Origin of the sequence: Ruegeria sp., from assembly GCF_965243365.1 — a bacterium.
Taxonomy (GTDB): Bacteria; Pseudomonadota; Alphaproteobacteria; order Rhodobacterales; family Rhodobacteraceae; genus Ruegeria.
Genome location: NZ_CBDEUW010000001.1, coordinates 749,730 through 807,400 on the forward strand (window position 1 = coordinate 749,730; position 57,671 = coordinate 807,400).

Genomic DNA, 57,671 nt, shown 5'->3' on the forward strand with positions numbered 1-57,671 from the left:
GAAATCTTCCCCGCCTTGGAAAAGGGTGCCATCGACGCAACCGAATTCTCAATGCCCGCGATTGATGCGCGTCTTGGTTTCCACAAACTGGTGAAGTTCAACTATTTCCCCGGCTGGCACCAGCAGGCAACTGTGTTCGAGCTGATGATCAACAAGGACACGTGGAACGAAACCAGTGATCAGCACAAGGCGATCATCGAAAACGCTTGCAAGGCATCGATGGCTGACAGTTTTGCCGAAGGCGAAGCCATCCAGCACGCTGCCCTGATCGACAACGTCGAAAACAACGGTGTCACTATCAAGCAGTGGTCGCCCGAGATGTTGGACACCTTCCAGGCAACTTGGGAAGAAGTGGCCGCAGAAGAAGCTGCCAATGACGCATTCTTTGCCAAGGTCCTGACCGATATGAACGAATTCCGTGACGGTTATGACCTTTGGAAGACCAACGCCTTCCTCCCTCGTCAGTGAACTGATCTACTGACGATTTCGGGGCGGTGAACTCCGCCGTCCCGAAGCATTCTCAGGTTTTCGAACTTGCAAACCCCTGACCGCGAAATCACCGGTCAGCTAAGCGAGGAACGACCATGGCTACGCAAAAGAATTACAACGATCCGGTCGAAGCCTATGAAGGCATCCTGGAACACCCCGAAACCGACCGCCAGAAAATCGCCGTTGCCATAGATACAGGCGTAAAGGCTATCGGCCACGTCGTCATGTGGGCAAACGTGTTGCTGATCGCCGCAATTTTCTCGCAAGTGTCGCTACGCTATCTGTTCAGCCAGAACTATCCCAAGCTGGACGAGATTCAGTGGCATTTCTACGGCATTGTCACGATGATCGGCATCTCTTACGCGCTGATTACCGACAGCCATGTGCGTGTGGATGTGTTGCATATGCAGCTGTCCCGCCGGGCGCAGCGTCTGATCGAAGTGATTGGTATTCTGACCCTGCTGACCCCATTCATCTACCTGATGATTGATCAGGGGTATGACTATTTCTACGAAAGTTTCCGCGTCAATGAGCGGTCGGACAGCCCAACCGGTCTACCGGGTCGCTGGGCTTTCAAAGCGGTTATTCCGATCAGTTTTGTCCTGCTGGCTCTGGCTGCAGTGGCGCGCCTGATCCACGATGGGCATGCGCTGCTATTTGGTCCGACTTCGGAACGCGAAGGGGCATCATTGCGGCGTATCCTTCTGGTGCTGGTCGTTTTTGCAGCCGTCTGTGTGGCGCTGACATTCCTGGTCGAAACAACCGAGGAAAAGCTGGTCATCGCGATGTTCCTGACCTTTATCGCGCTGCTGTTCACGGGCTACCCGGTGGCCTGGGTTCTGGCCGGTGTAGGTGTTGCATTTTGTGGGCTTGCCTATCTGTTCGACAACGACCTGATGCTGTGGACAGGGTTGGAAAGCACCTTTACGGGGCTCGACTACCTGACCCTGGGCGCAGTGGTGAACCGGGTTTATGCCACCATGTCGAACGCGGTTCTGGTTGCTTTGCCCATGTTCATCTTCATGGGGCTGATGCTGGACGAATCCGGCGTGGCCGAGCGACTGATGTCCTCGATGCAGCGCCTGTTTGGCACCGTGCGCGGAGGACTGGCGATCACCGTGACCCTGATCGGTATCATTCTGGCGGCTTCCACCGGCATCATTGGCGCGTCCGTAGTGCTGTTGGGCGTGCTATCGCTGCCTTCCATGATGCAGCAGAAATACCAACCGACACTTGCCGCCGGCGTAGTATCTGCGTCCGGTACGCTTGGCATCCTGATACCGCCGTCCATCATGCTGGTGATCATGGCCGATCAGATGGCCTTGTCCGTCGGCGATCTGTTCATGGCTGCGGTTTTCCCCGGCGTGATCATCGGTGGCCTGTACCTGACCTATATTTTCATCCTTGCACTGGTAAAGCGTGATGCCGCCCCAGTGCCCGAAGGGGCCAAAGCGCCCGATTGGGCCGCTGTCAAAGACGTCTTGATCGCTGTCATTCCGACTCTGATCCTGATCCTTGCGGTCCTTGGTTCAATCTTCGCTGGCCTGACAACACCGACCGAAGCTTCGGGTATCGGTGCATTGGGTGCCACATTGCTGGCGTTGGGGTATCGCAAGCTGAACATCACCAAATTGTGGAATGTCTTGGTGTCGACCTTCAACACCACCGCCTATATCTTTGCGATTTTCCTCGGTGCGACCGTATTCTCTTATGTTCTGCGCGAACTGGGCGGAGACGAACTGATCGAGCACGTGGTACAATCCACCGGATTTGGGGCAAACGGCACCGTCCTCTTCATACTGTTCATCGTCTTCCTGCTGGGCTTCGTTCTGGACTGGATCGAGATCACTCTGATCGTGCTGCCTCTGATGCGCCCCATTGTGAACGGGTTGGGCATCGACATTCCGGGCTTTGGCGTATTGGACGAACCGGCGCTGGTGTGGTTCGTGATCCTGGTTGCGGTTACATTGCAAACCAGCTTCCTGACGCCACCCGTTGGTTTCGCCCTGTTCTACCTGAAAGGCGTCTGTCCGCCCGAGATCAAGCTGACCCATATCTACAAGGGAATTATCCCCTTCGTACTGTTGCAGCTGACCGGTCTCGCACTGGTCTTCCTGTGGCCGACGCTTGCCACTTGGCTGCCCTCGGTCGCCTATTAGGGAGTTGTCCGCATGCGCCTGAGCCAATGTCATAACTTCCACGACTTCCGGCGGCTGGCCAAACAGCGGCTGCCGGGACCGATCTTCAACTATATTGACGGCGGTGCGGATGATGAAGTCACGTATCGGGAAAACACCAACGCGTTTGACCGCTGTGACCTGCTGCCCTCGGTCCTGCGTGGGGTGTCCGACGTGGACATGTCCGTCACCGTGATGGGGCAGAAACTGGACATGCCGGTCTATTGCTCTCCCATCGCTTTGCAGCGCCTGTTCCACCATCAGGGCGAACGCGCAGTTGCGGCGGCGGCCGAGAAATACGGGACGATGTTCGGTGTGTCCTCGCTGGGCACCGTTTCGCTGGAGGAGTTGCGTCAGAAACACAAAAACCCGCAGGTCTATCAGTTCTATTTCCACAAGGATCGCGGCCTGAACGCCGCCATGATGCAGCGCGCCAAAGAGGCCGGTGTCGAGGTCATGATGCTGACCGTCGACAGCATCACCGGTGGCAATCGTGAACGCGACCTGCGCACTGGGTTTTCAATCCCGTTCCGATTGACACTGGGCGGCATGATCCAATTTGCGATCAAGCCGATGTGGGGGATCAACTACGTCACCCACGAGAAATTCCGCCTGCCTCAATTGGAAGAACACGTGGATATGGGCGGCGGTGCCAGCTCGATCGGTGGTTACTTCACCGATATGCTGGACCCGTCGATGAATTGGGATGACGTGGCCCAAATGGTACGTGACTGGGATGGTCAGTTCTGCCTCAAGGGGATCATGACCGTCGAAGACGCCCGACGCGCGGCCGAGATTGGCTGCACCGGTATCGTTTTGTCGAACCACGGCGGCCGCCAACTGGATGGTTCGCGCACGCCGTTTGATCAGTTGGTTGAAATCGTTGACGCGGTCGGCGACAAGCTTGATGTCATGATGGACAGTGGCATCCAACGCGGTACGCATGTGCTAAAGGCGCTGTCCCTGGGTGCCAAGGCAGTGGGGATCGGGCGCCACTATCTGTATCCTTTGGCTGCGGCGGGGCAGGCGGGCGTGGACCGTGCCCTGGGTTTGATGCGGGCAGAGATTGAGCGGGACATGAAGCTGATGGGCGTTACCAGGGTCGATCAGCTTTCACGCGACAGCATCCGTTTTCGCGAGGCCGCAGGAACATCTGCGCCAAAGAGGAGCGCAGCATGACCAACGACACGCTGATCAATAAGTTTCGCGACATCGTTGGCTCACGTCACGTGCTGACGGGCGCACGCGCGACGGAACGGTTCCGCCGTGGCTTTCGGTCGGGCGAGGGCGAGGCGCTTTGCGTTGTCCGGCCCGGGTCCTTGATGGAGCAGTGGAATGTTCTGAAAGCCTGCGTTGCCACGGATAAGATTGTCATCATGCAGGCCGCCAACACCGGATTGACCGAAGGCTCGACGCCGTCAGGCAGCTATGACCGAGATGTCGTGCTGATCAATACACGGCGCATGGATACGCTGGTGCCTTTGAACGACGGCAAACAAGTGGTCAGCTTTCCCGGTGCAACCCTGTTTGCGCTGGAAAAGCTGTTGGAGCCGATTGGGCGCGAGCCGCATTCAGTAATTGGGTCCTCCTGTATCGGTGCCTCGATTGTGGGCGGTGTGTGTAACAATTCCGGCGGCTCTCTGGTCGAGCGAGGGCCGGTCTATACCGAGCTTTCAGTCTATGCCCGCGTCACCGAAGACGGTGCGCTGGAACTTGTGAACCATTTAGGCATTGATCTGGGCGATACGCCGGAACAGATCTTGTCAAATCTGGACACAGGCAAATTTGATCGCGCGCCTGACCCAACAAACAAGCGCGCCTCGGCAAGTGATTATGCACAGATCGTGCGGGACGTCGACGCAACCACCCCGGCTCGGTTCAATGCCGACAAGGCAAAACTGTTTGAATCCGCAGGATCAGCCGGGAAACTTGCAGTCTTTGTCGTTCGCTTGGACACCTTTCCAAAGAACAAATCCGAACAGGTGTTTTACATTGGCTGCAATAATCCTGATGATCTGGCCGATCTCAGGCGGCACATTCTGTCTCACTTCAACTCTTTGCCCGTATCCGCCGAATACATGCAGCGCGACGTGTTCGATATCACCCGAATCTACGGGAAAGACACGGTCTGGATGATCGACAAACTGGGCACCGATCGTTTGCCGATGTTTTTCGCGCTGAAAGGCGCCGTTGATGCGCGACTGCGCCGCATCCCGTTTCTGCGTAATTTCACTGATCGGTTCATGCAGATGGCCGTTAGCATCCTGCCGCAAATATTGCCCAACCGAATGATCGAATTCAGGGACCAGTACGAACACCACCTAATCCTGAAGATGAAAGAAGGCGGGATCGATGAGGCCCGCGTCTGGTTGCCCGGTTTCCTAGAAGGGCGCGATGCCGCGTTCTTTGAATGCACTCCGCGCGAAGCCAAAATTGCAGGCCTTCATCGATTTGCCGCGGCTGGGGCGGCCGTGCGGTACATGGCCATTCACGACAATGAGGTTGAGGATATCATTGCGCTGGACGTTGCATTGCGCCGGAATGATCGGGACTGGCTTGAGACTTTGCCACCCGAGATCAGCGATCAACTGGTGCACAAGCTCTACTATGGTCATTTCATGTGTCACGTGATGCATCAGGACTACGTCGTCCGCAAGGGTGCGGACCCCAAGGCGCTTAAGGCCGCGATGCTGAAACTGTTTGATGAACGCGGGGCAGAATACCCTGCCGAACACAATGTCGGGCATCTGTATCATGCTAAGCCTGATCTTGCAGCCCATTATAAATGCTGCGATCCGACAAATGCCTTCAATCCGGGGATCGGCAAAATGTCCAAGGCGCGCAATTACGCCGAGGATGCCAGATAACAGGCAGAAGAAACTCAGGCCAAAAAAGCTGGATCCAGCCGGTCAGGTGTCCCCACAATGCTCACCACCTGTTCACCGATATGATGTGTCTCATACAGGGTCAGACTGTCATCTGGGGGTGGCCTGTTCATAAGGACTAAATCGAGATTGAGCGTCCCCAATCCTTCCAGCAATTCGGTCGGACTTCCGGATCGCAGGATAACCTCGACATCCAAACGCGACAGGATCGATCTTAGAAAACCACTCTGAAGGTTGCGCGACAAGCGTCTGCACCACGTTGTCGGTGAATTAGGTGTTCTGGAAGGTAAGAACGGTGCACCTCGATCCCACATACGAGGCTGGCCATTGATAGGTAATGATGTAAAACTATCAATTCCTCCTATATCACATCACCAAGAATACCCTTTCCGAATGAAAAAGCGTTCTACAATATCGGAAATCGCACGTGCAGCAGGCGTCGGAACAGCAACTGTAGACCGCGTGCTGAACGATCGCGGCAATGTCAGGGATGACACCAAGCGCAAAGTGTATGATGCCGCCGTTTCCGTTGGGTATCACGCCGTCCCCTTGTTGCGCGAAAGATTGCAATCCAATCTGCCAGTCCGGAAGCTTGGGCTGCTCCTTCAAAAGGAAAATCAGGAGTTTTATCAAAGCTTCGCGCAGGCTTTTGAAGATCATGTTTTAACCTGCCCCGAAATACGCGGTCGTGCCGAAGTGGTGTTTGCCAAGTCACAGGATCCCCATGAGCATGCCAGCCTGATGGCTGAACTGGGTCGCCGAAACCATGCAATTGCGGCCACGGCTGTGAACCATCCCGAAGTTTCGCGCACCGTCCAGGACCTGCAAGAGCACGATACGCCCGTCTTTTCTCTGCTAAATGATTTCGGCCAGGGGCAGACGCACGCATATGTTGGTCTGGACAATATGAAAATTGGACGCATCGCCGGTTGGGCGATCCGCAGTGTGGCTCGCCGCCAAGGAAAAATCGCCGTCTTTGTGGGCGGCAGCCGCTGGCATGGGCACGAGCTGCGCGAAACGGGGTTTCGCAGCTATCTGCGCGAGCATTCGGCGCATCACGAGTTGCTGGAAACCCTGGTCAATCTGGAAACGCGAAATGTGACATATGAGGCGACACTGGACCTGTTGCATCGTCATCCCGATCTCAGCGGCATCTTCGTGGCAGGCGGCGGAATGGAAGGCGCGATTCAGGCGGTGCGTGAATGCCGAGCCCCCGGCGAAGTTGCCATGGTGGTCAATGAGCTAACGCGCCAATCACAAGGCGCCTTGCAGGATGGATATGTTTCACTGATCAGCAGCACGCCCCTGCAGCGCTTGTGCAAAACATTGGTGCAAGCCATGGCACAAGCAGTCTCGGACAGTGCTACTGGCGAGCCACGGCAGATTTTTTTGCAGCCGGAAATTTATGTTCCGGAAAGCTTATGATGATTGAATTACATCATCTTGAGAACCTCTTTGCATCAAACCTGATGTGATTGGATGTAGAATTGAGTTGATCTGGCTGCCGCTCACCTGTTTGTGTCGCGCTACCCCCAGTTGGGATAAGCGATTGCAAGCGGACCGCAGCATCTGCGAGGCCTCTTATGATCGGCCGCCTTTGTAGGACCGCCGATACAAATTACTCTTCTTCCGGCGCGACCGGTCAAAACTTGGAGCTCTGAAATGACAATTGCGATGGCGCTGCTTGGTGCGGGTCGAATTGGTAAAGTTCATGCACAGGCAATTGCCGGAAACCCGGATGCCAGGCTGGTGGCCGTAGCGGATGCGTTTCCGCAAGCCGCGCAGGACATTGCCAATCAACATGGCTGCGCCGTTCGCAGCATCGATGAGATCGCCGATGACCCGACGGTTGATGCGGTGATTATCTGCACACCCACCAACACTCATGCGGACCTGATCGAACAGTTCTCGCGCAAGGGAAAGGCGATTTTCTGTGAAAAACCAGTGGATCTTGACCTCAACCGTGTCAAATCCTGCCTGACAGTTGCCGAGGAACAAGGTGCCCGTCTGATGTTGGGCTTCAATCGCCGGTTCGACCCGCATTTCGGCGCGGTGAAGCAGGCGATCGTCAGCGGCAAAGTGGGTACGGTCGAACAGATTACGATCACGTCGCGCGATCCGGGCCTGCCCCCGTTTGAGTACATGGATGTCTCAGGCGGAATTTTCCGGGACATGACCATCCACGATTTCGACATGGCTCGGTTTTTACTGAGCGAAGAGATCGCGGCGGTTCAGGCCACAGCTTCGGTTCTGGTCGATCCCAGGGTTGCCGACCACAATGATTTCGACACGGCCACCGTGATCCTGACTACCGAAAGCGGCAAGCAATGCACCATCCTGAACTCGCGGCGCGCCACTTACGGCTACGATCAGCGGATTGAAGTGCTGGGTTCAAGCGGGCTGGTAGCGGCCGAAAATCAGCGCCCGGTTTCGATCGAGATTGCCAATGAAGATGGCTATACCCGCCCGCCGCTGCATGATTTTTTCATGACCCGCTATACCGAAGCCTATGCCGCTGAAATCGCAGCATTCGTCGCGGCAATTCGCGACGATACAGCAGCGTCGCCCTCGGGCCATGACGGGATGATGGCCTTGGCTTTGGCCGAAGCGGCATTGAAGTCCGTCGCCGAAGCCCGTGTGGTGAGGATGAGTGAGATTATCTGAAGGCGCAATGACCAGAACCTCTGCGCGGCCTGGGATGTGGCCCGCACAAAAGCAAAGGAGCTGACGGTATGAACACGATCCGGCTGGCGGCGGCACAGGCGATGGTGCGCTATATCTCAGCGCAGATGAATGAGGATGGGGTCCCCTTCATCGCGGGTGTCTGGGCGATTTTCGGGCACGGCAATGTGGCCGGTTTGGGCGAAGCTTTGCATGCGCATCGTGATTCAGTGCAGACTTTGCGCGGGCATAATGAGCAAACCATGGCACATGCAGCTATTGCATATGCCAAACAATCGGTCCGGCGGCGGGCTATGGCTGTTACCTCTTCGATTGGACCCGGTGCCACGAATATGGTGACAGCAGCGGCATTGGCCCATGTGAACCGGTTGCCGTTGCTGTTGATCCCGGGCGATGTCTTTGCGGGCCGCAGCCCTGACCCGGTCTTGCAGCAGATTGAGGATTTTGGGGATGGCACTGTCAGCGCGAATGACTGTTTCAGACCGGTCAGCCGCTATTTTGACCGGATCACCCGACCCGAGCAGTTGTTGACAGCGCTCCCACGGGCCTTTGCGACCATGACCGACCCTGCGGAATGCGGACCGGTGACATTAGCTTTCTGCCAGGACGTCCAGGCCGAAGCCTATGACTGGCCAGCGAGCTTCTTTGACAAAAAAACCTGGCACCAGAGACGTGTGCGCCCGGATGAAGCAGAGCTTGCGCGGGTGGTTGGCGCAGTCAAAGCCTCTCGAAACCCCGTTATTGTGGCCGGTGGCGGTGTGCATTACGCAGGGGCCTGCGCTGCATTGCAGTCTTTTGCCGAGGCGCATCAGATTGCGGTTGTCGAAACTCAGGCGGGCAAGTCCGCGCTGGCGTGGGAGCATCCTTTGAACCTTGGGTCTGTCGGCGTTACCGGAGCCTCCAGCGCAAATGCGGTTTGTGAGCAGGCCGACCTTGTTCTTGGAATTGGCACCCGTTTTCAGGATTTCACCACCGGATCGTGGGCGCTGTTTAAGAACCCCGACCGAAAGTTGGTCAGCCTGAATGTCGCCGCTTATGACGCCGTCAAACACGGCGCCCTGCCACTGCAATCCGATGCGCGCATCGGGTTGGAAGAACTCGGCGCAGCGCTAAAGGGATATCAGGCCACCGCCCCGGATGCAGCTCTGAAATCTGAGTGGTTTGCGGCAGTCGACCCGCTGACAGCTGCGCCTGCAGAGGGTAACGCATTGGCGACAGACCAGCAGGTCATCGGCGCGGTGCAACGCTCCAGCGGGCCTGACACTGTGATCATGTGCGCAGCAGGCACCATGCCGGGTGAGTTACACAAGCTGTGGAAAGCACCAAGGCCCGGGGCCTATCACATGGAATACGGCTATTCCTGCATGGGATATGAAATCGCCGGTGCCATGGGCATCAAGATGGCGCAGCCGGATCGTGATGTGGTTTGCATGGTCGGTGACGGCTCATACATGATGGCAAACTCGGAACTGGCCACGGCGTGTATGATGGGGATCAAGATCACCGTCGTCATCACCGACAATCGCGGTTTTGGGTGCATCAACCGGCTGCAAATGGGCACCGGCGGGGCAGAGTTCAACAATTTGCTGGATCACGCTTATCACGTGAACCCTGCGAATATCGATTTTGCAGCGCATGCGGCCGCGATGGGGGCAGCCAGCGTCAAGGTGAGCTCGATTGCCGAATTGGAAGACGCTCTGGCCCGCGCCAAAGATGCAGCGGGCCCCTTTGTCATCGTTATCGACACTGATCCATATCCCAGCACGCCGGATGGCGGTCATTGGTGGGATGTGGCCGTGCCCGAGGTCAGCGACCGGGATGAGGTAAAAACAGCCCGTCAAGGGTATGAAGCCGCGCTGAGCGCGCGCCTGAACTAAGTTTGAAACGGACAGACATATGATCCTATATGGCACCAACCCAATTGCCTGGGCCAATGATGATGACCAAACCCTTGGCGCACATATCCCGACGGAACAAATCCTGAGCGAAGCACACCGGATCGGCTTCGACGGCATTGAAAACGGCCACCGCTGGCCGCAGGACGATCCCGAAGCGCTGAAGCAGTTGCTGGGTGGGCACGGGCTGCAATTCATCTCGGGCTGGCATTCGCTGAACCTGCTGGCCCATTCGGTCGAGGATGAAAAGGCAGCGATTCAACCGCATCTGGACAAGCTCAAGCACAATGGCTGTAAGGTTTGCATCGTGTGCGAGACGTCAAACTCGGTGCAGGGGTTGGATGTCCCGGTCAACGACGCGCCGGTTCTGAGCGCGGATGAGATGGAAGCCTTCGGTGCTCAGGTGGAAGAGATCGCCCAATACTGTGCAGATCAGGGCATCGAACTGGTCTATCATCACCACATGGGAACTGTCGTGGAAACACCTGCGGAAATTGATGCGTTCATGGCGGCCACAGGCCCCGCCACCAAGTTGTTGTTTGACGCAGGCCATTGCTATTTCGGCGCGAATGGACAGAACCCCACCCCGGTTCTGATGAAATACGCCGACCGCGTCAGCCACTTCCACGCCAAGAATGTACGCCCCGACGTGATGAAACGGGTGCGGGAAACCGGTATGACCTTTATGGATGGTGTCCGCGCAGGGGTATTTACCGTGCCCGGCGACGCCGAAGGCGGCATCGATTTCACCCCTCTGCTGCGGGCCCTTGCAGAAAAGGGCTATGAAGGCTGGATCGTCATCGAAGCCGAGCAGGACCCCGAACAGCGCAACCCTTATGAATACCAGTCCATGGGGCTGGCATCCCTGAAACAAACCGCCCGCGAGACCGGGCTGGACAAGGGCTGAGGCGATGTTCGACACCTCTCATCCCTGGCTTAGGCCACTTTGGGTTCGGGTGGGCCTTGTTGCGTTGTGTTGGGGGTGGGCGATCATAGAAGGCCTGGCTGGTTCTGCTGGCTGGGCAATTGTGTTTGGCGGGGCAGGGGCAGTATGTGCTTACTCTCTGTTATTGACTTACAAACCGGAGCGTTCTGATGACTGACCTTTTGCGCAAACCCACAGCCTCATCCGGAAAAGTGCATGACATCACTCCGGACAACGCAAAGGGAGCACAGTGCCCGGATTGGGGATATGTGGGCTTCGGTCTCTACCATCTGCAACCCGGCGAAACCGTGTCCGAGGCGACCCGCGACCGAGAGGTCATTCTGGTACTGGTCGAGGGCAAGGCGAACCTGTCCTGCAATACGCTGGATTTTGGTGAAATGGGTGACCGCATGAGCGTGTTCGAAAAGACGCCTCCGCACTGCGCCTATGTGCCCAATGATAACGCGTGGTCGGCAACGGCCACGACACAGTGTGTTCTGGCAGTGTGTAGCGCCCCGGGCAAAGGTAATTACCCGGCGAAGCGTCTTGGGCCGGACGGGATCACGCTGACCTCGCGCGGCAAAGGCCAAAACACCCGTTACATCAATAATATAGCTATGGAAGACCGCGACGTGGCGGACAGCCTGCTGGTGACCGAGGTCTTCACGCCAGATGGCAACTGGTCCTCATACCCCAGTCACCGCCATGACGAGGATGACTATCCCAACATGACCTATCTGGAGGAAACCTATTACCACCGGCTGAACCCGGGGCAGGGGTTTGGCATCCAGCGTGTTTATACCGAAGATAGCAGTCTGGATGAGACGATGGCCGTCAAGGATGGCGATGTGGTGCTGGTTCCGCGGGGCCACCATCCCTGCGGCGCGCCCTATGGGTACGAACTGTACTATCTGAACGTGATGGCCGGGCCACTACGCAAGTGGCGGTTCAAGAACGACCCCGATCATAACTGGATCGCACAACGCGACGCTTGACCTTCGAGCCAAGCGTCTGATTTCAGGGCAGCGGATCTGTGCGGTAAAGGCGAATTTTGGTACCGCCATGATCCACCACCGGACCTGGTGGCAACAGCGGCAGGCGTGTCGAGCGCGCCAAAGAGGCGTTGCTGGTGACAATGCCCACGCGCCAGCCCTTAAACTGGCTCATCAGGGTTTTGCCCAAACTGCCATAAAGTGAGCGCAGTCTTTTTTCGTCGCCGATCCGCGCGCCATAAGGCGGGTTGACGATGACCAATCCCGCTGGCCCCTCAGGCGGTTTGATGTCACTGACCGAGCGTTGCTGAAACCCGGTGATTTCGGCCACACCCGCTCGGTCTGCATTCATCAAACACGCCTCGATGGCACCCGCGTTGCGATCCGAGCCCCAGAATCTGAATGCCGTCGCATCTTCCACCTCTTCCTGCCGCATCTCCCGCCATTTATTTGCGTCAAATGTCACCAAATCCTCGAATGCAAATGCGCGTGACCTTCCGGGATTGAGGCCCAAGGCAATCTCGGCGGCCTCGATCACAAATGTACCCGAGCCACACATCGGGTCCAGAACCGGTTCAGAACCATCATACCCGCACTCGCGCAGGAACATGGCCGCCATCGTTTCGCGCATCGGGGCTTTGGCGACAGCGGGTTTGTGGCCGCGCTTGTGCAGAGGCTCACCCGAAGTGTCGATCGAGAAGGTGCAGATGTCCTTTTCGATTCGCAGCGTGACACGCAGGGTGGCGTCCGACGATATCGGCGCACCCAGCGTCTCGGAAATCGCCTTTTCTACCCGCTGACGTGCTGCCCCGGCATGATAAATGCGGGATTTGCGGCTGGTGGCCTCGACCTTAACCGGAATGTCAGCCCGCAGCACGTTCGACCATGGGAACTTGCGGGCGCGTTTATCCAGCTGCGCCAGATGGACAGCCGGAAAACCACCAATGCGGACCAGAACCTTGTTTGCGCCGCGCAAAACAAGATTCGCGCGCCATACTTCCGGCCAACCACCCCGGCACGTGACGCCCCCGGCAACCGCACGGGCATCCGCGAATCCGTGCTGTGCTGCTTCGTCGCACAGGGGCCGCTCCAAACCGGGTGTCGCGATCAGAAATATCTCAAGGTCTTCAGGTTTTTCCATTTCGGCTGGATATACCGGATACACAACGGGCGCGACAGGCAATTTAATCCGGGCTAATGGTAGCATTTAAGCTGAAATCAGGGGAAAGTGATCATCAGGCACGAGTTTCAGCGGTAACGGGTTTGCGTTTAACTCCGTCCCCGCGTAAAGGACCCGTAATCAGAATTGCGCCTACGGATTTTGGACGGTTTTCGCCGCTTTTTGCGACGGCTGCCACACGAAGCCACGCTATTGGATGACGCCTGAACGGCGTCGCACTCAGCAGGCGCCAAAAAGCTTGGAAGAACGTAGCGACATGCAAACTTTCAAACTGAAAAAAGGGTTGGACTTGCCCATCGAAGGGGCCCCTGATCAGACCATACAACCGGGGCCGGAATATTCCACCGTTGGCGTCCTTGGCGGCGACTACATCGGCCTGAAACCAAAAATGCTGGTCCAGGAAGGCGACGAGGTCCAGCGGGGGACCCCGCTGTTCTGCCACAAGGACGCACCAGATGCGATGATGGTCGCGCCCCTTAGCGGCAAGGTGGTGGCGATCAACCGCGGTGCGCGGCGTGTATTGCAGAGCGTAGTCATCCAAGTGACCGATACGAATGACGCTGGGCTCGATTTCTCAGGCACCGGTGACGGGAACAGCGCCGAAGGCGTAACGGCAAAGCTGTGCGCCGCCGGTTTGTGGACCGCGTTCCGAACACGCCCTTACTCGAAAATGCCGGAACCCGGCACCACGCCAGCGGCCATTTTTGTAACGGCGATGGACACCGATCCCCTTGCCCCTGATGCGACAGTGATCATCGCGGATGCAGGCGAGGCGTTTGCCGCAGGTCTGACTGCGATTGCACAGCTGACCGAGGGCAAAACCTATCTTTGCCACCAAGACGGTGCATCAATTCCCGGAGCGGACATTGCAGGCGTTGAAGCCGCAACTTTCTCTGGCCCGCACCCCGCAGGATTGGCCGGAACCCATATCCACTTTCTTGAACCTCTGGTCGGCGACAAGCAGGTCTGGATCATCGGCTATCAGGACGTGATCACCATTGGTCGCCTGATGCAAACCGGCCATCTGGACCCGAATGTCGTAGTTGCCCTGACCGGGCCCGGCGCGCGGCAGCCACGCCTGATCCGCACCGTCATGGGCGCCTCGACGGACGATCTGACCCGAGAGGAGATCAACGTCGACGGCACGGCACGGGTGATTTCGGGTTCAGTGTTGTCCGGGCGTCATGCTGAAGGACCAACGGCTTACCTAAGCCGCTTTGCACGCCAGATCACTATAATTCGCGAGGATGCAGACCAGATCCCGATGGGCTGGATCAGGCCGATGCCTTCTAAATACGCAGTACAACCGGTTCTGGGCTCGGCTTTCGCCAAAAAAATGTATGCTCTGACCAGCAACCTGAACGGAGGCCGCCGCGCGATGGTTCCCACCGGAACATTCGAAGAGCTGATGCCGCAAGATTATCTGCCTACGCAATTGCTGCGCGCGTTGCTGGTGATGGATACCGATACCGCACAGGCGCTGGGTGCTTTGGAGTTGGACGAAGAGGATCTGGGCCTTGTCGGCTTTGCCTGTCCGGCGAAATATGAATACGGGCTGGCGCTGCGCGACTGCTTGAACAAGATTGAAAAGGAGGGCTGAGCCGAATGGGTTTGCGCAGCTTCTTTGACCGGATTGAGCCGAACTTTACCAAGGGCGGCAAGTACGAGAAATATTTCCCCATCTACGAGATGGTGGAAAGCTTCATCTACACTCCGAAAACTGTAACCACCGCAGCGCCGCATGCGCGGTCTTATGTGGATATGAAGCGGATCATGACCTATGTCGTGATCGCAACGATCCCCTGTATCCTTTGGGGGATGTGGAACACCGGCTATCAGGCCAACTCGGCCATTGCGACGCTTGGGCCGGAGTCGGCTACGGGTTGGCGCATTGCCCTGCTACAGATGTTCGGCATCTCGCTGGATCCCTCCAGCCTGTTTGCCAATGTGATTCACGGGCTGCTCTATTTCCTGCCGATCTATATCGTCACGCTGGTCGCGGGCGGCATCTTCGAGGTCATCTTTGCCACCGTGCGCGGCCATGAGGTGAACGAAGGTTTCCTTGTGACCTCGATGCTGTACACGCTGATCATGCCCGCAACGACGCCCCTGTGGCAGGTCGCTTTGGGTATCATTTTCGGCGTCGTGATCGGCAAGGAAGTATTTGGCGGCACCGGCAAGAACTTCCTGAACCCTGCGTTGGTAGGGCGTGCCTTCCTTTACTTCGCATATCCGGCGCAGATGTCGGGGGATTCGGTCTGGACCCCGGTGGATGGCTTCTCTGGCGCGACTGCACTTGGCATCACCGCCGCCGAAGGCGTTCAGGCGTTGGCGGTGGATGGGATCACTTGGGCCAATGCCTTCTTTGGCACAATGCAGGGCAGCTTTGGTGAAACATCGACACTGGCATGTATGATCGGCCTGGCCTTTCTGCTGCTGACAAAAATCGCCAACTATCGCCTGATCGTTGGCTGTCTGGCCGGAACCATCGGTTTTACGCTGCTGTTGAACCTGATCGGATCGGACACCAACCCGATGTTTGCGATGCCCTGGTACTGGCATATCGTGCTGGGCGGGTATGCGTTCGGTCTGGCCTTCATGGTCACTGAACCGGTATCTGCAAGCCACACCAATGTCGGGCGTTACATCTATGGCGCGCTGATTGGTGTCATGGTTGTGATGATCCGCGTCATCAACCCGGCTTTCCCCGAAGGCATGATGTTGGCCATACTGTTCGGCAATGTCTTTGCTCCGCTGATCGACTATTTCGTCGTGCAAGCCAATATCAAACGGAGGGCGCGTCGCCATGTCTGATACGCAATCCAACGAACCCAAAGGGGCAATTGCCAAGTTTCTGGCGGCCTCGCCGGATTCGGTCGGCAAAACGATCTTTATTGCGGTCGCCGTCTGTCTGGTTGCGTCAATGGTCGTGTCCGCGGCCGCTGTTAGCTTGCGCCCGGTGCAGGAAACCAACCGTCTGAAGGACAAGCAGGTCAACGTTCTGCAAGTGGCCGGTGTTTACGAGCCTGGCATCGACGTGACTGAAGCATTCGCCGCATTTGAGCCCCACGTGCTGGAGCTTTCCACCGGTGAATTCGTTGATGACCAGTTTGACCCAACCACGTTTGATGACATTGCAGCAGCCAGCGATCCTGAACTGAGCGTTGCACTGGACGATGACCCGGCGGGCATTGGGCGCAAGTCGAAGTACCGTGTTATTTACCTGCTGCGTGACGATGCGGGCGATCTGGACAAGGTGATCCTACCGCTGCACGGCTATGGTCTGTGGTCTACGCTCTATGGCTTTATCGCGCTGGAAAACAACGGCAACGATATCTACGGCTTGCAATTCTATCAGCACGGCGAAACCCCGGGCCTTGGGGCCGAGGTGGACAACCCCCGCTGGAAGGCCCTGTGGAATGGCAAGAAGCTGCGCGATGACAATGGCGATCTGCAGATCACCGTGTCGAAATCCCAGCCTGCCGCCGGACCCGACTTCTATATCGACGCGCTGGCAGGGGCGACCTTGACCTCTGTTGGCGTCGATAACCTGGTGAAATTCTGGATGGGCGATGCGGGCTACGCTCCGTTCCTGGCCAAACTGCAAGCAGGAGAGCTCTGATGTCTCAGACCAAGAAAGAGATGCTGGTCGACCCGCTTGTCGACAACAACCCGATCACGCTTCAGGTGCTGGGAATCTGTTCGGCGCTGGCGGTGACCTCGTCGCTGCAGGTGTCGGTGGTGATGGCGCTGGCGGTGATCTTCGTGACCTCGTTCTCGTCCTTCTTTATCTCCTGCCTACGCAACCAGATCCCCGGCTCGATCCGGATCATCGTGCAGATGGTTATCATCGCCTCACTGGTGATCCTGGTGGACCAGATCCTAAAAGCCTATGCGTTTGAGATTTCGAAAACCCTGTCGGTTTTCGTCGGCCTGATCATCACCAACTGTATCGTGATGGGCCGCGCTGAAGCGTTTGCCATGAAAAACCCGCCGGTTGCGTCTTTCATTGACGGCATGGGCAACGGCATGGGCTATGGTCTGATCCTGCTGCTGGTCGGCTTCATTCGCGAGCTGTTTGGCGCCGGGTCGCTGTTTGGCGTCACCATTCTGGAAACCGTCAACAACGGCGGCTGGTACGTGCCCAATGGCATGCTGCTGCTGCCACCGTCGGCGTTCTTCATCATCGGTCTGATAATCTGGGCCTTCCGCACATGGAAGCCGAACCAGGTGGAAGAGCGTGAATACAAAATTCAGCAGGTAGAGGCCCACTGATGGAAGGTCTGATCTCACTGGCCGTAAAGGCCATCTTTGTAGAAAACCTTGCGCTCAGCTTCTTCTTGGGGATGTGTACCTTCATCGCCGTATCGAAGAAGATCTCGACGGCGCTGGGTCTGGGGATTTCGGTCATGGTTGTGCAGGCCATCACCGTGCCTGCCAATAACCTGCTGCTGAACTACCTGCTGAAACCGGGCGCGCTGGCCTGGGCCGGGTTCCCGGATGTGGACCTGACCTTCCTTGGCCTGATCTCGTATATCGGCGTGATCGCGGCGATGGTTCAGATCCTTGAGATGGTTTTGGACAAGTACTTCCCGCCACTCTACAACGCGCTGGGGATTTTCCTGCCGCTAATCACGGTGAACTGCGCCATCCTGGGTGGTTCGCTGTTCATGGTGGAGCGTGACTACAATTTTGCCGAGGCCGCGACCTACGGTCTGTCTTCCGGCTTTGGCTGGGCGCTGGCGATCACTGCGATGGCGGGTGTACGCGAAAAGCTGAAATACTCGGACATTCCCGACGGTCTGCAGGGTCTGGGCATCACCTTCATCACCGCGGGACTGATGGCGATGGCCTTCATGTCCTTCTCAGGCGTGAAACTGTAAGGAGGGCGGAATGGAGACTTTTACCCTAGGCGTCGCCCTTTTTACCGTCATCGTTCTGGCTTTGGTGGCGATCATCATGGCCGCGCGGTCAAAGCTGGTTTCGACCGGCAACGTGAACATCACCATCAATGGTGAGAAAACCATTTCGGTCCCGGCGGGTGGCAAGCTGCTGCAAACTTTGGCGGCAGAGAAGCTGTTCGTACCCTCCGCCTGCGGCGGTGGCGGTACATGTGCGCAGTGCCGAGTGCGTGTGCATTCGGGCGGCGGGTCGATCTTACCGACCGAGGAAAGCCATATCACCAAGCGCGAAGCGTCCTGCGGTGACCGTCTGTCATGTCAGGTGGCGGTCAAACAGGACATGGATATCGAAGTTCCAGAGGAGGTCTTTGGTGTCAAGAAGTGGGAATGCACGGTGCGTTCGAATGAGAACGTAGCGACCTTCATCAAGGCTCTGACACTGGACCTGCCAGAAGGCGAAGATGTGAATTTCCGCGCCGGTGGCTACATCCAGATTGAAGCGCCTGCACACCAGTTGGCTTACACGGATTTCGACGTCGAACAAGAATATCGCGAGGACTGGGACCGCTTCAATCTGTGGCAGTACAAATCCGTCGTTGCCGAGCCGATCGAACGCGCCTATTCGATGGCAAACTACCCGGATGAAAAAGGCATGATCATGCTGAACGTCCGCGTGGCATCGCCGCCTCCGGGCTCCGAAGGCATCCCGCCGGGGCAGATGTCATCTTACATCTTCAACCTGAAACCTGGCGATAAAGTCACCATCTCAGGCCCGTTTGGAGAATTCTTTGCCCGCGAGACGGAAAAAGAGATGGTGTTCATTGGCGGCGGTGCCGGGATGGCCCCGATGCGCAGCCACATTTTCGACCAGCTCAAGCGCCTTGAGAACCGGAACCGTAAAATCAGCTTCTGGTATGGTGCACGCTCGAAGAAAGAGATGTTCTTTGTCGAGGATTTCGACACACTCGCCAAAGAATTCGACAACTTCGAATGGCATGTCGCCCTGTCGGATGCACAGCCCGAGGATGACTGGAAAGGCTATACCGGCTTCATCCACAACGTTCTGTTCGAAGAATACCTCAAGAACCACCCGGCGCCCGAAGATTGCGAATACTACATGTGTGGTCCGCCAATCATGAACCAGTCAGTCATCAACATGCTGCTGGATCTGGGTGTAGACCGCGAAGACATCATGCTGGATGATTTCGGCGGGTAATACGAAAACCGGCGCCAATCAGGCGCCGGTTTTTATTTGTGAACGTCAATCCCAAGAACTGCGAGAATAGCCTTTGGGGGATCGGCAGAATGCATGCGCATATACGCGCGCACTTCGCGCAGCTTCATGTCCACCAGATAGCGGTACCATAGGCCTTGGAGCAGATGAAAACTCCGCCCTTGCGGGCTGTCCAGAAACCCAAGTCGAAAGATGAAACGCCATAGAAAATAAACCACCGCGCGCGCACCCAAAGGAAAGCGCGCGTAGAGGTTTTCCTTGACCCAGCGCTTGCGTCCAGCCTCGGTGCCTGCACCTGAAATCGTATCCTGCTGCAAGAATCCGTGTTGCTGGTTCAACAGATCCACCACCTCACGAGCGGCATAAGAATTGTGCTTGTCGGTCCACCAACCGAGGGGTTTGAGGTTGTCATCCAGAATGTGACCTTTGAACCGCACGGTTTCACCCCGAACCTTGATATGTTCGTCCATCCAACGCGCCTCACAGCGGCCACAACCGGTGCGAAACAGACGCAGCATTTGGACCGGAAACATCCCACCTCGGAGAACGGGACCACCGAGAAAATTCATAAAGCGCGGAACAAAAACACCTGCGATTTCGGGGGTAAGCGCGGGAAGGCGCTGTTTGATTTCGGCGCAAAGGGCGGGGCTTACAATCTCATCCGCGTCCAGCCGCATGATCCAGTCGGATCTGCCAGAAACCTGCTCCACGGCCCAGTTGAACTGGTCCGCATAGTTGCGCCACGGACGATGCAATATCTCGGCCCCCAACCTCTCGGCGATCTGGCAGGTCTGATCCGTGGAGCCGCTGTCCACAACAACGATCCGGTCCGCAAAGGGCCGCACCGAGTTAACCGCCCGCGCGATATGCAACGCTTCGTCCCGTGTCAGGATGATGACGGTCAGCATCATTCCAGCGAACGCGCGGGGTTGCCGACGACGGTCTGACCGTTGGGCACTGACCTCATCACGACGGCGCGGGCACCGACAATGCAAGTCGAGCCGACCGTTACACCGGGGCCAATAAAAGCCTCTGCCGCGATCCAGCTGTCGGCCCCAACACGGATCGGAGGCGTCAACAAGGGCCTCTCCGCCAGGCGATGATCATGGGTTCCGGCGCAAAGATGGGCCCCCTGTGAAATGGATGTCCGCGCGCCAATTTCGATGGGCCCCAACGCATAAAGAATGGCACGGTCGCCGACGGAACACCCGGTGCCTAGCGATAAGTTCCATGGCATTGTGATCCGTACCGTTGGGTAGATATGAGCCTGATCGCCAACCGTTGCACCAAACCTGCGCAGCAACCAGCGCCGCCATCCCCAAAGCGGGCGCGGGCTGAAGCGAAAGAGAATGCTGACGGCACCCCAGGCTACACGGACCACCTGAATACGTCTTGGGTATTTGCGTGCGGCACGATTAGCGAAGACATCTGTCATAGAAGGCTCTCGTAGAATGTTAACATGCGGGCGGCGCGCGGTTGCCATGCATGATGTTGCCCAACGTAATGCCGGGCCTTGTCTCGTATGGTAAGAGGTATTGGCTGACGCAAACGCTGTGCCAAGGCCTCTGGTTGACGCACGACGCGCAATGCGGCGCCACGATTGACAGGATCATCCGGGATTGTGCCTTCGGTTCCGATCAACGCGCCACCTGCGGCCATCGTCTCTAGCGCGGCGTTGGAGTTGTTTTCGAACTCAGATGACATCAGGACCGCATCGGCTGCTCTCAACCAGTCTTGTTTTGTGTCAGAATAAACCGGGCCATGCATATGTACGCGGTCCGCCACGCCAAGCTGTTTGGCAACAGCGTTCAGCCGACCCTGATCGCCGCCATCCGGCCCAACCAGATGCAGGCGCGCGGCAACTCCGTGTTCATGCAAAAGGCGCAAAGCGTTGATTTGAAGCTCGATGCCTTTAATCCGTGCAATGCGCCCCAAAAACACCAGGTTCAAATCCGCAGCAAAATGACCAAAAAGTTTGGTCCGCAGAGCGGCTCGATCAACGGTGAATTCCGGCACGTTGACGCCATTGTCTATGATAATCGAAGGCTGATCGGATACACCGTAGCTCGCCTCAGCCTCTTCCTGAGTCTGAAAGTGGTAACCCGAGATTCGCGTAAGCTGCCGTCGTCCAATAAGGGAAGAATACGCCGCTTTGGTGCGCGCCGAAGATTGCGCCATTGCCTTTCGTTGCAAAACCCCACGCGGGGAAAGCACAACTGGCTTCCCGATCCGCTGCGCCAACCCGATCATGGCCGAGGCGAACCCGTTCCAGTAGGAATGCACGTGAACCAGATCGGCCTCTTCAATTGCTTTTGCCATCTGTGGGAGGGACGCGGGGTGCGGGCACCAGAAGCGGCGGTTGATGTACCGGATGTCATGCCTGGCAACGCCGCCGCTCAATGGCGGTTCGTGCGGATCGTGCCCGCAGATCAACCCAACACGCCATGGTGCCTGTGCGCACATGGCGGATATCAATCCGGAAAGGCTTTGGCTGGGGCCTCCATGGTGCAGCGCAATTGATGGGATTGCATGCAAAACGGTGAGGGCCCTTACAGGGTTCTGCAATGATGTGTCTTGCCTCATGGCTGGTTGAGTTTTTCGATAAGATCGGGTTGGGCGCAGCGCATGCCAAGGCGCTGCAATTCGCGCTGTATCAGATCGTGGCTTTCCACAGAAAACCAGTTGAAGCGCCGCGCCTCGTTCGAGGTTGCTGTTGTGGGCGGCTGCGCCGGGCGTTCAGATGTCAGGGCGCATAGGCGTGTTTTATCGCAATGGCCATCAAGCTGTTGCACCCGCCACGCCAGCTGCCGGGCCATCGCTTGGGGGTCGGCTGTATAGATCAGCATCGCGTCAGGCCCATATCGCTCGATGGCTTGCGCAACATGATCCGCCCAGGGGCAGGGGGCCTCGTGTGGCCGTGCCAACTCTGCCTTCAAAAAGGACATGAAACGGGTTTGGTCCTCTGGGGTCGGTCGTGAAACGCCGTAGCGTTTGACGTATAAGGACGGAAACAGTGCGTAAGGCGAGCGAACCAGGTAAAACACGCGCCTCATATGACCCAGACGCAAATCATGACCGTGGAGGACCTGCGGATAGAATTGCGGCAAGCCATAATGCCGGGGTGCGGGTAAATCGTAGTAAGTTCCCAAAGTCGCACTGATCCATGATGTCCCAGAGCGGGGATAACCACAGACCGCAATCGAGCGCTGATGCCCCAGCGACCCGCAATACACCCGGGTCACATGACTTGAAATTCCCCGCGCCAGCCAGCGGCCCCTTCCTTTACGGGCCTCGGGAACCACGGGAGTTACCACGCGCGCTCTGCCTTCACGCGTCGGATGCTATCCCGTAGAAGCGACCGCCCGACCAGGACGACCACAGGCAAGGTCAACATTCGATTTACCGCCTGAACCCCATAGTACATCGTGTAGAAACTGGATGCCGCGACCAGCAGGGTTACTGTGATCATCAGGGTATCTTCACGCCGAACAGCCAGCCGATCCAGCCAGGACGCCAGAGCACCAAAGTAAGCTGCGATCAGGATCACGGCCGGAAATCCACCGGCGAAATAAAGCTCGGCCGGGACAAAGAAACCGCCCCCATGCACAACAAAGTCGGACAGCAAGAGGGGGCCATTGTAGAGTGTTATACCAAGCGCGCGCAAAAGTCCGGATGGTACAATCTGAACCCACAAGGTCATCAACAACTCAACCGCGCCGCCGGGAAAGGCCCGGTAACCGGACATTTGGATCGAAATGGCATGAAACATATGCGCCACGGATTGGGGCAAAAGGTCAATTTCAGCCAGAAAGTTACCGTCCGCTGTTGGCGCTTGCTGCCCCCAAGAGCGCAGGTAAGAGATCTGATCCAATGCCAACAACAGGACAACCGCCAGCAAAACGGACTGAACCGCCACGCGCCAACCCAAATGCGGCAGGCGTGCAAGGTGGAACCCGTAGGCTCCGACCAATAAAAACAGCAACGAGCCGCGGTCCCCGGCCAACACATAATGCGCCACAACCGCCCAGAATGCGGTATGTGCAAGACACACGTTGCGTCGGGCGCCCAGCGCCCGGTTGAAGCCGATAAGAACCAGAAGGTTAGCGACGGCTGCGGCACCACCCAAAGGAACAAGCTGAAACATCCCCTTGTTCTGCGGATAGGGTGTGAACAGCCACCATCCATCGGCAGAGACGTTCACCAGCACCACTCCGGTCAACAGCGGCGCGATAATGCCCCCAACCGGTTTGGGTTGCGCAAAAGTGTCCTTACCCAATCGGCTTACGATCCATCCGCTGAGAAGAAAGCTGATCAGGAAGGCGGCCAGAATTGCGCAATTCAAGGCAACAAAATCGGGCGGTAAATGGGTGAAAACACGAACCTGTTCAATCTGGCCCGTCAGGTCGATGGCCAGCAGATAGCCTGCATAGGCAAGTAATGTTGCCACAATCGAGGCCGAGACCATACGCCGCCTCAAGCCAAAACGCACGACGCAAGCGATCAGCATCATAACCAAGGGTAACTGATATTGCGGTAACGTGATCACACTGCGCGCTCAGACGTGGCGTGAGTCTGCGACATCGCCCAGCCCAGAAACAAGCTGGCTTGGAGGACCTGAGCGATGACAACGCCCCAAAGCCCCCATTGCCATGCTCCCAAAAAGATCAACGCACCTCCAAAAACGGCAGAGGTTATACGGGGTCGCACAAGTGCGGCACTGTTCAACGCTCCAAACTGGCGCAAGACCACCAGTTCGGCGCTGGCTGTTAAACCGGCAGCCAATACAAGCCACGGAAGCAGTGTAGAAGCCTCCTGATATGCGGGCGCGACCAGCAGTTGCGTGATTGGTGCACTGAAAAGGCCCGCCATGCAAAAGATCAGGGCCGTCAGCCCAAGTGCCCCAAACGTGAGCCTCCGCATTCCGGTCATCGCGGTAGCCCTGTTTATCTCGATGCCATCGAACAGACGCGGAGACAGAAACCGCAGAACGGCAGACATACCGATCCGGATTGGACCCAACGACATCTGTGCTGCCACCGCGTACAGCGCCAAAGCTTGTGCGTCGGCAAAGCTTTGTAAGGCCCAGCGGTCGGCCACCATCAGAAACCATACAAACGGAGCATACAGATAGATTGGATCGGCGAACCGAGAAAACACAGATCGCATTTCAGTATCCGAACCCTTATGCGCAAGGTTGCGGTTTCGGGCTTGCCAACCGGCAAGGGACAGCAAAGTCACCAAACTCGCCGTTGCGTAAGCTGCAAACAAAACTGGTATCGTCGGCCCGAACCAATGTGCCGCTGTAAAAACCAAAGCTGCTTTTAACCCCGCATCCGCCGCCTGATGCAAAGCCACCTGTCGCCGCGCACGTTTGGCGTTGGCAAAAGCGACGAAAGCGCTTTGCGCCCCGTTCAGCAGTGAATAGGGCAGAAGGACAAGGATCAACCCTGCCCATTCCATCCGGTCACCCATCCAGGCCAAAATCGCCAACACAACCAAGACCACAGACCAAAGGATTGAAACCTGTCGATACTTGCGCCAGGCGCATGCGTGATAAACGGTTAGTCCGCCATAGCGGGGTGCGATTGCAAAAAGGCGGGTTATTGCATGGTTCAGCCCGCCATAGACCACCACCTGGCCAAAGCTGAACAGGGTCATTGCCAGAGCAAGCTGTGCATACACCGCGGGCGAAAGCAGGCCCGTCTGAATCCGCAGCAGCGCCAACCCCCCGGCCAGCAGGCAGAATTGGCCAAACGCAACCCAAAAGACCTCGGCACGTGTGGTCAGAGAGGGCCTCGGACCATCTGCTCAAATTGAGACATTATTTGCCGTGATACTCGCGGAACCATTCGACAAAGCGGGCGATACCGTCTTTGAAATCCGTTTGCGGACGATAGCCAGTCAACCGCTGCAGCAGGCTGGCATCAGCCCATGTCGCCGGAACGTCGCCCATCTGCATCGGCATGTAGTTGCGGATTGCCTTCTTGCCCAAAGCCTCTTCAATGGCATCGACAAAATCCAGCAGGCGCACTTTGTCCCCGTTGCCGATATTGACAACGCGATAAGGCGCAACCGGGGACAGGCTGTCCCCTTCCTCAATCTCGTCCGCACTTGCAGGACGTATCGGCGGCACATCGATCAGCAGCCTGATGCCACGCACAAGATCATCGACATTGGTGAAATCACGATACATGTCGCCATGGTTGTAGATATCGATTGGGCGGTCATCCAGGATCGCATCAACAAACTTGTACAAAGCCAGGTCGGGCCGCCCCCACGTGCCGTAAACAGTGAAAAAGCGGAACATGGTGGTCGGCAGGTCCCACAGATGGGCATAGGAGTGTCCCATCGCCTCGTTTGCCTTTTTTGTGGCCGAGTAAATGGTCAATTGGGTGTCGGCCTTTTCAACCTCGGTAAAAGGCATCTCTTCATTTGCGCCATAGACGGAAGAGGTCGAGGCCATCAGCAGGTGGTCAATTTTGTGCTGACGCGCAACCTCCATCACATTGAAAGTGCCGATGATGTTCGAGTCGATATAGCTGCGTGGATGTTCCAGGCTATAGCGAACACCGGCCTGCGCGGCCAGGTGGACGATAACCTCGGGTTGAAACTCTTCGGCTATCTGCATCAGACGCTCTTGGTTTTCCAACAGATCCTCGGTGGCCGAGAAACCGGGATTTTGCAGCAGCATCTGATGGCGACGCTGTTTCAGGGCGACATCATAATAATCCGTCATCCCGTCGTAGCCATGCACGCGGAACCCTTCGGACAAAAGCAGTTTTGCCAGATGGAACCCGATGAAGCCCGCCGTACCTGTTATCAGAACCCGTTTCATAAAACCCTCAGATCCATGTTTCGCCCCTATGGTCAGGGAACCGTTCCCCTTGTTAAGGTCAAGGGGTTTTCCCCATTTTTTTAGCCATTTGCCGCGTCCAACCCTGCATTGACCAATGAGGGCAGGAACTGATCCAGTGCCCGGCCCCAAGTCGTGATGGGCTGTTCCTGAATGAACACGATGTCGTTTGGCCGCAACTGCATCCGTGCGGCCACCGACAGGGCCGCCGGGTTGCGCGCGTCCAGATGCCAGGCCGTGACGGCACCAAACTCCTCGGGCTTCGGTGAACTGCGCAGAACATAAATGTGCGACGCATCTGCCGTACGCGTGCTGAACCCGCCCTGCCCGAACAGGGCGTCAGCCAGGTTGAGGTGATGGCCATAGGGCAGGGGCATGCGCGCATTGTTTCGGAACTCGCCCCCCAAATAAACATAGTCGCGCTGTTCGGCCCCAAGCTCGGTCCGAGTAGTGAAATTGGAGCGGGATTCGATCAGTTCATCCCGGCGCAACCCGACCGCAAGATCAAGTTCAGCCAGTGCACCAGCGCGGGCCTGTTGGTTCAGACTGATCACATCGATCTGATCCCGATAGAACCCCAGTGCGCGATCCAGATCATAACTGGTGTCCACGTAAACTGCATCTCCGTTCAACAGATTCAGCCGCTGCAAATCCGGGCGGCGCAGATAATCCTTGATTGGAATCTGGTAAAGGTCTCCGGTTCGGTAAACTCGGATCGTTCCAAAGTCGCGGTCCCGGGTCGTTAACCCTCCGACCGCTGCGATTGCCTGGCTCAGAGTCAACGGCACCACTGTCACCGGAATGTTTTGCGGCGCAGCCACCAAACCGCCCACAGCCACACGTTTCGAGTTGTACCCGGTCAGCTCCAGCGAAAATGCAGGGTCAATCTGGCGCGAAACAAATGCGTCGAACACTGCCGCCTCCGCATCACGCAGTGATCGGTTGGCCACCCCTACGGCACCGATGTCCGGGACTGAAATCGTGCCATCAAGCCGAACTGTATATTCCTCACGCGGGACAGTTTGCGCCACCGCGCTCTGACCGGCGCGGATCAGTGCAACCGTGTCACCCGCCCCCAACCGATAGGGCGGAGGGGTTACCTGCGGAGGCGGGCGCAACTCAAGGGGTTGGGGTGCGATCCGGGGAACGTCAGGGCGCTCTGGCAGAGACGTGAACTGCCGCGTTGCGGGCCCGGTTCCCGCCGTGCCGTAGAAGGAATCCGGCAAGCTCCGGGGTGTGTAAGGGGCGCTGCGATTGGCGACCAGAACAGTCTGCGCGGTCAGGTCAACCTCGCGCACCGCTACGCTGTCCAACTGGTTTGAAACACGTGGGCTGGTGTAGGTGACTCCGCACGCGCTGAGCCATCCCAACAAAACCAAAATGCGGAATGGGTTTGATTTCATGTCGCTCTTCTTCATTGATGGTTCAGCGGACCAGTTGCTCGGTCCACAGATATCCCGCGTGATCGCTGACCCATTGCCGGGTTTTCCAAAGAAACCCATCTTGCCCGGCCCAATAGATATTGGTCACGGTCCGGCCAGGCGTTACACAGGTTTCCTCGATCCGCGTGGTGCTGTGAGGGCGATCGAATATGGTAATCGGTTCCGGCCGGGCGATGGTCCGGCGGCACTGAAAGGCTTGGAATTCGGTCTGATATTCCCCGTCCAAACGTGTGTTCAAACGCAAGTAATAGTCATCGCGCCCTGTCCCGAGCATGGTCAGCGTCCCCGCCACATCCGAACTCATCAAATCTGAACCCAACCCGCGCGTCGCGACCAGAACACCACGCCGAAACGACAGGGACGCCTGATCGCCGGATGCCCATGTTTCCACGTCTTTGTTCCGGCCCGAAGGCGCCAGCGTTGCTGCAACTTTCAGTTCGGGGAGTTCCACCAACAAGATCGGCAGGTCTTCGGCATCCAGTTGCGCACGCGTCAGAACTGCGCGAGGATCCGGGCCTTGCGAGGTACAGGCGGTCAGCAATAGCAGGGCAAGAATGCGGCTCACCGCCAGAAACGCCCCCAGCTCGCTCGCATATCCTGTCCCCGAAGCCCCCGAACCGTATCATAAAGACGCCCGGCCACTTCTAACTGTGCGCCCCCATCGCGCTGTACCGGGCGCAGCACAGTTGTGAAGTCATCCCGGCTGGGCGTACCGGACAGCCAGTCGATGGGGACCGTCACGATGACGCCCTTGTCATAGGACCCCTCACCGAATTCGGCAGCCGAAACATTGGTAAACGTGGCAAAAGCCCCGATACGCCATCCATTCGCAAACTCGCGGTTCAGGGTAATGGTCGAACCCCAATCCCCCGCCAGATACCGCCCGGCGTCCAGTTGCAGGTGAAATCCGTTCTGCATCTGCCAGTAGCCTGACACATGGCCGGTAGCGACCGAATAGTCCTGAAAGCCGAACAACTGGTCAAAGTCACGTTGGCGGACATAGTTAAACTCAGCCCCAACGGCGACGCGTGATCTTAAAGGAAACCACAAGAGTTCTGCCGAAACGCCACCAAACATCGGCTCCAGATAGCCCGCTGTGAACCGTCCGAACAGGTCGGGTCCGGGCTGGTAATAGTAGGCCGTCGTCAACTCTGTAATCGCGGGGCTGCCTTCGGCATCATAAATCGCACCGTCGCTGCGCACATGTGGAAGTGTCGAATTCGACGGTCGCGTAGATTGATCAAGATTGCCCACCAACGGCTGGCGTAAAAGCCCGCGCAGAACAACACCCCGCGCGGCCTCGACCTGAGCCAAGGCCTGAATACCAAAATCGACCCGCACAGGCTCATCCGGATCAAACAGCGCGGGCTGCAAATACGGGGAGATTCCAGTGTTCCAGACGGGATAGGCCGCGTTTGGGCCTGCAATTGCGCTGTCCTGCTCCTCGATCCGCGTCCTGGCATAGATTGACCAGCTACCGTCCAGATCATGCTCCAACTGCTCAAGGTCCCGCCGGTGTAAGGTGACACGCGTCGGGGACAGACCGCTGACCGATGGGAAGATTTGAAACTCTTCGATCTCGGGGGGCAAAGTTCGGGTCATCACCCGCGCAGTGCGGCCGATGTCCTGACCGGTACGTACGCGCGAGGTCCCGCTGAAGGCAACCTCGGCGGTCCGACCCTGTATCGTTACCGCACGCAGCCGCAAACCTTCGGCCTGCAATCCTGCCGCCAGCTCTCGCTGCCTTTCGATCTGCGTTGGTTTCGCTACGGCAGGGCGTGTACCCCTGACCCAAACAGAAGGCGGCGCCTTATCCCGCGATCCGCCCAGTGGCGGCTTCTTGGGATTGAGTGCCAAAGTCAGATTTATTCCGATTTCGGACCCATACATGTACATCAGCGAGACATGCGCGTTGGAGCGTAGCTGATATTGCGCCGCGATATTGATTGGCGATTTCCGATTAAAGGCAGTGCCGTTCTCTTGGGGGTAGGCGTCTGAGGAGTATTCGGCCAACAGTTTCACGCGGTCGTTCATTTGCCACTCGAACCCACCAAACAGGGCAGCCGGTCCGCGAAACCAGTTCTGGGCCTGCAAAGTTCCGCCTTCATCATCCTCTCGTCCGGGGCGCGTATCCATTCTGCTGCCAAACACCAAGGAAAGCGGGTTTTGAAAGGAACCTACTCCGGCCAGACGGCCCCATCCCATACCTGCAGAAAACCGCAGCCGGGGAAGAATGGTTTTTGATGCAACCACGTATTCAGACTGGTAAATCCCTGTCCCCAGAAAATCGTTCAGCCCCACCGCCACCGCCGGTCGGCGGCTCGTTTCATCCAGAAGGCGGTAGTGGATCGAGAAGCTGCGGTCGAACACCTCATCCTGAACAGGCGCGCCGACAGTTTTCCCTCGTAAATTTTGCAGGGCAGAATAGCGCAGGCTACCGGAAAGGCGGGGCGTCACTTGAAAGGTCAAAGTGGTCCGTGTGGTATTCCGGAAATGGCTGAAATTCAGTGCCAATTCAGCGTCAGGGCGGCTGTGAGCCGATGGCATTTCGATCAAACCAGGATAGCCGAACGTGTTGTATGTGGTTTTCAACTGCGGTTCTGCCAACAATGCTTCCGGAAACAACACAGTCAAAACCGCCGACAGCAAGCGAAGCGATTTAATGACCGGCACTCCGCATGAGGGCCGAGAACTGCCCCAGTTTGCGAAGGTTCTTGACCGCCAGCGTGGCCGCTCCACCAACATGATTGCGCCGCAGCGCGCGATAATCTTCCAGTGTCTTAGTCAAAAGACCCGAGACCGAACCGGTGCTGACACCACCCTGTCGCATCTTGACCAAGACTCGGGGCACGTAAGCCAGCCGGATCTTGCCCGACCAGACCCAGCGAAGCATGGCGTCGTAATCCCCGGCGATGCGAAAGCTCGCGTCATAAGCGCCAAACCGTTCGAATACGGCGCGTCTAAGGTACAAGGTTGGATGAGGCGGCATCCAACCCCAACGCATTCTGTTGCGTTGAAACGATCCTGCGCGCCAATGGCGCATAACGCGTCCGGATGCATAAATCAGGTCGAGATCGCCGTAAACACCATCGATAGACGTATCCGAAAATGCCGTTGCTACATCGGATACGACCCGCGAATCTGAAAGAAAATCATCCGACCCAAGCAGCCCGACAATATCCCCGTTGCACCGCGCGATACCCTTGTTCAGCGCGTCATAAAGCCCCTGATCAGCAGCGCTTTGCAGATACACCTCATGTTGGCCAATCCAATTGCGAGCCAACTCTGCCGATCCGTCCGTTGACCCGCCATCCTGAACAATATGCTCGATGTTCGAATAGGTCTGCGATGAAACGGATTGTAGCGTATCGTTCAACGTTTCAACCCGGTTCAGAACCGGTGTAACGATAGAGATTTTCATTGAATGAGACAGCGCGTTTTCAGCGATATTCTAAAGGTATGTCAAACAACACCCCAAAAGAGAACCGGCGATCACTTACAAACCGGATACCTCGACTTTCGAGCGTTCTGCGCAACTTGTGCAGGTTGTCCTTGCGCGACTGAGGCACGCCGTCGACTGCTTCATAACGGCTGATGGTTGCCGCACCGACTCCCGATTGCTCTGCAAGCTGCCTGACCGACCAGTTCAAAGCTCCACGCGCCGCGCGGATCTGCTTACCCGTAACCAAGGACTCACCGGCCCGAAGAGTTGTATCTGTCATTTGAATAGGGGTTTGTCCGAAGAACGGCTACCGCACCGGAAGAGACTTCAGTCAACCTTCTGGTCAGGGCGCACATCATGGACATAGTGTTTCAGGCAAACGACAAGATTTCAATCGTTAAAGTTGTATAGCTCGAAAGAAATTCTCCCTATATGCAATTTCCTGAAACAAATTCAATCGCTTAATTTGCGGCCCACGCCCAAACTTTCCCGATTAGGGGATTGTTAACCATTTCGGGCAAGTCTCTGGAAAAACCTGGGGCGCAGAATGCAGAACAAACTTCTTACCCTTGCCATTTGCGGCTGGCTGCCAACTTCTCCTGCGGTCGCGCAATCAGCGTTGGACATGGCACGCAGCCTGGACGCCTGCGGTGGCGAAAAGATCAAGCGCGCGCGCTGGATGAAAGACGGTAGCCTCAGAGTTATTTGCGATCACAGGTCACGTCCTGCCAATCAGACGCCGCCAGAAATCACACCAGGTGCAACAAATGTAGTCGGATTGCTTATCCCGGCCTTGGGGGCCGGGGCAGCCGTTGCGGTGGCTGCAGGGGCGTATTCTTCCCCTTCGTCAACCAGCAGTACAGGGCGAAACTAGGTGATCAGATTTGCTTCTCACACGGTGCATAGCCAAGTGCTATTATCTGTCGACCGGATAGGCGATGATAACCGTTCAGACGATAGCGGGCGACCTCAAGGTACCACTGACGCAACGCCGGTTTGTAATGGCTCGCGACCACATCGCTCCAATATTCAAAGCTGTTTTGATCCAATGGCAGGCCCCAAAGGCTTGGGCCGTGAAAACCAAAAATTGTTTCGGTATCCACGCACACATCCCGAACGCCTAGGAACAAGGTGCAGGCTGAAAGGCATACGCGACCCCGGATTTCCACGCGATCTCCTTTGTCGCGCAAGGTCTCAACTCTGGCCGCGCGGCGATCTATTCGCCCCCCAAAGTCGCTCTGCACGATGTGAACACGTGGCTGCCCGATGGCCTGTGCGGACAGATCGCCGAACGGCAGCATTCCAAGACAGATACCGATCAAACCTTGAATCGGCTTCGAATATTTCAGTGCCACGTCACCACTCCCCCGACAAAACACCCCACTCAGAACAATCTGCGCGGCGGGTGATTAACAGGCTGATAAACTTACAATTATCTGAAAACATGAGGTTTTCTTTATGACACGCGGCCCCAACGCATATCCCGATCTGGACCCGGAAAACTGGTATGTTGCGCAGCTACGTCCAAACATGCGTTTGATCGCCGAGCGCAATTTGACCCGGCTGGGCTTTGCCAGTTTTGCACCCACAAGGTTGGAGACCACCCGCACCCGCGGGCGATTGAAAACCGGCGCGCGCGCATTGTTCCCAGGCTACCTTTTTGTTCAGTTCGACCCCGAAAAGTCGCGCTGGCAATCCATCAACGCGACCCGAGGCATTGTGCGCCTTGTTGCAGATACAACCCTAAGGCCCATCGCTTTACCTACCGATTTCATGGCAGGTCTGATGTCGCGCTGTGATGCGAACGGACTTCTGCGTTCTACCGATACGCTGAGCCCCGGAGACGAAGTTCGCCTTTTGACTGGACCCTTTGCCGGCTTGGTATCGCGCATTGATCGTTTGGATCAGCAACAGCGGCTGCACCTGCTGATCCAGGTCATGGGGCGCCAGGTGCGTACATCTGTGCCGACATCATCGGTCGGCAAGATGCAGCAACCTGAATTTGTTTAAATGGCTTGTCAGACAGCCAGAAGACCAGTTGGCCCGATGTCCACCGACCACAACCGCAACAGGGTGATATGACCCATCAAATCTGGACCAAGCGCAATCGTACTTTGACCAAGGTCCGGTAAGCCGGAAGCACTACCTACACCCGCACCTGACAATCCGATTTCGTTTGCAGTGTGGCGTGAGGCGAGGGCGAAAGTCGGGCCAGCTGTTTCTACCGCCGTTTCCAGCGCAGATGCGATGCCGCCAACGGACTGCTCAAGCTGCACTCGCCCAAAGTCGGGTGTGTTGGTCGCAACACTCACAGTAATCCGATCCCCTGCCGCGTTGTCCCAATGCAAAATGCGTGTCGCTCCGGTTTCTTCAACAAAGCTGCCATCGCCTTCCATGGCCAAGGACACGGCATTTGAGGCAATTGGGTCAACAACCTGATCCTGACGCACCGTCAGAGCATCAGCGGCACGAGTGACCGGACCATCCTGTGTTGCGATATATGAGGATGGGGTCGCACCAACTTCCAACTGCGCACCCCAAATATACGTATCGCCGGACTGGGTCGAAGCGGTGTTCAGATCGTCTTCGGAGTTGTAGATCTCAAAATCCGAAGCCGCTGTCCGCGTCGCCTGCACAGAAATCGAGCATCGGAACCACCCATTCCCCACATCTTGCAGGTCGGCGGTGTGTATCGAGTTTACGGTTCCCAAAACACCTTGCCTCAGATCAAAGTAGGTATCTTTGGCGAACCCGCTTGTTCTCTCCCGCAGAAACACAAAATCGCGATCACCGGCTTTCGCATAGACCGAAAAGCTCAGCCATTGACCACTAGAATAGCTGGCAGTCTGCCGGACGGCACCGTCATAGGTGGATGCAGTGCTTATCAACCTGTTGGCCGTCTGGGTTCCATCCGGTGCCATGCCGTCATTTACGACAACACTTGCACGGGTTTTCGACCACGTAGCATGCGAAAAATCCGCAGACCTCAGCAGCAGGTTCGTGCGGGCTTCGCTTTCCAGCAACACGCCACGGCTGACCCATTGACCGTCCTGCATTCGATGATCGATACGCGCCTCATTGGCGTTAGCCATAGACAGCGTTCCCGTCGCATCCGTGTAGGTCGCGACGGATGAGCGCAAAAACATAAACAGGGTTTCAAACCCAGATGCATCGGCTCCAAGATGAACACCGTTGCGGAAATCCGCAACAACATTGGGGTGTAAACCATTCACCGCATATTGCACACGCGGGTCGCGGCCCGGCGCGCTGCGGTCGCTATATGCAAACCGACCGCTTAAGAATCTTCCTCCTGATCTCATGATTTAACCAACCAGCACGGTCGCTTGCACATCATCGCCGACAAGCCAAAGGCGTTCACCGGACCTTAGCTGCATCGCAATTGACCGACCGGGCTGCACAGAATGCCCCAAGGCGGCGTCCAGTACCGGGATTGTGTCGTCCTGCGTGATTTCAAAACGGATCGTGTCACTGCTGACATTGCTCAGCAGAATGTCCTGATCCGAGGTGGCGGTGTGACGGTTGGCGGCGCTCCAGTTTGCCGCTGGTTTGTATGTGGTCGAAGGCATGGGAATCTCCTGCTAGTTTCAGGGCGCCACACTATGTCTGCGCAACGCCGCGTTGCCCGCGCTGCGGGTTAACCAGTCATTCATAGGGAAACGCAGCAATTGCTCTGGCCCGCACAGCAAGGTACTGACTGATCCTATGCGTTCCACTTGGATAAACTGGCTGCTCAGGCGCACCACTGCAGACAGCTCCAATACCCCGGCGCTTGCGCCGGGCAATCAGTTTTATGCAGTTGGTGACATTCACGGGCGGCTGGATCTTTTGCAAGCTCTATTGGTGCAGCTCGAACCAGCCTGTCCAATCGTCTTTGTCGGCGACTATATCGACCGCGGCGCGCAAAGCGCGCAGGTGTTGCGGTACCTGCACGCTCTCAGCCTTTCGCCTGATCGGAAGGTCATCTGCCTGATGGGCAACCACGAAGAGATGTTGTTGCAGTTTCTGGAGACACCAGCCTACACCAACCGTCTTTGGCTAAGAAACGGCGGCTTGCAGACGCTGGCCTCATTCGGCGTAACTGGCGTTGATGAGACGATCGCGGATGAAGACGCACCGACCGTTGCAGACGCACTTCGGGCAGCGATGGGCGACGATCTGATCTTGTGGCTGCAATCGCTACCGCTGACCTGGTCCAGCGGTAACGTTACCGCTGTTCATGCCGCGCTGGACCCAAATAGACCTCTGGAACATCAGCACAAACAGACCTGTCTCTGGGGGCACCGTCAGTTCGGCCGCAGTCCTCGGGATGACGGCCAATGGGTCATCCATGGCCATACAATTCAAACGTCGCCGCGTGTCGCAAGCGGTGTCATTTCGATTGATACCGGTGCCTTTATGACCGGTCGTCTGACAGCGGCTGAGGTATCACCCAGCGGTGTGAGGTTTGTCTCAACCGGCCAGTAGATCGAGTTATGAATAAAATTTCATCACACGCCTGACGCAGTGACAGCCAATACGAAACAGAAAGCGTATTTTTTGATAACCTACTGTTAAGGTTAACCAATAATTTACCAATCTGTCGCGACTCTGAGCCCCAGACAGCCCGGGCAGCCCCACCTGCATCTTCGGGCAGAGGGGACAGGAATGCCAGAATACGACATTGCCGCAGTTTCACCAGACACAGCGTTCTCTGCCAATCGCGACAGAACGCCGACATGGGCGTTCTTTGCTGTCAAACGCAGCGTAGACATTGGCCTGTCTCTTATCCTTCTACCGCCGTTGATCGGTCTTGCTCTTTTTCTTTTGGCCATTAATCCAGTCCTGAACCGCGGGCCGATCCTGTTTGCTCAAATCCGAATGGGGAAGGAGGGTAAACCGTTTGTGGCCTATAAATTCCGCTCAATGGTGCCCCACAAATGTTCATCACGCAGACCTTTCGACCCCGTCGAAACCTGTAGGATCACATCCCTGGGGATCATTCTGCGACGCAGCCGGGTGGATGAGCTGCCTCAGATCGTGAACGTGTTGAAAGGAGAGATGAGCCTGATCGGACCCCGGCCAGATTATATCCACCATGCGCGCCACTATCAGCGCAACATCCCGGGTTATCGGTCCCGATACCGCGTCCGGCCGGGTATCAGCGGGCTTGCCCAAACCGAGGTAGGTTATGCGCAAAACTCGGACACCGTTGCGGCGAAGGTCCGGGTTGATATTCAGTATATCAATACCCTCAGCCTGGCGCAGGAATTCCGCATTTTTTGTAAGACCGTTCAGACAGTTGCTGGGCTGAGGGGGCAGTAGCGTGACAGGTTTCGTAAAAGGCGAAACAGGCCCCGACCTGACAGGCAGGCAACCCCACTCGAACGGATCCGAGGACATCTTCGATTTGCTAGCCTTGATTTGGTCCGAGCGATGGACAATGGCACTTTCTGTTCTGGGAGCACTGGTGCTGGCAGCTACATGTGCCTTTTATCTGGTGGAGCCGGTCTATAGATCTGAAACCAAACTCGTGCTCAAGCCGGACTCCGAGACTGTGTCTGGCTTGCGGGGCGGCGGGCTGATGAGTGAAATATCGGCCATAAACACTCAGATCGAGGTCTTGAACTCCCATCAAATGATGCGCGATCTGGTGCTGCAGCTGAATTTGATCGAGGACCCGGAATTCAACCCACCAGCGCAGCCACTGCTTTCAATTTCAAGTGTGCCAACCAAGAAAAGCGACATGCTGGATGCGACTGCGGAAAATGTCGCGCAGGCCGTTACGATTAGAAACGTGCGCAATTCATACGTTCTGACCGTCAGCACCAGTAGTAGAAATGCTGAAAAATCAGTTAAAATTGCGAACACTCTGGCGAATATTTATGTCCAGAAACAGATCGATGCCAAGCAGCAGGATATTGCAAAGTCCGTTGACTGGCTGACACAGCGTATTGCCGCTTTGGAACAAGAAATCGAACGCCAAAACACAGCCGCGCAGGCTGTGAACGCATCGATCATCGCCGCCGAGGCCGAAGATTTTGCGCGGCGCATCTCCGATACGGAAACCCGCTTGTCCACGTTGTCGCAAGAACAGAACCGCCTTTACCAACAATCACAAACCCTTCGGCCTGACGGTCTGGGTGCGGAAAACAACAAAACTGAGCCAAACGACGCGATTAAGCGAGAGATGGACAGAACCAAACGCCAAGTCGCTACACTGAAGAATTCACTTGACCAGTTAAAGGTTGAGTACAGCAAGAAAATCAGCGCGCTATCCAGACTTCAAAAGATTGAACATGAAGCGCGCGCATCCGAACTCTTGCTCCAAACGTTTTTGTCCCGTCTCAAAGAGATCACTCACCGGCGTGGTTTGCAGGCTGACAGTCAAATCATTTCATTCGCCACCACAGGGACCAAAATTGCTCCGCGACCGGCAAGAATGGCTTTGGTTGCCGGTCTGGCCGGAAGTGTCCTGGGTATCTTCATTGTGTTCTTCAGACGGTACAGCCGATCCTCTATTCCAACAGCAGCTCAGCTTGAACATGCGACTGATTCTCCGGTGCTGGGGCATCTTCCACAGGTCCCAATCCGCGGCCGACACCGGCTAGTCGACTATCTCGCCGACACGCCCAAATCGCCACTGGCCGAAGCCGCCCGCAATCTGCGCACCTCGTTACTGATGCTGCAGGCACACGAGCCACCAAAGATTGTTCTGGTTACGTCTTCCGTTCCCGATGAGGGCAAAACAACAACAGCAATTGCTCTGGCGCAAAATCTGGCTGGGCTTGGGCGATCAGTCTTGTTGATCGAAGCTGATATCAGGCGCCTGTCGTTTCAGGACTATTTTGACAAGAACCCAAATGGCGGGCTGGTCGCAGCTCTTAACGAAAACAACCTGACCTCGAACCTTATCCAAAAGGATGCCCGGATTGGGGTGGACATATTAATGGGAGAGCACAGCGCGCGCAGTGCTGCCGATCTGTTTGCGTCACCAGAATTTAATGATCTTCTACAAGGACTTAAGGACACCTATGATCACATATTGATCGACAGTCCCCCGGTCCTTGCGGTGCCAGATGCCCGCGTGATCGGGCAATCCGCAGACGCAATATTGCTTACTGTCGCTCCTGCCTCAACGACCCGAGAACAGGTGCAGCGAGCCTTGCGCGAGTTTTCCAGCGTGAACCTCCGCGTTACTGGTCTGGTAATGTCTGACCTGTGGAACAAGAACGCTGCCAACAGCAGTACTTACGGGGTCTACAGCCAGTATTACGCGACCTGAGTCCGTTTAACCGACAATCATCTGTTTCATTCTCAGCGCCTCGTATTCCAGCTCTTGCAAACGGAAATGTACAACGTCTCCGATGGTGATGACACCGCACAGACGTCCATCGCTCAGAACCGGCATATGGCGAAAGCGACCTTCGGTCATGGTTTTCAACACATCCATCAACCGGTCTTCCGGGGCACAGGTCTGAACTTCGCGCGTCATCAAAGCCTCGACCGACTGAGGGAGCGTTTGACCCGGGGTATCCGCCATACGGCGGACGATATCGCGTTCCGACAGAATACCTTGCAATGCGCCGTTCTGGTCGGTCACCACAACCGCCCCAATGCGTTTGTCCCGCAGGATATCTACAACGGAGTGAATCGTATCGGCCGGTCGAACTGCAATTACAGCATCCCCTTTACCCTCCAGAAGTTTGGCAACGGTTGACTGCGTCTGGGACAAATTCGACTCGACCGATTGGCTGCGGGTTGCGGGACCACCCTTGTCGCCGCGGGTCGGAGGCTGGTAAGAGCTTGGGGCCATGGGGGTCTCCTCTTGAATAGTTTGCACCTGTCCCCTTCACCTTAACGCAGAGACGTTGCCTGTATAGGGTTGAAATCTGAAAACCGGTGCAACCGGGCCGTTTTAAAAGGATATCTGCCTGCGTGAGCCAATTGCACCTGACCCCAACCGTAGCTGTCCTGATCTTTTTCGGTGTTGTCATCTGTGGCCACAATTTCCGAAAGCTATGGAAACAACAGCCTCCGGGCTGGCAAAAACGCGCCTGGATTTTCGGTGTCCCGGCGGCTGTCGGGCTACTGGCACTCGGCTTCCTGCCGCTGAAGGTTTGAGCATGGTTTGACTCTGATCAGGGCCACTGGCATACGCCGGGCACAGTTTTCCCCAGGAGATCGCCCATGCGTTATTTGACGGCTTTGACCCTGTCGCTGCTTGTATCAGGATGTCTGTTCGACAAGGAACCCGATGTCGTTCGCCTGTCCGGCGATACGATGGGCACAACATTCAACATTGTCGCAATCGGGAACGACCTGGATGAGACCGCCCTTGGCACGGCGGTGCAGGACACGTTGGCGCGTGTGAATGCAAAAATGTCCAACTGGGATCCGAGTTCTGAGGTGTCGACCTTCTCTGCCTCCACCGATACTGGGCCGATTTCAATCTCGGACGAATTTGCACTGGTGATTGAGGCCGCAAATGACGTGCATGCCAAAAGCGATGGTACGTTCGACGTCACGCTTGGCCCGTTGATCGAGCTGTGGGGTTTTGGCCCGCGCACACCGGAAGACCCGGTCCCTGACGACGCAGATATTGATGCGGCCTTGGACGCGGTTGGTCAGGCGCGGTTGTTGAAACTGGATCGTGAGGCCGGAACCTTGGCAAAAACCGACCCGGCTGTCGGCATCAATCTGTCCGCCATTGCTAAGGGCTACGGAATCGATGCCGTGGCTGCAACGCTGCAACAGGCCGGTATCGAGAATTACATGGTCGAAATAGGCGGTGATCTGGTGGCCAAGGGCGAGAATGACAAGGGCGAGGCCTGGCGCATCGGCGTTGAAAAACCAGAAACCGGCACGCAGAACATTCAGTTGATTGTGCCACTAAATAATCTTGGGATGGCCACCTCGGGTGACTATAAGAACTTTTTCGAACAGGATGGCGTACGGTATTCGCACATCATCGATCCCACAACAGGCCGTCCGATCACGCATCGAACCACCTCTGTCACCGTGTTGGCGGACAACGCGATGCTGGCTGACGCCTGGGCCACTGCGATGCTGGCGCTGGGTCAGGAAAGGGGCCTGGAACTGGCCGAGCAACATAAACTTGCCGTGTTCTTCATCTCGCGTGATGTGACAGGCGAAGAGGACGCCTATATCACGGTGCAAAGCAGCGCATTCAGTGATACGCTGGACGCCAACTAAAGGGCGGGAACCGCAATGAGCACCTTCTTACTGGCCTTCTTCCTGTTGCTGATCATCGTTATTGGCATGTCGTTGGGTGTCTTGCTGATGGGCAAGACCATCAAAGGCAGCTGCGGCGGCCTGAACGCGATTTCAGGGGCCGACAAATGCGTGGTGTGCCACAAGGATATCGACCCGGACAGCCCCTTGCGCGATCAACTACAATGCAAGCGCGCCAAAAAGATGTTGGCGCAGATGGAGCGTAAGGACTCGGCAGCCAACTGACCGTCAAGGGAATTCGCATTCAACGCGCAAAATGCGGTTCACCCCCGGGCGGGCAAGGGGTAGAAGGTGGGCCAAGAGCAGTAACCGGAGTTCCCAATGACCGCGCCCAAGCCTGTTGTCCTGTGCATTCTTGACGGCTGGGGTCTGTCGGATGACACGACTGCCAACGCGCCATTTCAGGCAAAAACCCCGACCTTTGACGCTATTATGGCCAACGACCCTCATGCCAAGTTGATCACACATGGCCTTGATGTTGGGCTGCCCAGTGGGCAAATGGGCAACTCTGAGGTCGGGCATACCAATATTGGCGCGGGGCGTGTTGTGGCCATGGATCTTGGCCAGATTGATCTGGCGATCGAAGACGGGTCATTCTTTGAAAATGAGGCGCTGAAGGATTTTATTGCCAAGGTCAAAGCATCGGGCGGCACTGCGCACCTGATAGGACTGGTTTCAGATGGCGGCGTGCATGGGCATCTGAATCATATCATTGCGGCGGTGAAGGCAATCACCGATGCAGGCGTACCGGTGGCCCTGCACGCCATCACCGATGGGCGCGACGTGGCCCCAAAATCAGCCTTTACCTATATTGCTGAGCTTGAAGACCGCCTGCCTGAAGGCGCAAAAATCGTGACCGTTAGCGGGCGCTACTTCGCCATGGATCGCGACAATCGATGGGAACGCGTGTCGGAAGCCTTCAACGCCATGGTCAAAGGGCAGGGGAGAGCGTCCAACAGCGCTCATGGGGCCATTGATCACGCCTATAACCAATCCGAGACCGACGAGTTCATTACGCCAACCGTTCTGAGTGGCTATGAAGGTCTTAAGAATGGCGACGGGTTCTTTTGCCTGAACTTCCGTGCCGACCGCGCGCGAGAGATTCTGCGCGCGATTGGAGAACCCGGTTTTGCCGATTTCGACACCGGCCCGCGCCCGCAACTGTCGGCTCTGCTGGGGATGGTGGAATATTCGGACGGGCATAATGCCTATATGACGACTGTGTTTCCCAAGCGCGACATCGTGAACACTCTTGGTGCCTGGGTCGCAAAACACGGCCTGCGCCAGTTCCGGCTGGCAGAGACCGAGAAATACCCTCATGTCACATTTTTCCTGAATGGCGGCAAGGAAACTCCGGAACCTGGCGAAGATCGCTTTATGCCTAAATCACCCAAAGTGGCGACGTATGATCTGCAACCCGAGATGTCGTCGGCTGAAGTGACCGCGAAGTTTGTTGAGGCGATCGAGGCCGGGTACGATCTGATCGTGACCAACTACGCCAACCCCGATATGGTCGGCCATACCGGTGACCTGAACGCCGCAATCAAGGCGTGTGAGGCGGTGGATCACGGGCTGGCTCAGGTAATCGCAGCATTGAAAAAGGCAGGGGGCGCAATGATTGTCACCGCCGATCACGGCAATTGCGAAATGATGGTCGACCCTGAAACCGGCGGGCCGCATACTGCGCATACGCTGAACCCGGTGCCGGTCGCCCTTGTCGGCGGACCGGATGGGGCAGTGCTGCGGGATGGTCGACTATCTGATCTGGCACCTACCATCCTGGACCTGATGGAACTACCGAAACCCCCGGAAATGACCGGAGAAAGCCTGCTGAAATGAAAAGGCTTGCCGCATCCGCTGCACTCATGCTCTGGGCGTTTCAGGTTCAAGCTCAGAAGGACGATGCTTCGCAAGCGGCGCTGGATGCCGCGCAAATGCTTGAACAGGCTTCAATCGCCTTAACCGAAGCAGACAGCGCCCGCGACAGGGTGCAGGCCCTGACAGAAACCATTCAAGCGTTTGAGGCCGGGCTGACTGCTATGCGGGATGGGTTGCGCAAGGCCACATTGCGTGAAGCGCAGCTAAGTGCCGAGTTGCAGGCGCAAGAGCAGGATATCGCCCAATTGCTGGGAGTGATGCAAACCATAGAGACGACGGCACCACCTGTTCTGATGCTGCATCCGTCCGGCCCTTTGGGCGCCGCGCGAACTGGCATGATGTTGTCCGAAGTCACGCCCGGCTTGAACGCGCGGGCACTGGCACTGGCAAAGGACCTGAATGAGGTTCAGACCTTACGCAAGCTGCAACAGAACGCCGCCAATACCCTGACGCAGGGGCTGACCGGTGTTCAGGATGCCCGCACAAGGCTCAGCGAGGCCATTGCGGATCGCACAGATTTACCGCAGCGTTTTGTTGAAGACCCGATTCGAACTGCAATTCTGATTTCGTCCACTGAAACGCTCGATGGTTTCGCCAGCGGACTTTCAGAAATCTCTGCGGGCGAAATTGAAGAATCGCAGGCCAGTGTTGAGAACCGAAAGGGCCAGATTCCACTGCCCGCGCAAGGGATACTGCTGCACAGCGCCGGAGAAACGGATGCCGCCGGGGTGACGCGCCCCGGTCTTGTGTTGGGTACACGTCCACGCGCACTGGTCACAACGCCCACCTCGGCGACCATCCGGTATCGCGGGCCGTTGCTGGATATGGGAAATCTGGTGATCCTGGAACCGCAGCCCGGTCTTTTATTCGTTTTCGCGGGCCTGCAAGAGGTCTATGGTCAAAACGGAGAAGTCATCCCCGAAGGCAGTCCGGTCGGTCTGATGCCCGGCGAAATGCCGGAAATCGGCGCGATTACGTCAACAAGCGGTGATGGCACTGGAACTGACCGGTCAGAAACGCTCTATATAGAGGTAAGACAGGATAACACTCCCGTAGACCCGGAATCATGGTTTCGGACGGATAGGAATGGATAGACGAGTATGAAAAGATTTCTGATCGCCGGCATAGCCGGAACCGTGGCAGGCATCGTTGCAACAACCCAGATTGCGGGCCCTCTGTTGGCCCAAGAAGCCGAGAGCAAGGCCAGCGTGTACCAGCAACTGGACCTGTTCGGTGATATCTTCGAGCGCATCCGCGCCCAATATGTAGAAGAAGTCGAGCCGGAAGATCTGATCGAGGCTGCGATTGACGGCATGTTGACCTCGCTTGACCCGCACTCCAGCTACCTGTCACCCGATGACGCCGAGCAAATGCGCGTTCAGACACGGGGTGAGTTCGGTGGGTTGGGTATCGAGGTCACTCAGGAAGAGGGCTTTGTCAAAGTTGTATCGCCAATCGATGACACACCGGCGGATGCAGCCGGAATCGAGGCGGGCGATTTCATTACCCATGTGGATGGCGAAAGCATCCTGGGCCTGACGCTCGACAAAGCGGTCGAGCTTATGCGCGGTCCGGTTGGGTCCGAGATCGTGATTACCGTGGTACGCGACGGCGAGCAGGAACCGTTTGACATCACGATCATCCGCGACACGATCAAGCTGACGGCTGTTCGTGCCCGTACCGAAGGCACCAGTGTTGTTCTTCGGGTGACAACGTTCAACGATCAGACCTTCCCCAATCTGGAATCCGGTCTTCAGGAACAGATCGAAGAAGCTGGCGGCATTGAAAACGTAAACGGTATCGTTCTTGATCTGCGGAACAATCCCGGCGGTCTGCTGACGCAGGCGATTAAAGTGTCTGACGCATTCCTGAACGAGGGCGAGATCGTCTCGACCCGCGGCCGTGACCCGCAGGATGGAGAGCGTTTTAACGCAACTCCGGGCGATCTGGCCGCAGGCAAACCGATTGTGGTTCTGATCAATGGTGGCTCGGCGTCTGCCTCGGAAATCGTGGCTGGTGCGCTTCAGGATCATCATCGCGCAATCGTGGTCGGAACCAAAAGCTTCGGCAAAGGCTCGGTCCAGACTGTGATGCCGCTACGCGGCGACGGGGCGATGCGCCTGACCACCTCGCGTTATTACACACCATCTGGTCGTTCTATTCAGGCTCTGGGTGTCAGCCCCGACATTATCGTCGAACAGCCGCGCCCCGCTGTGGAAACCGATGAGGAAGAGGATGATCGCCCCACCCGGTCCGAGGCCGATCTGCGCGGCAGCCTGAACAACGACAGCCTCAGCGAGGATGAAATCCGCCAGATCGAAGAGGACCGGGCAAAGGCCGAAAAGACGGCTGAGCTGCGGGAAGAAGATTATCAACTGGCCTATGCCATCGATATTCTGAAAGGCCTGTCGGCTTTTAATCCTGCTGGACCGTCTCAGTAACAAAACAAATGACAGGGGCCGCGTAAGTTAGCGGCCCTTTGTCTAGGTCATCCTTCGACCTTGTGCAGCTTTTTCTCGTCCAGCTTCGCAGCAAGTAATATACCGACCGCGACAGAGAGAGTTGCAAAAACAAAGGCCATGTTCATACCGGTATCGAAGGCCGAAGCGATTGCCGACTTCACCTTTTCAGCTTCTGCGGAATTCAGCTTTGCAAGCACTGCTGTTGCCGAATCTGTTGTTAACGTCCCTCCGTTAAGCGCCCTTTGATCCGCATCCGACATCGAAATACCGTCTGCGCTCAACTGGTTGCGCAAGCTTGCCAGACTGGTCACATACATAACGGCAGTGGCGCAGGCTACCGAGATTGCGCCGTAAACCAAATGGGTCATGAAACTCAGCCCGCCGACCAGACCTGCCCGTTCCGGCTTCACCGCGCAAACCGCAGCGGTGCCGGACGGACCGACTGTCAGGGTCGCACCTAGGCCCATCAGGGTCATACCGGGAAGAATTTGCAGATAACCCAAACCGGCAGGCATCACCACGATACTGGCGGCACCTGCGGTGACGCAGATATAGCCCCAGACTAACAAGCGCTTAGGACCAAAATCATTATAGAGAGTTCCGGAAATAATCGAACCGACGGCCAATAGGACTGTCAAAGGGGCCAGACCCAACGCTGATTGAAAAACGGACCAACCCAGAACCTTTTGCATGTATTGCGGGAAATACAGCAGCCCGACAAAAACCGCCGATACATTGAACATGTTCAGGCCGAGCGTGATCAGAAACTCTCGGTTCTGCATCAACTGGGGTAACAACAATGGTTCCTTCACCCGTTTTTCCACCCTTGGAAACAGAAAAAACAGAATGGCGCTGACAAAGAAAAGCAGCAGTAACGGAACCGACGTCCATCCCCAATCGGCACCCACGTCCAGCCCATACAGCAGCAGCAGGACCGCGAAAGACAGTATCCCCATGCCAGCGAAATCAATATGTTCGCCTTTTTTGTGCTGGGTTTCCTTTTCCATCAAAATGATCGCGGTCACCATGGAAATGCAGGCAAAAATAACATTTGCCAGAAAGAACATCCGCCAATCGCCAAAATTTACAACCGCACCGCTGATCATCGGGCCAAAAACGTTGCCGGTGGTTACGCCCGCCAGAATCAATCCCATGACAAGCGCGCGATGCTCGGGCTTTGAGACTTTGGTTGCCCCAAAGGCCAATGTGCAAGGCCAGACACATCCCGCACCAATGCCCTGCAACGCCCGGGCACCAATCAGATAATCCAGACCAGGCGAAACAAAACACAAGACGGAAGCAAACAGAAAAATGGACAAGCCTATGATCATCATTTTTCGGTGACCATACATGTCGCCCAACCGTCCGCCGGCGACCATCGTCATCGCAAAAAACAGCGCATAGATGTTCAAAACCCACTGCGTGCTTGTGATGTCCGCATCGAAGCTGTTTTCGATGGCCGGAACCAACATCAGCGCACCGGTGAAATCGATGCCGATACCAAAGGCCGTCACCATCAGGGTAATGACCTTTAAGATACTTGTTCGATCCATAGGGCCGCTCCGCTTGTTCCGGACACGGTCATGATGCATGGAATACCCGAAAAAGATAGGGAATTTGCTTGTCAGGGCAACGGCGTAGGTGGTCGCGTTTTAGTCTTCCGAACGATGCAAGCGGCGAAACGCACGTTTGAGCATATCCAATTCAGCCCGCAACAAATCAACTTCTGCCAGCAAATTATCTGCAGCGGGTGACCCGGCCATAAGGGTGAAAGACCCCAACCTCTCACCCAAGGCACTATCGACGATGACAAATGAATGCACGCCTTCTGAAACAGCGCTCATCGGCACTGGAACGCAGAGCCGCCACCCGTCTCCCTCAGCAGTTATCTCGATCCCGGCAAGCGGCTCGCCAAGATACTGGACTTCAATCTGAGGTGGGCTGGAACCAGCAAGATGCCCTTCGTAGACGCCATTTTCGAACCGTGTTGGGGTGAGAACTACTTTGGTCATGCCACCCCCCTCACATATCTGCGCGATGGTGTCGACAGAATGTCAGATCACGCACCACAATTCGGTTCATGGCAGGGTTGTCAAAAATCAGATCCAGCCAGACCTTTTCGATGCGCCTTTCATTCAGGCTCAGATGCGCGAGATCAAAGTCCATAGAGACCGTTGGCAAGCTTGCGTCCAACTCTCTCAAAACCTGCTCGGTATTTGGCCCATGTTGGATATTGAGCCGCGCAAATGCCGTCACCGGGCGCTCAGCATTCAGCACAGCATCGACGCGCATCAGATGCTGGCGTGTCAAACCCTGAGCCCCTGCGAGAGGAAGCTCGGTTGAAACGGAAAGAAAGGAACCCTGGAAATCCAGCACTTCAATCACAAGGCTAAAAGGCGAAAGATCATTATCCCTGCGATTTCTGATCTGCCGGGCGGTAATCTCCATAAGGTCACAATCGTGAAAAAGGGTCGCCTGCCCGTCGATTGCCATCTTCCGAAAGACAGAGGCAACCCCCGGACGTGACAGAGGGCTGCGCCAAAGGTCGGGACGCCACGTCCAATCAGTACCGACCGGTGTCGGGAACTGCGATGACCCGATTTCCGGGCGAATCAAACGCGCATCTGCTTTTTGAATGAAACGGTCCAATTGAAACCGCAACCGGCGTGCTGCGTCACGCTGACGTCGCAACCCAGGCGTGGGTGCATGGTCAGCCACGTGTGCGGCCCGCCGCCAAAATGACAGAACCTTTCGGTTCAGATAACGATCCAGAATTCCGCCCATGTTCTCTACGCTTTTGATCGCCCCTCTTTAGACAAAACAAGCATGGGGAATAAACCCGTATTGCAAGATTACGCCCGCAAAGCTCCTGCATTGTGAACAGGATCGATTTGCTTCCCGGTGTTTTGACGGCTGAACGACCGGCCTCATTCTTGCAATAGTTCGATACGCAACATACCTTCGGCGCTCTGGCGGCGCATCAAAACAAAAAGCGATAAGGCAGGGCATGGAACCCACCCTATTTTCATTCATCTGGAAATATTCAAAAAAGCAGCAATTGGTCCTGCTGCTTCTGACGGTTCTGTCGTTTCCCTTCCTGTACGTCTCGCTGGAACTGCCAAAACAGATCATCAACGACGCGATCGGCTCTCCTACGGACACGGTGACCGTGCTTGGATTTACGGTATCGCAGGTTCATTACCTGCTGATCCTGTGCTGTGCCTTCCTGGCGACAGTGATTGCCAGCGGTTTGATGAAAATGCGTATCAACACCATGAAGGGTGTTTTGGCCGAGCGCATGTTGCGCCGCCTGCGGTACACCCTGATCAGCCGGTCGATGCGGTTTCCAAAATCTTATTTCGCCACAACCAGTCAGGGTGAACTGGTGTCGATGATCACTTCCGAAGCTGAACCGATGGGCGGCCTGATGGGCGATGCGATTGCGCAGCCTGTATTCCAGTTCGGCCAGATGATGACCATCGTCACCTTCCTGTTCATGCAAAGCGTTTGGTTCGGCTTGGCCAGCATTGCATTGATCCCCCTACAGGCCTGGCTGATCCCGAAATTACAGCGTCAGATCAACCTGTTGAACAAGGACCGAATTCAGGAAGTTCGCCGTCTGAGCTCGGAAATCGGAGAAAGCGCCGCTGGCATCAGCGATCTGCGCACCAACGGAGGATGGCGGTATCGTCTGGCCCAGTTCAGCGACCGTCTGGGCACCTTGTTCGAGATCCGCTTCAAGATCTACAACAAGAAATTCTTCATGAAATTTCTGAACAACCTGATCACTCAGATGACGCCGTTCCTGTTCTATTCGGTGGGCGGGTATCTTGCGATCAAGGGTGAGGTGACCGTTGGTGCCCTGGTTGCGGCACTGGCCGCCTACAAAGATCTCAGCGGACCCTGGAAAGATCTGCTGACTTACTACAATCAGGTTCAGGACATGTCCCTGCGGTGGGAAATTGTTACGGAACGCTTTGCTCCTTCGAACATGATCCCGGAAAGGCTGTTTGAAGGGGAACCGGATTCGATCCCCCGGCTGAACGGCGATGTCGAACTGCACAATGTGACAGTTCGGGACGACGACGGCAAAACGATCTTGGAAGACATAGACCTGAAAATTCCTAAAGGCGCGCGCGTAGCGATTCAGTCTTCACATGCCGCCGAGCGCAGTGCATTGGCCCAATTGCTCACGCGTGAGATCCTGCCGGTGCAGGGAGAAGTCATCATAGACGGCCACAACCTGAACGCCCTGCACCAAAAGGTGATCGCGGCCCGGATCGGTTATGCCTATTCCCGCCCCTACCTGTTTGACGGTACGTTAGGGGACAACCTGATGATGCCCTTGCGTACTCACCCCAGGGCGGACGAGGATACACTTAAAGTACCATCCCGCCGTCAGATTGAGGCAGTACGGGCTGGAAACACCCCGGATTCCCTCGATGAAGAGTGGATCGACCCCGGCCTTGCCGGGTTGGAGGATATCGAAGATATCCGCGACTGGTGGTTCAAACTGGTCGAGGCGATGGGGATTGACGAATTTATGTTCCGTCGAACCTTAAGGTCCCAGTTCGATCCGGATCTGCATCCGGTCCTTGCCCAGAAAATCGTGGATCTGCGAGACACGATTGCCGAACGCCTGCTGGAACGGGGCCTGGACAAATACGTCTACCGTTTTGACCCGGACACCTTTAACCCGGCGGTTCCGTTGGGCGGAAACCTTCTGTTCTCGGCCCCTTCGCGCGACATCTCACCCGACTTGCTCGCCGGGGACGGGCGCTTTCTGTCGATGCTGGCGGCACACAACCTGGACAGCGACGCGCTGAACATCTCGAACGCCGTCCTGGAAACGCTGAACCAGACTTTTGGCCGAGATGGGGCGGATCACCCGTTGTTTCTGCGCCTTGGGCTGTCAAAGGACATGTACCACCGCCTTCTCGACATTCAGGAACGCCGCGGCGCGAAAGGCGATAACGAGCTGAGCGATCAGGATCGGGCATTGCTGCTGACTGTCCCCTTTATGCTGACCGCGGAACAAATCGGCCCCAATTTCCCCGACGAGTACAAAGACAAGATTCTCTCCATCCGGCAGAACCGGGCAGAGCAGCTGCGCAACGCGTTGAAGGGTATGTTTGTTCCCGTATCGCCGGACGTCTACCTGCCGCGCCTGACTGCCCTTGAAAACGCTCTATATGGGCGCGTCTCGATCATGGCGGGTTCTCATGCCGAAGAGATCGAAGACCTTGTCGCCGAAGTCCTGAACGAAGCCGGGCTACGTCGCCGGGCCGCAGCTATCATTTATGACCTGCCATCGGGTCTGGGCGGGAACAATCTGCCAACGGTCTTTCAAGAGCGTGCTTCATTTTCGCGCGCCGGTATCAAACGGCCTGATCTGCTGATCCTGGACAAAGCGCTGGCAAGCCACGATTCCGAAAGCCGCCTGCGTACACGGCTCAAACTGCGTGAATTGCTGCCGGACTCGATCATGATCTTCATGGAAGATCATTTCGCTCATCCGGAAGCCTATGACCTGTTCGTCGAAATCAAAGACGGCCGCATTGATGGCGTATCGCGTACTAGGCCCGAGATGGAAGACAGCGCGTCAGACGATTTGGTCCAAAAACTCAACATAATCTCGTCAAGTGAGCTCTTTTCGCGCCTTGATGGCCGAAATCAAAGGCTGCTGGCCTTCTCGGCGCAATGGTACGAAGCCGCGACCGGGCAAACCATCTTTGCCCGGGGTCAGGCGCCGGATGCCGCTTATCTTTGCATCTCGGGAGAAGCCAGCCTGCGTTGGCACGCCAAGAATGGGCAAAAAAGGGCGATTTCCACCGTCGAGCCCGGTCGCCTTATCGGCGACCTTGCGATCATTACCGGCGAACCGCGTCAACTTGATCTGGTGGCCAACACGCACTGCACTTTTCTTAGAATCGGTGCCGAAGAGCTGCGCGCTGTCATTGAAAGTGACGCCGGTGTCGCAATGCACTTGCTGGAAAGTGTCGCCGGCACCCTGACCGCATTGGGAGAGCAAATACGCGAATCGAACCTGACCATCGGGGAAGAGCCCCAGACGTCGGAGCCCCAAAATGCAGGGTGACACGCCTCGACCGGCTTATGCCGATCACGAAAGGTTGGTATCGGAGGCACGCTACTACCCCGAAATCTGGCGCCTTGTTGTTGGGCTGTGCGTTGTCACAATCCTGATTTTGGCCATGAACGCAGCGTTGTTTGTCGTGGTCGCCAGCCTTGGACCACCGGATTGGGTCGCGGATTTCCTGAACGGGACGACACCGATCTCTCTGCTGGTTGTCCTGTTCAGCTTTGCTTCTGCAACACTTGGCGTTGCAGTGGCAGCAAAAAATCTGCAGCATCGCACGCTCGGTTCAATCATTGGGGATCGCGCCGACGCAATCTGGCATTTCTGGCGGGTGTCTCGGGCGCTACTTTTGGTGGGTGCGATCCTGCTGGTCCTTCCACCTTACAACATGGGTGCCACGCTGATACCCAACCTGTCGTGGGCAGACTGGCTGGTTCTTTTACCGCTGTCCATTCCGGCTGTTCTGGTGCAAACCAGTGCCGAAGAAATTCTGTTTCGTGGGTATATCCAGCAAAGCCTCGCCGCCCGTTTCCGATCACCGCTGATCTGGATGATGCTGCCGTCGGTGTTATTCGCATTTGGTCACTACGCCCCTGCCGTGGCTCAGGACAATGCAATACTCGTTGCAGTCTGGGCTTGCGTTTTCGGAGTACTGACCGCCGATCTGACCGCACGATCCGGTACATTGGGACCAGCGATTTCGCTGCATTTCTTCAACAACCTCTCAGCTCTCCTGCTGATTTCCATGCCCGACAGCCTCAGTGGGCTGTCCCTGTACCATTTACCTTATTCGATGTCAGATACCGGCATCGTGCGGCAATGGCTTTACGTGGATTTCGGCATAATGATCGTAGGTTGGCTGGCGGCACGTCTTGCGCTCAGGCGTTGATTGCATTTCCTTCCGTTGCGTCTTATTTGACGTCAACGCCGTATCAGCAAGGTTCCGACATGAACTGGATCACAAACTATGTCCGCCCCCGGATCAACTCGATCTTCTCGCGCAGGGAAGTGCCTGAAAACCTGTGGCACAAGTGCGATGAATGCGGAACGATGCTGTTCCACCGAGAACTGGCAGAAAACCAGAATGTCTGCACGCAATGCGGCCATCACATGGCGATCACACCGCGAGAACGTTTTAACCATCTCTTTGACGGCGGCATCTTTTCGGAAGTCGCGGTGCCTGCACCAAAAGACGACCCGCTGCAATTCCGTGATCAGAAAAAATACCCTGATCGCATGAAGGCAGCCCAGAAAAAGACTGGCGAGAAAGAGGCAATGCTGGTGGCTACCGGCGAAATCGGGCGGACGCCCATCGTTGCCGCAGCTCAGGACTTTTCGTTCATGGGTGGTTCGATGGGCATGTATGTCGGCAACGCCATCATAGCCGCCGCTCAGGAAGCCGTGAAGCTGAAGCGCCCGCTGATCCTGTTCTCGGCCGCGGGCGGCGCGCGGATGCAAGAAGGTATTCTCAGCCTGATGCAGATGCCACGCACCACTGTCGCGGTCGAAATGCTGAAAGAAGCAAAACTGCCGTACATTGTGGTTCTGACGCATCCGACCACCGGTGGCGTCACCGCGTCCTACGCAATGCTGGGCGATGTTCATATCTCGGAACCCAACGCGCTGATCTGTTTCGCCGGACCGCGCGTGATCGAACAGACCATCCGTGAGAAGCTGCCCGAAGGCTTCCAGCGCGCGGAATACCTGCTGGATCACGGAATGCTGGACCGCGTCACCAAACGTACCGACATGCGGGAAGAACTCATTACAATTACCCGGATGCTGATGAACCAGCCACCTGCCGTCAAAGGCGACCTGCCGGCCCCAACCCTGGAAGAGTCCAAGGCAGAAGCCACCACCGAAGACGCTGTCGAGAAATGACCCGCCAGACCTCGGACGCCATCCTGGACAGGATGATGGCGCTGCACCCCAAGATCATCGACCTGACCTTGGATCGCGTCTGGCGTTTGCTGAATGCGCTAGGTAACCCGCAAACCGAACTGCCGCCGGTGATCCACATTGCCGGAACCAATGGCAAGGGTTCCACCCAGGCCATGATCCGTGCGGGCCTCGAAGGGGCCGGGCTGTCTGTGCATGCATATACCTCCCCCCATCTGGCCCGTTTTCACGAGCGCATCCGATTGGACGGAGAGTTGATTTCCGAACCAGCCCTGACGGCAGTTCTGGATGAGTGCTACGCTGCCAATGGTGGTGAAAACATCACCTATTTCGAGATTACGACCTGCGCGGCCCTACTGGCCTTTGCCCGCGCAAAAGCAGATTATACCCTGCTCGAAGTCGGGCTGGGCGGCCGTCTGGACGCAACAAATGTCATTGAACAGCCCGCGGTGACCGTAGTTACCCCGGTTTCGATCGATCACGAACAATTCCTGGGCGATACTTTGGGTAAAATTGCTGCGGAAAAAGCGGGGATCATCAAACCCGGAGTACCCTGCATTGTCGGACCGCAGCAGGACGAAGCGCTAGAGGTCATAGAATACACCGCAGCTCGTCTTGGCGCGCCGCTGCTGGTTCATGGCCAACACTGGCACGTTCACGAAGAAAACGGCCGCCTGATTTATCAGGACGAAACCGGCTTGCGTGACCTGCCATTACCGAACCTAATGGGCGCACACCAGATCCAGAACGCAGGTGCCGCGCTTGCTGTTCTTCGGCACCTGAACCTCGGCGACGACGCATACGAAGCTGCGGTAACCAAAGCGGAATGGCCTGCCCGCATGCAAAGGCTAAAAACCGGCCCTCTCGTCGATCAGGCGGCCCAGGCAGAAATATGGTTGGATGGCGGCCACAATGCCGCCGCAGGTGTCGCGCTGGCAGATGTGTTGCGCAAGCTCCCGCCCAAACAAACCCACATGATCTGCGGCATGCTGAACACCAAGGACGTCACAGGTTATCTGGCACCGCTCGCTGCCCAGGCCACCAGCCTGACCGCCGTATCCATCCCGGGCGAAGCCGCCACGCTTAGCGCACAAGAGACCGCAGCCGCAGCCGCTGAAGTTAACTTGCCCGCCACCACTGCTGAAAGCGTGTCGGACGCGCTCGCCGCGATCATTGCCCAAACCCCTGACGCGCGCATCCTGATCTGTGGCTCGCTCTATCTTGCGGGCAACATCCTGCGCGAGAACGGCTAAAGCTTCATCTGGCCAAAAATATCCCGGGGGAGCTGCGCAAAGCGCGGCGGGGGCAGAGCCCCTATTTTCCCCAATCTACATCCTGCATCTCACGCAGGCGCGACGCCGTACGTTCGAATTCGAATGTTCCTTCGCCTTCGACATACAGCATTTCCGGATCGGCCGCAGCGGAACAGATTAACCGGACTTTCGCCTCGTATAATGCATCTATCAGCGTAACGAACCGTTTTGCCTCATTGAAGTTATTCCGAGACAGGCGCGGGATGTCCTCAAGCACCAGAACTTTAACAGCCTCAGCTACGGCCAGATAGTCAGCCGGCCCCAACATTCGGCCACACAAATCATAAAACGTAGCCCGGGCAACACCGTTCCGGAAGGCGGGTATCTCGACGTCCCGCCCGTTGACTTTAAGGACCAGCGGATCGGCTGGCCCACCGGACAAATCAGTCCAGACGGCGCGGATATTTGCCCGCGCTTCCGGGCCGATCGGTGTAAAGTAGACAGGCGACCCCTCAAGCCGGTTCTGTCGATAGTCTGTGGGCGAGATTAACTCTCTCACCTCCAATGTCTCTTTGATATGATGGATGAACGGCAAAAACAGCTGACGGTTCAGACCATCCTTATACAGATCGTCCGGATGGCGGTTTGATGTGGTGATGACGACAACCCCGCCGTCGTGAAGCATGTCAAAAAGCCGCCCGACAATCATTGCATCCGTGATGTCGGTGATTTGCATTTCATCAAAGGCCAACACACGCACGGACTTCATCACCTGATCGGCGACAGGTGCCAATGCGTCTTCGACCCCGTCCTCACGCGCCTTGTGCAACCCTGAATGGATTTCCTGCATGAACGCATGAAAATGCACGCGCCGCGCCGGAACATCGTCCAACGTTTCAACAAACATATCCATCAACATTGACTTGCCGCGCCCAACGCCGCCCCACAGGTACAACCCCTTTGGCGGAGGAGGGGGTTTTCGAAAAAACCCACGCTTGACCGGAACAGCCAAAGCCGCGCGAATGCGTTCAAATTCGGGCAGAACAGCCTCTTGCGCGTCGTCACGGGTCAGGATGCCGTCGGCGATGCGGCTTTCATAAAGCGAAATCAAATCCGTCATGTCCGAGCCATAGCGCCCGCTCTGCGGCTTGAAAAGCCGACAATCCAATCACGCATCAAATTTGGTTAACCTCGACAGCAAAACTCCTGAATTGACGCATCACAAAAAACCGATAACTTCGCCCGTCGAAAACCCCGAGGTGTACATGTCGCAACCGACCCGCTTGTTGAACCCCATCCTGATCGTCGGATGCATCATCATCACGGTCAGCTTTGCTGTGCGCGCCTCATTCGGAGTATTCCAAATCCCGATTGCCAGCGAGTTTGGCTGGCTTCGCACCGATTTTTCGTTGGCCATTGCCATTCAGAACCTGGCATGGGGGATAGGGCAACCGATCTTCGCTGCGATCGCCGAAAAAATTGGTGATCGGAAAGCCATCATTCTGGGCGCACTGACTTATGCCGCGGGGATGGTTCTTTCCGCGTGGTCCGTCACACCTTTTGGGCATCAAATGTATGCTTGGCTAGTGGGCTTTGGCATTGCCGGTACAGGTTTTGGTGTGGTTCTGGCAGTGGTCGGACGCGCTTCGTCGGACAAGAACAGATCCATGTCGCTGGCGATTGTCACAGCCGCGGGCAGTTTTGGACAGGTTATCGGAGCCCCAACCGCCGAATGGTTGCTGAGTTTTTTGCCGTGGCAACAGGTTTTTATCGTTTTCGCCGTGGCAATTCTGGCGCTGGTTCTGACACTTCCATTCATGCGTGCCCCGCAAGCAGTCAGCAAAGCTGAACTAGAAGAGAGCATGAGCCAGATTCTCGGTAAAGCCTTTCGCGACCCATCTTATGCATTGATCTTTCTTGGTTTTTTCAGTTGTGGTTATCAGTTGGCATTTATCACCGCCCATTTTCCCGCTTTCGTAACCGAGATGTGCGGGCCGATCCAACCCGGCGGTATTTTGCATTCCTTGGGAATCACAACCACCTCGGCCTTGGGGGCGGTCGCCATCTCTCTGGTCGGGTTGGCCAACATTGGCGGAACGCTGATTGCAGGATGGGCCGGAAACCATTTCCCGAAGAAGTATCTGCTGGCTGCAATTTACACCGCACGTACTGTCGCGGCAGCGGCATTCATTCTTTTACCAATCACACCGATGTCCGTCATCGTATTTTCGATCGTGATGGGATCGTTGTGGTTGGCAACCGTACCGCTGACATCCGGACTCGTCGCTCACCTATACGGGCTGCGCTACATGGGTACACTTTACGGGTTCATCTTCCTCAGCCATCAGATTGGTGGCTTTCTGGGTGTTTGGCTGGGCGGCCGGATGTATGATCAGTTTGGCGATTATACGATGGTCTGGTGGATCGGCGTCGCTGTCGGAGCGTTCAGCGCTATCGTTCATTTGCCTATTCGCGAGAACAGACCAACGGCGACCGCCGCAGCCTGAGGGCTGTGAAATCAACGTAGCTCCGCCTCGGTATTCCCGCCGTCGACCGTCACGACATGTCCTGTTGTCCGCTCCATCTGGGCCAATGCGACAAAAGCGTCGGCGACGTGGGCGGCCTCAACCTCACGGCCCAGCAGGTTGCCAGCCATGTATTTTTCTTCGGACACGCCGCGCGCCGCAGCGCGTTCTTTGATGAAGGCTTCGGTCAGAAGGCCCGACCGGATACGATCCGCATTCACTCCGTTCACCCGAATACCGGACTCAGCAAGTTCCAAAGTCAGTTGTCGCAGCAGGAACATCGTCGCAGCCTTGGGTGTACCATACGCGCCCATGTTTCGCCCCGGATTTATCGCTTGCTTGGAGATATTGAACAAAAGCTGCCCGCCGCGTCCTTGCGACTGCATGACACGAGCAGTGGCCAAGGCCATGGACTTATGAGCAAAGAAATTCAATTCGAAAGCGGCGCGAAACTCCGCGTCGTCCATATCTAACAAAGCACCACCTGTCGCCGAACCGGCATTGGATACCAGAATATCCAACCCCCCAAACTGCTGGACGGCAGCCTCCATTGCAGCTTGTGCAGCACCGTCCTGCGTCAGATCGCAAGCAAACGCAGCGTGCCACGGCCCCAGATCTTCAGCCGCCGCCTTCAAAGCTGCCTTTTGCTGGTCCACCAACAGAACATTGGCACCTTTTTGAGCAAATGCTTTTGCAGCCGCCAGACCAATCGCCCCAGCGCCCCCGGTTACCATGACAACCTTGCCCTGGAACGGAGGCGGCGTGCTTTTACCAAGCTTTGCCTGTTCCAAAGACCAGTATTCGCAATCGAACCGATCCTTTTCATCCAGCGGATAAAAACCCCCGGCATCCTCTCCAACAGCGCGGACCCGAAGGTTCTGCTCGGCCAAGTCTGCGGCGATCGAGGCCGCCATGGCGTTTGACCCCATCCCCACAACGCCGACCCCTTCGATCCAGGCATGTTTGGGATCAGCGGTCAGGACTGTTTTGGGTTCGTTGGCTTGCGCGGCCTGGCGTTCGAAATAGGCGTGGTAGTCTTTCGCAAATTCTTCGACTTTTTGCTGTACCGACGCGCGCCCACCCAGAATGTCTGCGGACCGAAGTACCAGCGGGCAACCTTTTGTCCGCAATACATGATCAGGAGACGCCATGCCCCGCGCGGCCAATGCGTCAATGTCCGATCGTCTGAAAAACTCCATGACGTCCGG

Annotated in this window: 53 protein-coding genes (2 of these 53 cut by a window edge); 31 read left to right on the forward strand and 22 right to left on the reverse strand. The window is 56.6% G+C overall.

Going from position 1 to position 57,671, the window contains the following annotated elements; translation table 11 throughout:
* From ACP0GE_RS03375 to iolB, 9 genes are all read left to right on the forward strand, one after another.
* Positions 1–468, forward strand: partial view of a TRAP transporter substrate-binding protein gene (locus tag ACP0GE_RS03375; protein ID WP_424830592.1) — the 3' portion only. Its footprint begins 582 nt before the window's first position; only the last 468 of its 1,050 coding nucleotides appear in the window; its start codon lies beyond the left edge, outside the window; it ends in the stop codon at positions 466–468.
* A gap of 116 nt (positions 469–584) precedes the next feature.
* Positions 585–2,648, forward strand: coding sequence for a TRAP transporter large permease subunit (locus ACP0GE_RS03380; RefSeq protein WP_424830593.1), 2,064 nt, complete (start codon positions 585–587; stop codon positions 2,646–2,648).
* 12 nt (positions 2,649–2,660) lie between these two features.
* Positions 2,661–3,845: an alpha-hydroxy acid oxidase gene (locus ACP0GE_RS03385; RefSeq protein ID WP_424830594.1), complete on the forward strand. Its 1,185-nt coding sequence runs from the start codon at positions 2,661–2,663 to the stop codon at positions 3,843–3,845.
* Complete coding sequence (dld, locus tag ACP0GE_RS03390) at positions 3,842–5,533, forward strand: D-lactate dehydrogenase (RefSeq protein ID WP_424830595.1); 1,692 nt, start codon at positions 3,842–3,844, stop codon at positions 5,531–5,533. The genes ACP0GE_RS03385 and dld overlap by 4 nt, the downstream gene beginning before the upstream one ends.
* A gap of 345 nt (positions 5,534–5,878) precedes the next feature.
* Positions 5,879–6,976, forward strand: a complete 1,098-nt coding sequence (locus tag ACP0GE_RS03395; RefSeq protein WP_424830596.1) for a LacI family DNA-binding transcriptional regulator — start codon at positions 5,879–5,881, stop codon at positions 6,974–6,976.
* Positions 6,977–7,213: 237 nt separating this feature from the next.
* Complete coding sequence (iolG, locus tag ACP0GE_RS03400) at positions 7,214–8,215, forward strand: inositol 2-dehydrogenase (protein WP_424830597.1); 1,002 nt, start codon at positions 7,214–7,216, stop codon at positions 8,213–8,215.
* 68 nt (positions 8,216–8,283) lie between these two features.
* The gene (gene iolD / locus ACP0GE_RS03405) at positions 8,284–10,110 is read left to right on the forward strand and encodes a 3D-(3,5/4)-trihydroxycyclohexane-1,2-dione acylhydrolase (decyclizing) (protein ID WP_424830598.1); all 1,827 of its coding nucleotides are present in this window, start codon (positions 8,284–8,286) and stop codon (positions 10,108–10,110) included.
* A 19-nt stretch (positions 10,111–10,129) separates the two neighbouring features.
* Entirely contained in the window at positions 10,130–11,035 is a 906-nt protein-coding gene (gene iolE, locus ACP0GE_RS03410; protein ID WP_424830599.1) for a myo-inosose-2 dehydratase, read from the forward strand.
* Positions 11,036–11,223: 188 nt separating this feature from the next.
* A complete protein-coding gene (gene iolB, locus ACP0GE_RS03415) occupies positions 11,224–12,048 on the forward strand; it encodes a 5-deoxy-glucuronate isomerase (RefSeq protein WP_424830600.1) in 825 nt (274 codons plus the stop codon).
* A 22-nt stretch (positions 12,049–12,070) separates the two neighbouring features.
* Here iolB and ACP0GE_RS03420 read toward each other — a convergent pair whose 3' ends face one another.
* Positions 12,071–13,186: a THUMP domain-containing class I SAM-dependent RNA methyltransferase gene (locus ACP0GE_RS03420; protein ID WP_424830601.1), complete on the reverse strand. Its 1,116-nt coding sequence runs from the start codon at positions 13,184–13,186 to the stop codon at positions 12,071–12,073.
* Positions 13,187–13,481: 295 nt separating this feature from the next.
* On the opposite strand from ACP0GE_RS03420, the gene ACP0GE_RS03425 reads away from it, so the two are divergent.
* From ACP0GE_RS03425 to nqrF, 6 genes are read left to right on the forward strand one after another with little or no spacing between them, the layout of a single operon-like run.
* Positions 13,482–14,825, forward strand: coding sequence for a Na(+)-translocating NADH-quinone reductase subunit A (locus ACP0GE_RS03425; RefSeq protein ID WP_424830602.1), 1,344 nt, complete (start codon positions 13,482–13,484; stop codon positions 14,823–14,825).
* A gap of 5 nt (positions 14,826–14,830) precedes the next feature.
* Positions 14,831–16,039: an NADH:ubiquinone reductase (Na(+)-transporting) subunit B gene (locus ACP0GE_RS03430; RefSeq protein ID WP_424830603.1), complete on the forward strand. Its 1,209-nt coding sequence runs from the start codon at positions 14,831–14,833 to the stop codon at positions 16,037–16,039.
* The gene (locus ACP0GE_RS03435) at positions 16,032–16,847 is read left to right on the forward strand and encodes a Na(+)-translocating NADH-quinone reductase subunit C (protein WP_424830604.1); all 816 of its coding nucleotides are present in this window, start codon (positions 16,032–16,034) and stop codon (positions 16,845–16,847) included. Before ACP0GE_RS03430 ends, ACP0GE_RS03435 begins: the two co-directional genes overlap by 8 nt.
* Positions 16,847–17,500, forward strand: coding sequence for an NADH:ubiquinone reductase (Na(+)-transporting) subunit D (locus ACP0GE_RS03440; RefSeq protein WP_424830605.1), 654 nt, complete (start codon positions 16,847–16,849; stop codon positions 17,498–17,500). Before ACP0GE_RS03435 ends, ACP0GE_RS03440 begins: the two co-directional genes overlap by 1 nt.
* The gene (nqrE, locus tag ACP0GE_RS03445) at positions 17,500–18,108 is read left to right on the forward strand and encodes an NADH:ubiquinone reductase (Na(+)-transporting) subunit E (protein ID WP_050603817.1); all 609 of its coding nucleotides are present in this window, start codon (positions 17,500–17,502) and stop codon (positions 18,106–18,108) included. Before ACP0GE_RS03440 ends, nqrE begins: the two co-directional genes overlap by 1 nt.
* A 10-nt stretch (positions 18,109–18,118) precedes the next feature.
* Positions 18,119–19,342 (forward strand): NADH:ubiquinone reductase (Na(+)-transporting) subunit F, encoded by a 1,224-nt coding sequence (gene nqrF, locus ACP0GE_RS03450; RefSeq protein ID WP_424830606.1) that lies wholly within the window; start codon positions 18,119–18,121, stop codon positions 19,340–19,342.
* 32 nt (positions 19,343–19,374) lie between these two features.
* Here the strand turns inward: nqrF and ACP0GE_RS03455 are convergent, their stop codons facing one another.
* The 12 genes from ACP0GE_RS03455 to ACP0GE_RS03510 form a co-directional block, all read right to left on the reverse strand.
* Positions 19,375–20,271, reverse strand: a complete 897-nt coding sequence (locus ACP0GE_RS03455; RefSeq protein ID WP_424830607.1) for a glycosyltransferase family 2 protein — start codon at positions 20,269–20,271, stop codon at positions 19,375–19,377.
* The gene (locus tag ACP0GE_RS03460) at positions 20,268–20,795 is read right to left on the reverse strand and encodes an acetyltransferase (RefSeq protein ID WP_424830608.1); all 528 of its coding nucleotides are present in this window, start codon (positions 20,793–20,795) and stop codon (positions 20,268–20,270) included. Before ACP0GE_RS03460 ends, ACP0GE_RS03455 begins: the two co-directional genes overlap by 4 nt.
* Complete coding sequence (locus tag ACP0GE_RS03465) at positions 20,792–21,943, reverse strand: glycosyltransferase family 4 protein (RefSeq protein WP_424830609.1); 1,152 nt, start codon at positions 21,941–21,943, stop codon at positions 20,792–20,794. Before ACP0GE_RS03465 ends, ACP0GE_RS03460 begins: the two co-directional genes overlap by 4 nt.
* On the reverse strand, positions 21,940–22,305 hold the full coding sequence (locus tag ACP0GE_RS03470) for a hypothetical protein (RefSeq protein ID WP_424830610.1): 366 nt from the start codon (positions 22,303–22,305) through the stop codon (positions 21,940–21,942). The genes ACP0GE_RS03465 and ACP0GE_RS03470 overlap by 4 nt, the downstream gene beginning before the upstream one ends.
* A gap of 362 nt (positions 22,306–22,667) precedes the next feature.
* Complete coding sequence (locus tag ACP0GE_RS03475; RefSeq protein WP_424830611.1) at positions 22,668–23,906, reverse strand: hypothetical protein; 1,239 nt, start codon at positions 23,904–23,906, stop codon at positions 22,668–22,670.
* Complete coding sequence (locus ACP0GE_RS03480; RefSeq protein ID WP_424830612.1) at positions 23,903–25,018, reverse strand: lipopolysaccharide biosynthesis protein; 1,116 nt, start codon at positions 25,016–25,018, stop codon at positions 23,903–23,905. Before ACP0GE_RS03480 ends, ACP0GE_RS03475 begins: the two co-directional genes overlap by 4 nt.
* A gap of 163 nt (positions 25,019–25,181) precedes the next feature.
* The gene (locus tag ACP0GE_RS03485) at positions 25,182–26,195 is read right to left on the reverse strand and encodes a GDP-mannose 4,6-dehydratase (protein WP_424830613.1); all 1,014 of its coding nucleotides are present in this window, start codon (positions 26,193–26,195) and stop codon (positions 25,182–25,184) included.
* 80 nt (positions 26,196–26,275) lie between these two features.
* Positions 26,276–27,616 (reverse strand): polysaccharide biosynthesis/export family protein, encoded by a 1,341-nt coding sequence (locus ACP0GE_RS03490; protein WP_424830614.1) that lies wholly within the window; start codon positions 27,614–27,616, stop codon positions 26,276–26,278.
* A 22-nt stretch (positions 27,617–27,638) separates the two neighbouring features.
* Entirely contained in the window at positions 27,639–28,220 is a 582-nt protein-coding gene (locus ACP0GE_RS03495; RefSeq protein WP_424830615.1) for a YjbF family lipoprotein, read from the reverse strand.
* Entirely contained in the window at positions 28,217–30,262 is a 2,046-nt protein-coding gene (locus ACP0GE_RS03500; RefSeq protein ID WP_424830616.1) for a YjbH domain-containing protein, read from the reverse strand. Before ACP0GE_RS03500 ends, ACP0GE_RS03495 begins: the two co-directional genes overlap by 4 nt.
* A gap of 52 nt (positions 30,263–30,314) precedes the next feature.
* On the reverse strand, positions 30,315–31,076 hold the full coding sequence (locus ACP0GE_RS03505) for a glycosyltransferase family 2 protein (RefSeq protein ID WP_424830617.1): 762 nt from the start codon (positions 31,074–31,076) through the stop codon (positions 30,315–30,317).
* A gap of 19 nt (positions 31,077–31,095) precedes the next feature.
* The gene (locus ACP0GE_RS03510) at positions 31,096–31,377 is read right to left on the reverse strand and encodes a helix-turn-helix domain-containing protein (protein WP_424830618.1); all 282 of its coding nucleotides are present in this window, start codon (positions 31,375–31,377) and stop codon (positions 31,096–31,098) included.
* 267 nt (positions 31,378–31,644) lie between these two features.
* Here ACP0GE_RS03510 and ACP0GE_RS03515 point away from each other — a divergent pair, with 267 nt between their 5' ends.
* Positions 31,645–31,971 carry a hypothetical protein gene (locus ACP0GE_RS03515; RefSeq protein ID WP_424830619.1) on the forward strand — a complete coding sequence of 109 codons (327 nt, stop codon included), beginning with the start codon at positions 31,645–31,647 and terminating at the stop codon, positions 31,969–31,971.
* Positions 31,972–31,975: 4 nt separating this feature from the next.
* On the opposite strand, the gene ACP0GE_RS03520 is transcribed toward ACP0GE_RS03515, so the two are convergent.
* Positions 31,976–32,452 (reverse strand): hypothetical protein, encoded by a 477-nt coding sequence (locus ACP0GE_RS03520; RefSeq protein WP_424830620.1) that lies wholly within the window; start codon positions 32,450–32,452, stop codon positions 31,976–31,978.
* A gap of 103 nt (positions 32,453–32,555) precedes the next feature.
* On the opposite strand from ACP0GE_RS03520, the gene nusG reads away from it, so the two are divergent.
* A complete protein-coding gene (nusG, locus tag ACP0GE_RS03525; RefSeq protein WP_424830621.1) occupies positions 32,556–33,107 on the forward strand; it encodes a transcription termination/antitermination protein NusG in 552 nt (183 codons plus the stop codon).
* 8 nt (positions 33,108–33,115) lie between these two features.
* On the opposite strand, the gene ACP0GE_RS03530 is transcribed toward nusG, so the two are convergent.
* Both ACP0GE_RS03530 and ACP0GE_RS03535 read right to left on the reverse strand, forming a co-directional pair.
* The gene (locus ACP0GE_RS03530; protein WP_424830622.1) at positions 33,116–34,417 is read right to left on the reverse strand and encodes a phage head spike fiber domain-containing protein; all 1,302 of its coding nucleotides are present in this window, start codon (positions 34,415–34,417) and stop codon (positions 33,116–33,118) included.
* 3 nt (positions 34,418–34,420) lie between these two features.
* A complete protein-coding gene (locus ACP0GE_RS03535; protein ID WP_424830623.1) occupies positions 34,421–34,684 on the reverse strand; it encodes a hypothetical protein in 264 nt (87 codons plus the stop codon).
* A gap of 136 nt (positions 34,685–34,820) precedes the next feature.
* On the opposite strand from ACP0GE_RS03535, the gene ACP0GE_RS03540 reads away from it, so the two are divergent.
* The 3 genes from ACP0GE_RS03540 (at position 34,821) to ACP0GE_RS03550 (ending at position 38,379) form a co-directional block, all read left to right on the forward strand.
* The gene (locus ACP0GE_RS03540) at positions 34,821–35,582 is read left to right on the forward strand and encodes a metallophosphoesterase family protein (RefSeq protein ID WP_424830624.1); all 762 of its coding nucleotides are present in this window, start codon (positions 34,821–34,823) and stop codon (positions 35,580–35,582) included.
* A gap of 180 nt (positions 35,583–35,762) precedes the next feature.
* Entirely contained in the window at positions 35,763–36,419 is a 657-nt protein-coding gene (locus tag ACP0GE_RS03545) for a sugar transferase (protein ID WP_424830625.1), read from the forward strand.
* A 1-nt stretch (position 36,420) separates the two neighbouring features.
* Positions 36,421–38,379 (forward strand): GumC family protein, encoded by a 1,959-nt coding sequence (locus tag ACP0GE_RS03550; RefSeq protein ID WP_424830626.1) that lies wholly within the window; start codon positions 36,421–36,423, stop codon positions 38,377–38,379.
* 6 nt (positions 38,380–38,385) lie between these two features.
* Here the strand turns inward: ACP0GE_RS03550 and ACP0GE_RS03555 are convergent, their stop codons facing one another.
* Positions 38,386–38,910: a CBS domain-containing protein gene (locus ACP0GE_RS03555; RefSeq protein ID WP_424830627.1), complete on the reverse strand. Its 525-nt coding sequence runs from the start codon at positions 38,908–38,910 to the stop codon at positions 38,386–38,388.
* A gap of 122 nt (positions 38,911–39,032) precedes the next feature.
* Here ACP0GE_RS03555 and ACP0GE_RS03560 point away from each other — a divergent pair, with 122 nt between their 5' ends.
* From ACP0GE_RS03560 to ACP0GE_RS03585, 6 genes are all read left to right on the forward strand, one after another.
* Entirely contained in the window at positions 39,033–39,218 is a 186-nt protein-coding gene (locus ACP0GE_RS03560) for a hypothetical protein (RefSeq protein ID WP_424830628.1), read from the forward strand.
* Between the two features lie 66 nt (positions 39,219–39,284).
* Entirely contained in the window at positions 39,285–40,310 is a 1,026-nt protein-coding gene (locus ACP0GE_RS03565; protein WP_424830629.1) for an FAD:protein FMN transferase, read from the forward strand.
* 15 nt (positions 40,311–40,325) lie between these two features.
* On the forward strand, positions 40,326–40,574 hold the full coding sequence (gene nqrM / locus ACP0GE_RS03570) for a (Na+)-NQR maturation NqrM (protein WP_424830630.1): 249 nt from the start codon (positions 40,326–40,328) through the stop codon (positions 40,572–40,574).
* 96 nt (positions 40,575–40,670) lie between these two features.
* Positions 40,671–42,188 carry a 2,3-bisphosphoglycerate-independent phosphoglycerate mutase gene (gene gpmI / locus ACP0GE_RS03575; RefSeq protein ID WP_424830631.1) on the forward strand — a complete coding sequence of 506 codons (1,518 nt, stop codon included), beginning with the start codon at positions 40,671–40,673 and terminating at the stop codon, positions 42,186–42,188.
* Entirely contained in the window at positions 42,185–43,321 is a 1,137-nt protein-coding gene (locus ACP0GE_RS03580; protein WP_424830632.1) for a murein hydrolase activator EnvC family protein, read from the forward strand. The genes gpmI and ACP0GE_RS03580 overlap by 4 nt, the downstream gene beginning before the upstream one ends.
* A gap of 6 nt (positions 43,322–43,327) precedes the next feature.
* Positions 43,328–44,668: a S41 family peptidase gene (locus ACP0GE_RS03585; RefSeq protein WP_424830633.1), complete on the forward strand. Its 1,341-nt coding sequence runs from the start codon at positions 43,328–43,330 to the stop codon at positions 44,666–44,668.
* Between the two features lie 47 nt (positions 44,669–44,715).
* Here the strand turns inward: ACP0GE_RS03585 and ACP0GE_RS03590 are convergent, their stop codons facing one another.
* The 3 genes from ACP0GE_RS03590 to ACP0GE_RS03600 all read right to left on the reverse strand — a co-directional run bounded on the left by ACP0GE_RS03590 (position 44,716) and on the right by ACP0GE_RS03600 (position 47,473).
* Complete coding sequence (locus ACP0GE_RS03590; protein WP_424830634.1) at positions 44,716–46,242, reverse strand: MFS transporter; 1,527 nt, start codon at positions 46,240–46,242, stop codon at positions 44,716–44,718.
* 99 nt (positions 46,243–46,341) lie between these two features.
* Positions 46,342–46,701 carry a hypothetical protein gene (locus ACP0GE_RS03595; protein WP_424830635.1) on the reverse strand — a complete coding sequence of 120 codons (360 nt, stop codon included), beginning with the start codon at positions 46,699–46,701 and terminating at the stop codon, positions 46,342–46,344.
* Positions 46,702–46,711: 10 nt separating this feature from the next.
* On the reverse strand, positions 46,712–47,473 hold the full coding sequence (locus ACP0GE_RS03600; RefSeq protein ID WP_424830636.1) for a DUF6478 family protein: 762 nt from the start codon (positions 47,471–47,473) through the stop codon (positions 46,712–46,714).
* A gap of 223 nt (positions 47,474–47,696) precedes the next feature.
* On the opposite strand from ACP0GE_RS03600, the gene ACP0GE_RS03605 reads away from it, so the two are divergent.
* From ACP0GE_RS03605 to ACP0GE_RS03620, 4 genes are read left to right on the forward strand one after another with little or no spacing between them, the layout of a single operon-like run.
* A complete protein-coding gene (locus ACP0GE_RS03605; protein ID WP_424830637.1) occupies positions 47,697–50,786 on the forward strand; it encodes an ABC transporter transmembrane domain-containing protein in 3,090 nt (1,029 codons plus the stop codon).
* Positions 50,776–51,675 carry a lysostaphin resistance A-like protein gene (locus tag ACP0GE_RS03610; protein ID WP_424830638.1) on the forward strand — a complete coding sequence of 300 codons (900 nt, stop codon included), beginning with the start codon at positions 50,776–50,778 and terminating at the stop codon, positions 51,673–51,675. The genes ACP0GE_RS03605 and ACP0GE_RS03610 overlap by 11 nt, the downstream gene beginning before the upstream one ends.
* Before the next feature lie 59 nt (positions 51,676–51,734).
* Positions 51,735–52,667: an acetyl-CoA carboxylase, carboxyltransferase subunit beta gene (gene accD / locus ACP0GE_RS03615; RefSeq protein ID WP_424830639.1), complete on the forward strand. Its 933-nt coding sequence runs from the start codon at positions 51,735–51,737 to the stop codon at positions 52,665–52,667.
* Positions 52,664–53,938 (forward strand): bifunctional folylpolyglutamate synthase/dihydrofolate synthase, encoded by a 1,275-nt coding sequence (locus ACP0GE_RS03620; RefSeq protein ID WP_424830640.1) that lies wholly within the window; start codon positions 52,664–52,666, stop codon positions 53,936–53,938. The genes accD and ACP0GE_RS03620 overlap by 4 nt, the downstream gene beginning before the upstream one ends.
* Positions 53,939–53,999: 61 nt before the next feature.
* Here the strand turns inward: ACP0GE_RS03620 and zapE are convergent, their stop codons facing one another.
* Positions 54,000–55,058: a cell division protein ZapE gene (gene zapE / locus ACP0GE_RS03625; protein ID WP_424830641.1), complete on the reverse strand. Its 1,059-nt coding sequence runs from the start codon at positions 55,056–55,058 to the stop codon at positions 54,000–54,002.
* 145 nt (positions 55,059–55,203) lie between these two features.
* Between zapE and ACP0GE_RS03630 the strand changes: the two genes are divergently transcribed.
* Entirely contained in the window at positions 55,204–56,445 is a 1,242-nt protein-coding gene (locus tag ACP0GE_RS03630) for an MFS transporter (protein ID WP_424830642.1), read from the forward strand.
* A gap of 11 nt (positions 56,446–56,456) precedes the next feature.
* On the opposite strand, the gene ACP0GE_RS03635 is transcribed toward ACP0GE_RS03630, so the two are convergent.
* A protein-coding gene (locus ACP0GE_RS03635; RefSeq protein ID WP_424830643.1) for a bifunctional aldolase/short-chain dehydrogenase crosses the window boundary here: on the reverse strand, positions 56,457–57,671 show its 3' portion. Its footprint extends 825 nt past the window's final position; only the last 1,215 of its 2,040 coding nucleotides appear in the window; its start codon lies beyond the right edge, outside the window — the gene reads right to left on this strand; its stop codon occupies positions 56,457–56,459.

Coding starts and splice junctions, on each gene's coding strand:
- ACP0GE_RS03490 (WP_424830614.1), bottom strand. CDS start 27,616: ATGAAATCAAACCCATTCCGCATTTTGGTTTTGTTGGGATGGCTCAGC.
- ACP0GE_RS03505 (WP_424830617.1), bottom strand. CDS start 31,076: ATGAAAATCTCTATCGTTACACCGGTTCTGAACCGGGTTGAAACGTTG.
- ACP0GE_RS03460 (WP_424830608.1), bottom strand. CDS start 20,795: ATGACAGATGTCTTCGCTAATCGTGCCGCACGCAAATACCCAAGACGT.
- dld (WP_424830595.1), top strand. CDS start 3,842: ATGACCAACGACACGCTGATCAATAAGTTTCGCGACATCGTTGGCTCA.
- nqrE (WP_050603817.1), top strand. CDS start 17,500: ATGGAAGGTCTGATCTCACTGGCCGTAAAGGCCATCTTTGTAGAAAAC.
- ACP0GE_RS03610 (WP_424830638.1), top strand. CDS start 50,776: ATGCAGGGTGACACGCCTCGACCGGCTTATGCCGATCACGAAAGGTTG.
- ACP0GE_RS03530 (WP_424830622.1), bottom strand. CDS start 34,417: ATGAGATCAGGAGGAAGATTCTTAAGCGGTCGGTTTGCATATAGCGAC.
- ACP0GE_RS03425 (WP_424830602.1), top strand. CDS start 13,482: ATGCAAACTTTCAAACTGAAAAAAGGGTTGGACTTGCCCATCGAAGGG.
- ACP0GE_RS03585 (WP_424830633.1), top strand. CDS start 43,328: ATGAAAAGATTTCTGATCGCCGGCATAGCCGGAACCGTGGCAGGCATC.
- nusG (WP_424830621.1), top strand. CDS start 32,556: ATGACACGCGGCCCCAACGCATATCCCGATCTGGACCCGGAAAACTGG.
- gpmI (WP_424830631.1), top strand. CDS start 40,671: ATGACCGCGCCCAAGCCTGTTGTCCTGTGCATTCTTGACGGCTGGGGT.
- ACP0GE_RS03545 (WP_424830625.1), top strand. CDS start 35,763: ATGCCAGAATACGACATTGCCGCAGTTTCACCAGACACAGCGTTCTCT.
- ACP0GE_RS03600 (WP_424830636.1), bottom strand. CDS start 47,473: ATGGGCGGAATTCTGGATCGTTATCTGAACCGAAAGGTTCTGTCATTT.
- ACP0GE_RS03565 (WP_424830629.1), top strand. CDS start 39,285: ATGCGTTATTTGACGGCTTTGACCCTGTCGCTGCTTGTATCAGGATGT.
- ACP0GE_RS03480 (WP_424830612.1), bottom strand. CDS start 25,018: ATGACCCTGTTCAGCTTTGGCCAGGTGGTGGTCTATGGCGGGCTGAAC.
- ACP0GE_RS03555 (WP_424830627.1), bottom strand. CDS start 38,910: ATGGCCCCAAGCTCTTACCAGCCTCCGACCCGCGGCGACAAGGGTGGT.
- ACP0GE_RS03515 (WP_424830619.1), top strand. CDS start 31,645: ATGCAGAACAAACTTCTTACCCTTGCCATTTGCGGCTGGCTGCCAACT.
- iolG (WP_424830597.1), top strand. CDS start 7,214: ATGACAATTGCGATGGCGCTGCTTGGTGCGGGTCGAATTGGTAAAGTT.
- ACP0GE_RS03380 (WP_424830593.1), top strand. CDS start 585: ATGGCTACGCAAAAGAATTACAACGATCCGGTCGAAGCCTATGAAGGC.
- ACP0GE_RS03430 (WP_424830603.1), top strand. CDS start 14,831: ATGGGTTTGCGCAGCTTCTTTGACCGGATTGAGCCGAACTTTACCAAG.
- iolD (WP_424830598.1), top strand. CDS start 8,284: ATGAACACGATCCGGCTGGCGGCGGCACAGGCGATGGTGCGCTATATC.
- ACP0GE_RS03420 (WP_424830601.1), bottom strand. CDS start 13,186: ATGGAAAAACCTGAAGACCTTGAGATATTTCTGATCGCGACACCCGGT.
- ACP0GE_RS03535 (WP_424830623.1), bottom strand. CDS start 34,684: ATGCCTTCGACCACATACAAACCAGCGGCAAACTGGAGCGCCGCCAAC.
- iolE (WP_424830599.1), top strand. CDS start 10,130: ATGATCCTATATGGCACCAACCCAATTGCCTGGGCCAATGATGATGAC.
- ACP0GE_RS03470 (WP_424830610.1), bottom strand. CDS start 22,305: ATGTCCTTTTTGAAGGCAGAGTTGGCACGGCCACACGAGGCCCCCTGC.
- ACP0GE_RS03580 (WP_424830632.1), top strand. CDS start 42,185: ATGAAAAGGCTTGCCGCATCCGCTGCACTCATGCTCTGGGCGTTTCAG.
- accD (WP_424830639.1), top strand. CDS start 51,735: ATGAACTGGATCACAAACTATGTCCGCCCCCGGATCAACTCGATCTTC.
- nqrM (WP_424830630.1), top strand. CDS start 40,326: ATGAGCACCTTCTTACTGGCCTTCTTCCTGTTGCTGATCATCGTTATT.
- ACP0GE_RS03620 (WP_424830640.1), top strand. CDS start 52,664: ATGACCCGCCAGACCTCGGACGCCATCCTGGACAGGATGATGGCGCTG.
- ACP0GE_RS03465 (WP_424830609.1), bottom strand. CDS start 21,943: ATGAGGCAAGACACATCATTGCAGAACCCTGTAAGGGCCCTCACCGTT.
- zapE (WP_424830641.1), bottom strand. CDS start 55,058: ATGACGGATTTGATTTCGCTTTATGAAAGCCGCATCGCCGACGGCATC.
- ACP0GE_RS03630 (WP_424830642.1), top strand. CDS start 55,204: ATGTCGCAACCGACCCGCTTGTTGAACCCCATCCTGATCGTCGGATGC.
- ACP0GE_RS03510 (WP_424830618.1), bottom strand. CDS start 31,377: ATGACAGATACAACTCTTCGGGCCGGTGAGTCCTTGGTTACGGGTAAG.
- nqrF (WP_424830606.1), top strand. CDS start 18,119: ATGGAGACTTTTACCCTAGGCGTCGCCCTTTTTACCGTCATCGTTCTG.
- ACP0GE_RS03455 (WP_424830607.1), bottom strand. CDS start 20,271: ATGATGCTGACCGTCATCATCCTGACACGGGACGAAGCGTTGCATATC.
- ACP0GE_RS03540 (WP_424830624.1), top strand. CDS start 34,821: ATGCGTTCCACTTGGATAAACTGGCTGCTCAGGCGCACCACTGCAGAC.
- ACP0GE_RS03385 (WP_424830594.1), top strand. CDS start 2,661: ATGCGCCTGAGCCAATGTCATAACTTCCACGACTTCCGGCGGCTGGCC.
- ACP0GE_RS03590 (WP_424830634.1), bottom strand. CDS start 46,242: ATGGATCGAACAAGTATCTTAAAGGTCATTACCCTGATGGTGACGGCC.
- ACP0GE_RS03435 (WP_424830604.1), top strand. CDS start 16,032: ATGTCTGATACGCAATCCAACGAACCCAAAGGGGCAATTGCCAAGTTT.
- ACP0GE_RS03440 (WP_424830605.1), top strand. CDS start 16,847: ATGTCTCAGACCAAGAAAGAGATGCTGGTCGACCCGCTTGTCGACAAC.
- iolB (WP_424830600.1), top strand. CDS start 11,224: ATGACTGACCTTTTGCGCAAACCCACAGCCTCATCCGGAAAAGTGCAT.
- ACP0GE_RS03595 (WP_424830635.1), bottom strand. CDS start 46,701: ATGACCAAAGTAGTTCTCACCCCAACACGGTTCGAAAATGGCGTCTAC.
- ACP0GE_RS03605 (WP_424830637.1), top strand. CDS start 47,697: ATGGAACCCACCCTATTTTCATTCATCTGGAAATATTCAAAAAAGCAG.
- ACP0GE_RS03485 (WP_424830613.1), bottom strand. CDS start 26,195: ATGAAACGGGTTCTGATAACAGGTACGGCGGGCTTCATCGGGTTCCAT.